Source organism: Nocardioides pyridinolyticus (assembly GCF_054653575.1).
Window position 1 is genome coordinate 1 of the sequence record NZ_BAAIFY010000011.1, and the last position, 55,756, is coordinate 55,756.

Genomic DNA, 55,756 nt, shown 5'->3' on the forward strand with positions numbered 1-55,756 from the left:
CCGTCTCTGCGGCCTCTCTACGCCGAGAGGCTCGGACCGGTGTCGACCAGCCGCTCGCGCAGCCGCGCGAGGATGCGGTTGAGCAGCCGGGAGACCTGCATCTGAGTGACGCCGATGTCCGCGCCGATCTCGGCCTGGGTGGCGCCGCCGAAGAAGCGCATCTCCAGGATGCGACGCTCGCGCGGCGTCAGCCCGCGGAGCACCGCGGTCAGCGTCACCCGCGCCTCCGCGGAGTCGAAGGCCGGGTCGAGGTCGCCGAGCCGGTCGCCCAGCGCGGCCTCGCCCTCGGGCACCGGGGCGTCGAGCGAGGCGGGGGCGAAGCAGCCGTTCGCGCCCAGCGCATCGAGGACGTGCTCGAGGTCCACGTCGAGGCACCGGGCCAGGTCGGTGGGGCGCGGCGAGCGGCCGAGCTCCTGGGTGAGCTCGCCCTCCGCGGCCAGGATCCGCGTCTGGAGCTCCTGGATCGAGCGGGGCGGGCGCAGCGACCAGCCGTGGTCGCGGAAGTGACGACGCAGCTCGCCCCGGATGGTGGGGACGGCGAAGGACAGGAAGTCGTGCCCGCGGTCGGGGTCGAAGCCCTGGACGGCCTTCACGAGCCCGAGGAAGGCGACCTGCTCGAGGTCGTCGGTCGCGATCCCGCGACCGCGGTAGCGGCGGGCGCAGTCGGAGGCGACGCCCATGTTGAGCTGGACGATCTCGTCCTGGAGGGCGTGCCGGGCCGCTGGGTCAGCAGCACCGGACTCGGCGAAGAGCCGAGCGGTGGCGGTGCGTCGGTCGTCCATCCCCCCCTCCTCACGCTGTGGTCGGGGTCGGGCGCTTGCCCTTCACCTCAGCCCATCGTGGCGGCGATGTCTAGACCATCGGCTCACCCCTGCGGGGGACAGCGGGCCGAGTCACCGGCCGACGGCACGCTCCAGCTCGGCCTTGGTCATCGTCGAGCGACCCTTGATGTTCTTGCGCTTCGCCTCCTGGTACAGCTGGTCGCGCGTGCGACCGCCCGCGCCGGAGTGCGACCGGAGGCCGCCGCGGCGCGACGAGGAGATGTCCTCGGTCGAGGTGCGGCTGGCCTGCTTCGCCTCCCCGCTGCGCGCCCGCTCCTTGTTGACGGTCCGGGCCGCGATCTCCTCGGCCTCGTCCTCGCTGCGGCCGCGCTCCTCCAGCCCCTCCTTGATGTGCTCGTACTGGCGCTCGCGCTTCTTGCTCCACTGTTGCTGCGGCATGGCCGTCCGGTACCCGGTGCCACGCGGCCGCATGTCAGAGCGTGCGCGCCAGGAGCCCCTGCAGCACGGTGAAGTGGCGCTCGGTGCCGTCCTCGTCGTACGCCGACGTGTCCGCCATCGTGTACCCGTGCGCGGCGCCCGCGTAGACCTCGTTGAGGTAGGGCCGGCCGGTGGCCCCCAGGACCTCCTCGAGGGCGGCGACCTGCTCCAGCGGCATCGAGGCGTCCTGGTCGGCATGACCGAAGGCGTACTCCGCCGTCGACGCCGCGATCGCGAGGTGCGGACTGTCCGGCGCGTCGGTCACGAGCCGACCGCCGTGGAAGCCGCCGCACGCGGCAACGGTCCCGGGGTGCTCGCCCGCGGTCCGGACGGCCAGGCGCGCGCCCATGCAGTAGCCGGCGACCCCGATCGGCCCCTCCCCGGCATGCGCGGTGAGCGCCGCCACCCAGGCGGCGGCGTCCGGGCCGGACAGGTCGGGCGTCAGCGCGCCCACCCGCTCCATCACCCCGGAGGCGAAGAACCGCTCGCGCTCACCCGGGTCCCGCAGGTCGGCGGCCGGCGCGAGGTCGGCCGCCGAGCCGTCGCGGTAGAAGACGTTCGGCGCCAGCACGACGTAGCCCCACGACGCGATCCGGTCGGCCATCTCCTCGATCCGCGGGCGCAGCCCGATCGCGTCGATATAGAACAGCACGCCGGGCCGGCCGGCCTCACCGGTCAGGTACGCCTCGGCGACGCCACCCGGCGCCCGGACCTCGATCGTCTCGCCCATGCTCCGTGGATATCAGGTGGAGGCCGCGCCCGCGGCAGCCACGAGATCAGTCGCGCGCACCGGCGGGCACTCCCGGGGCGTCGCCGGGCGGAAGCGGCGTCCGGCGGCGCACCTGGACCAGGAGCACGGACGACAGGACGAGCGCGCCGCCGGCCGCCTGCACCGGGCTGAGGCGCTCGCCGAGGACCACGGCTGCGAGGGCGACCGTCGCGACCGGCTCGAAGGTGGACAGGATCGAGGCGGTGGACGGGCCGGTCCGGCGCAGCCCGGCGAAGAACGCGGTCGACGCCACGACGGTCGACACCAGGGCGATGCAGCCGATCCACAGCCAGCCCGCCGGCCGGATGTCCACGTTCAGCCCGCCGGTGAGCAGTGCGTGGACGACGAGCGTGACCGCGGCGCCGGACATCACCAGGGCGGTCAGGGTCAGCGGCGGTACCTGCTGCACGGTGCTGTCACCGACGAGGATGTAGCCGGTGTAGGTGACCGCCGCGGCGAAGGCCAGGGCGACGCCGGCGGCACCGAAGGTGAGCGCGCCGGCGCCGACCAGCACCAGCGCCGTACCGCAGGTCGCGGCGGCGAGCGCCGCCACACGCGACGGCGTGAGCCGGTCGCGGCCGAGCAGCACCGCCGCGACCGTGACCATGACCGGGAAGGTGTAGAGCACCAGCGCCACGAGGGCCGCGTCGATCCGCTCGAGCGCCGCGAAGTAGAAGCTGGCCTGGGCGGCGTAGCCGACGATGCCCAGACCGAGGGCGGTCAGGGCGAGCCGGCGCCGCTCGCCCGCCGACCGGGCCGGCAGCGCCGGGCGACCGGTCCGGGCCGCGACCGCCACCGCGCCGCCGAGCACCAGCGCTGCGATCACGAAGCGAAGCAGGACCAGCGTCGTAGGCGGGACGCCCTCCTCGTAGGCGAGCTTCCCGAAGACGGCCATGGCGCCGAAGCAGGTCGCCGACAGGAGCACGAGGAGAGGACCCATGGCACCAGCGTGCCGCGAGGGGCTCCTCGCCCGCGGTGACCAACACGCGTCGGCGCCACCCCGCTGACGGCTACGGCGACGCGAGCGCTCCCAGCCCTTCGGGAGCCGGCGGTAGCACTCGCGCCTCCGAACGCACGGGGTCGTCGTCGGTCGCTGGGTCGAGCTGGTCCCCAGGACACCGACGTGGGCCGCTGTCGCGGGTCGTCCGCCTCTCGGCTGGCTCGTTGCCGTTGCCGTTGCCGTTTGCGTTGCCGATTCATCACGGTAGGCATGCGGATCCGCACTCCCCGTGGTGGGTATGTCGAGGGGAGTGACAGCTCACCTGCCTACCGTGATGAATCGGTGCCAGGCCACTGCCCGCCTCGACCTCGACGAGGGCAGCTCCCTCCGAGACGCTCGGCCGCGTGGGCTGGACGAGCACGAAGGGCAGTGCTCGAGCGTCGGCCGAGCATGACGACCCGCGGCCCGAGTCGACGAGCAGCAGACATGCATCGAGGACCGGGCGGCCCTCAGAGCTGGCTCTGCACGCCCGCGAGGAGCTGACGCGCGATCACGATCCGCTGGACCTGGTTGGTGCCCTCGTAGATCTGGGTGATCTTGGCGTCGCGCATCATCCGCTCGACCGGGTAGTCGCGGGTGTAGCCGTAGCCGCCCAGCACCTGCACGGCGTTGGTCGTGACCTCCATGGCGACGTCGGAGGCGAAGCACTTCGCCGCGGCACCGAAGAAGGTGAGGTCGCTGTCGCCGCGCTCGGACTTGCCCGCGGCGGCGTAGGTCATCTGGCGGGCGGCCTCGACCTTCATGCCCATGTCGGCGAGGAGGAACTGGAGGCCCTGGAAGTCGCTGATCGGCTTGCCGAACTGCTTGCGCTCCTGGGCGTAGCCGAGCGCGTAGTCCAGCGCGCCCTGGGCGATGCCGACCGCCTGGGCGGCGATGGTCACGCGGGTGTGGTCGAGGGTCTTCATCGCGGTCTCGAAGCCGGTGCCCTCGGCGCCGATCATCCGCTCGGCCGGGATGCGCACGTTGTCGAGGTAGACCTCGCGGGTCGGCGAGCCCTTGATGCCGAGCTTCTTCTCCGGCGCGCCGAAGGACACGCCCTCGTCGGCCTTCTCGACCACGAAGGCGGAGATGCCGCGGCTGCGCTTGTCGGGGTCGGTGACCGCCATGACCGTGTAGTAGTCGCTGACGCCGGCGTTGGTGATCCAGCGCTTCACGCCGTTGAGGACGAAGTGGTCGCCGTCGCGTACGGCGCGCGTCTTCATGCCCGCGGCATCGGAGCCGGCGTCCGGCTCGGAGAGGCAATAGGAGAAGCCGCCCTCGCCGGCGGCGAGCTTGCCGAGGTAGTGGCTCTTGAGCTCCTCGGAGCCGGAGATCTGCACCGGCAGCGACCCCAGCTTGTTCACGGCCGGGATCAGGCTGCTGGACGCGCAGGCCCGCGCGACCTCCTCGATCACGATCACGGTCGCGAGCGCGTCGGCCCCGGCACCGCCGTACTGCTCGGGCACGTGGGGCGCGTGGAAGTCCGCCGCGAGGAGGGCGTCGGCCGCCTCCTGGGGGTAGCGGGCGTTCTCGTCGACGTCGGCGGCGTACGGGGCGACCTTGGCGTCGCAGACGGCGCGCACGGCCTCGCGCACGGCCTGGTGCTCCTCGGAGAGGGCGAACATCGGGAACTCGGAGCTCATGTGCGGGGACCTTCTCGATCGGGATCGGTACTGCGTACCATATCTGCAGGACTCAATCCCGTCACCGTAAGGTCCCCCCATGGTCGCCTCCACTCGCCGCCGCCTCGTCGACAGCGCGATGGCGCTCTTCGCCGAGCAGGGCTTCGAGGCGACGAGCGTCGAGGACGTCGCGGCCCACGCCGGCGTCGGCCGCACGACGTTCTTCCGCCACTTCCCCACCAAGGAGGACGTGGTCTTCCCCGACCACGACGCCCTGCTCGACCGGGTCGACGCGCGGCTGGCGACCGGCACGGCGGCCACGGCGCGGACCGCGCTGGAGGAGGCCAGCCGGATCGTGCTCGCCCACTACCTCGACGAAGGCGAGACCGCCCGGCAGCGCTACCGGCTGACCCGGTCGGTGACGCAGCTGCGCCACCGCGAGCTGGCCAGCGTGCACCGCTACGTGCGGCTGTTCAGCGGCCACGTGCGGGCCTGGCTGGGCGACCGCGAGGACGCCGCCCTGCGCTCGGAGCTGACAGCGGCCGCGGTGATCACTGCCCACAACCACGTGCTGCGCGGCTGGCTGCGCGGGGAGCTCGACGACCCCCGGGCGAGCCTGACCTCCGCGCTCGACCAGGCGCTCGCGCCGTTCTCGGGGACGCCGGCCGACATCGACGAGGTCCTCGCCGAGGTACGCCGCGCGCTCGAGCGCCGCTAGGCCGTGGTCCCGGACGCCGAACGCCCGGCCGGGGCAGAACCCGGCCGGGCGTTCGAGGTGCGAGGTCAGGTCACTTCGTGACAGTGACCGTGGTCTTGGCGGAGCTGGTCCTGATGTTCTCGTTGCCGATGTAGGTGACGGTGATCTTGTGCTTGCCGACCGCGAGCTTCTTGCCGAGGTTCAGCTTGGCGAGACCGTTCTTCACCTTGGCGGTCCCGAGGGTCTTCTTGCCCGCCTTGGCGACGACCTCGCCCATGCCGACACCGCCGGTGCCGTTGCAGAAGACCGCGTTCAGCTTGACGGCCTTGCCCTGCTTCGCGGTGACCTTGGCCGGCACGGAGATGTTCGACTCCTGCTGGACCATGTCGATGCTGCCGAAGGACTTCGACTCCTGGCCCTCGGCCAGCGCGCAGTCGAGGGTGGCGAACTCGTTCGCACCCCGCATGGCCGTCAACTGGAAGGCCTCCGGCAGCAGCGCGGAGTAGGGGCCCGGCGACGGCGTGAGGAACGTCTTGTTCTTGGCCGAGGCGTCCCAGTAGGTGCCGTTCTCATCGGTCTTGAGCGAGCCCGCCAGCGGCACGGGCACGCCCGTCTCGCCCAGCGACGCCGCCCAGTTCTTCGCCTTGGCGCCGGTCACGCCGGTCCCGGACACAGAACGCGGAATGTCGATCGAATCCCTGGGTTGGGGCCCGCGAACTACCGTGGGGGCATGGCTGACTGGCAGGACCCGAACTGGGTCCGGACGATGCTCGACGACGCCGAGACCTGGGCCGTCGTGGGCCTCTCCGGCGATCCGTCGCGGACGGCGTACTCGATCGCCGCCCTGCTCCAGCGCCGCGGCAAGCGCATCGTTCCGGTCCACCCCGACGCCCCGACGGTGCTCGGCGAACAGGGCTACGCGACCCTCGCGGACATCCCGTTCCCGGTCGACGTCGTCGATGTGTTCCGTCGCTCCGAGTCGGCCGGCGAGTTCGCCGACCAGGCCGTCGCGATCGGCGCGAAGGGCGTGTGGTTCCAGCTCGGGGTCATTGACGAGGACGCCTTCCAGCGGACCGTCGACGCCGGCGTGCCGATGGTGATGGACACCTGTCCCGCCCTCGAGTGGCGCCGGCGGGGGTGAGCGTGCGGGTCCCGCCGGGGCCCGGACTCCCTGAGGGCCTGGCGATCCCCGACGGCGAGCTCGTGGAGCGGTTCACCCGCTCGCCCGGGCCCGGTGGGCAGTCGGTGAACACCACCGACAGCCGGGTCGAGCTCGAGTACGACGTCGCCGCCTCGGCCGCGCTCAGCGACACCCAGCGGGCCCGGATCCTCTCCCGGCTCCCAGGACCGGTGATTCGCGTGGTCGCGACCGAGCACCGGTCCCAGCACCGCAACCGCGTCGCGGCCCGTGAGCGGCTGACCGAGCAGCTCCGCGCCGCGCTCGCGCCGCCGCCTCCGCCGCGGCGGGCGACCAAGCCGACCAAGGGCTCCCAGCGACGGCGCCTGGAGGCCAAGCGGGCGCGCGGGGAGACCAAGGCGCTGCGCGGTCGGGTCAGGGACGCCTGACCTGCCGCAGCGAGCAGCGCCGCGCGACCGGGGTGCGCTGCGGGCGCGGCCGCAGACGTCGGGGACGCCGCGGGCGGCGTACCGCGCGCGTGCGCTCCGGGCAGGACCTCACCCGCCGAGCCTCGCCAGCTCCTCCTCGACCACGGAGGGGTCGAGCTTGCGGAAGATCGGGGTCGGCTTGGCGACCGGAGTGCCTGGGACGATCGGCCGGCGCTCCCAGGCTGGGAAGCCGGAGTACTCGCCGGTGATGATCGGGTACGGCGCACCGCCGTCGAGGTCCTCGGCCTCCTCGATCCGCGGCATCGGGGCCACGTCCCCGGCGCCGCCGAGCGCCCGGTCGACCTCGTTCGCCGCGAACGGCAGGAACGGGCTGAGGACCAGGTTGAGGTCGGCGACGCACTGCGCGACGACGTGCAGCACCGTGCCGAGCCGCTCCGGGTCGTCCTTGATCTTCCACGGCTCGGTGTCGGAGACGTACTTGTTCACCTCAGCCACGGCGCGCATCGCCTCGCCGATCGCCTGCTTCTGGCGGTGCCGGGCGATCAGGTCGCCGACGGTGCCGAACGCCGCCTCGACGCCGGCGAGCAGCGCCTCGTCCTCGACGGTCAGCTCGCCGGCCTTCGGGAGCTCGCCGAAGTTCTTGGCGATCAGGTTGGCCGTGCGGTTGACCAGGTTCCCCCAGCCCGCGACCAGCTCGTCGTTGGTGCGGCGCACGAACTCCGACCAGGTGAAGTCGGAGTCCTGGCTCTCCGGGCCGGCCGCCGCGACGAAGTAGCGGAACGCGTCCGGCTGGTAGCGGCTGAGCAGGTCGCGCACGTAGATCACGACCCGCTTGGAGGACGAGAACTTGCGGCCCTCCATCGTCAGGAACTCGCTGCTCACCACCTCGGTCGGGAGATTCAGCTCGCCGTACTGCCGCGGCGTGCCGCCCTTCGCTCCCTTGCCTCCGTAGGCCAGCAGCTCGGCCGGCCAGATCTGGCTGTGGAAGGTGATGTTGTCCTTGCCCATGAAGTAGTAGGACAGCGCCTCGGGGTCGTTCCACCAGTCGCGCCAGCGGTCCGGGTCGCCGAGCCGGCGGGCCCACTCGATCGACGCCGAGAGGTAGCCGATGACGGCGTCGAACCAGACGTAGAGCTTCTTGGTCGGGTTCTCGCGCCAGCCGTCGAGCGGGACCGCGATGCCCCAGTCGATGTCGCGCGTCATGGCCCGCGGCCGGATCTCCTTGAGGATGTTCTGGCTGAAGCGGATCACGTTGGGCCGCCACGTGCCCGACGCCTCGCGCTCGTCCAGCCACTCGCCCAGGGCGTCGGCCAACGCCGGCAGGTCGAGGAAGAAGTGCTGTGTCTCGATGAACTCCGGCGTCTCGCCGTTGATCTTCGAGCGCGGCTCGATCAGGTCGTGCGGGTCCAGCTGGTTGCCGCAGTTGTCGCACTGGTCGCCCCGCGCGCCGTCGTACCCGCAGATCGGGCAGGTGCCCTCGATGTAGCGGTCGGGCAGCGTGCGGCCGGTGGACGGCGAGATGGCGCCGTACGTCGTCTGCTCGACGAAGTAGCCGTTCTCGTACACGCCGAGGAACAGCTCCTGCACGACCGCGTGGTGGTTGCGGGTCGTCGTGCGCGTGTAGAGGTCGTAGGTCAGCCCCAGGCTGGCCAGGTCCTCCGCGATGATGCGGTGGTTCTGGTCGGCCAGCTCCTGCGGGGTCATCCCGGCCTCGTCGGCGGCGATGAGGATCGGGGTGCCGTGCTCGTCGGAGCCCGACACCATGAGCACGTCGTGACCGGCCATCCGCATGTACCGACTGAAGACGTCGGAGGGCACGCCGAACCCGGCCACGTGGCCGATGTGGCGCGGGCCGTTGGCGTACGGCCAGGCGACTGCGGACAGGACTCTGCTCATGGGCCAATCCTAGAGATCGGTGGCCACCCGGTTCTCGGCGGCCGGCCGCGGGGCCGGCAGCCCGAGGCGTACGACGAAGACGCTGCCCGAGCCCGGCTCGCTCGCGATGGTGATCGTCCCTCCCATCAGCTCGACGAGCTCGCGGCAGATGGCCAGGCCCAGGCCGCTCCCGCCGAACCGTCGCGTCGCGGAGCCGTCGACCTGCCGGAACGACTCGAAGACCACCTGCTGGTCCTCCGGCCGCAGTCCGATGCCCGTGTCCGACACGACGAACTGGACCATGTCCGTGCCGTCCGGCACCACGTCGAGACGCACCTCGTCCACCATGCTTCGGAGGTCGAAGGCCACGGGCCGCAGCTGGGCCTTCCCCGCCTCGATCCGCGAGAAGTCGAGGATGCTCTCGACCAGCGACTGCAGCTGCTCCCCCGACCGGTGCATCTTCGCCAGGAGCCGACGCTGGGTCCCGTCGAGGGCCGTGTCCTCGGAGGAGCTCGCCCGCGGCGAGCACCGTCGTGAGCGGGGTACGGATCTCGTGGCTGATGTTGGCGAGGAACATCGATTTGGCCTCGGACGCCGCCAGAGCGGCGTCCCGCGCCTCCTCGAGAGCGGAGAGCGCGCGCTGCTCCGAGCGGATCAGCCGCCCGGTCCGCACGAACGCCAGGGCGATGACGACCGTCATGCCGACGAGCAGCTGGACCGGCCGGTCGGGCTTGCCTCGCAGATCGCCCATCAGCTCGAGGAGCGGTGGCACCAACAGGGGGCACACCGCGATCAGCATCTGAGGCACCCAGCCGAGAGTGCGCCCCGGCGGCAGGGACCGCTGCACCGCGCCCGAACTCCACGCGGCCCGAGCCATCAGGACGGGCGCCACCATCCAGCCTGCGTCCATCAGCACGCCGGCCGTCTCGTGCTCCGGCCACAGGACATTCGCGATGTTGACAGCCAGCCAGAGACAGCCCCCCACGGCGAACCAGACGTCGACCGCAGCGCGGGTGGCGGGGCTGAGCAGCACCCGAGCGGCGAGGGCGAGCAGCACCGCGTCCAGGATCGGGTACGCCGCCCGGACGCCACGGACGAGGGGAGGCAGCCCGGTGTCGGAGACGATGGGGTCGACCGACACCCGCCAGGCGATGAGCACGCTGACCGCGACGATCGTGACCGCGTCCAGGACGAACCCGGAGTCGCCCCGCCCCCCCCGGGTCGACTCCGAACCAGCACGACCCCGAGTGCTCCGACGAGGAAGGCGTAGCTCGCGAACCACGCCGGGTCGGCGAGCGAGACGTCGGTGTCGGCGCCGGCGCGGTCGAGGACCGTCCAGAGCAGGCTACCGAGGCAACTGGACGTGATGCCGGCCGCGATGAGCGCAGGCACCAGTCGGTGCCCCGGCCGCGCGTGGCGGACCCCGAGCCAGGCCACGATGCTGGCTCCGGCGAGCACGCCGAGGAAGGTGATGTCGGCGACGGCCGCGCTCTCGGTGACGACGTGCACCAGGACCGAGAGCGTGACAACCAGGACGATCGTCCCAGCAGCCACTCGTGCCCCAGCGCCCACGGAGCCGGACAGTACGCGTCGCCAACCGGGCAGCGAGTCACGCCACACCGGACGACGCCATCAATGCCGGTCGCGAGCGCCTGAGGTCAGACCGTGCGACCCGAGAACGCCGCGAGCCGCTCGTACGGCCCCGCGTCCGCAGGTACAGGCCGCTCGGGTGCGAAGGCGACACTCCGGTTCTCGTCGGTCAGGTTCGCCCGCATGATCGCGAGGCCGACCTCCTCGGCGAGGCGGCGGCACCGCCTCCGCCTCCCAGTCCACGTCCTCGCCGCGCATCAGCTTGAGGAAGTGACCAGGCGCGGCCACCAGGTGGTCGATGAGCTCGCCGAGGTTCCAGTCACCGCAAGGCGTGCTCACGCCCAGCCGGTCGGCGCGCACGTGGTCGAGCACGTCTCCGGCCTGATCGACCGCACGGGAGAGGACGTTGACCTCGGTGGCCATACAGCCACCGTAGGTCGGGGCGTCAGCTGAAGTCGAGGTCCTCGGTGCGGCTGCGCTTGAGCTCGTAGAAGTGGTCGAACTTCGAGAGCGTCACGAACGCGTCCCACATCCGGCCGGCGTCCTCGCCGCGGGGCGCCTTGCTGATGACGGGGCCGAAGAACGCCCGGCCGTCGAAGGCGATCGTGGGCGTGCCGACCTCGTTGCCGACCTGGTCCATCCCGCGCTTGTGGGAGGCCGCGATCGCCTCGTCGTAGGAGGAGTCGTCCATCGCGTCCGCGAGCGACGCGTCCAGTCCGGCCTCCTCGAGGGCCGCCTCGATCATCGCGCGGTCCTTGTCCTGCTTCTCGAGGTGGATGCGGGTGCCCATCGCGGTGTAGAGCGGGAGCAGCACGTCCTTGCCGTACTTCTGCTCCGCGGCCATCAGCACGCGCACCGGCTGCCACGCGGTGGCGAGGAAGGAGCGGTACTCCTCCGAGATGTCCTTGTCCTGGTTGAGGTACGCGAGGCTCATGATGTGCCAGGTGACCTCGATGTCGCGCACCTTCTCGACCTCGAGGATCCACCGCGAGGTGATCCAGGCGAAGGGGCAGGCGGGGTCGAACCAGAAGTCGGCGTTGTCCTTGCTCATACCGGGCACAACGATCCGGACCGCGGTCCCCATTCCCTCGGCGCGGGGGCTCAGGTGAGCAGCGTGAGCAGCAGGCCGGCGGCGCCGCAGACGCCGAGGGTGCGCAGCGTCGACCAGCGCAGCCCGAAGACCAGCACCGTGCCGAGGGCGCCGAGCACGGCCGGCTCCCATTGGAACGAGGACCACGTCGGGACCAGCAGCCCCAGGTGCTCCCAGCCGACACGGTGGGCTTGCGCGAACAGCGTGTGCACGACGAAGTAGAGCGCGAGGTTGGCGATCACGCCGACGACGGCGGCCGTGACCCCGCTGAGCGCGGCCGTGAGCGGCTCGTTGCCGCGGAGCCGCTCGACGTAGGGCGCGCCGAGGAAGATGAAGAGGAAGCCCGGCACGAACGTCACCCAGACGACCAGCAGCGAGGCGAGCACCGCCGCCGCCCACGGGTCGAGCGCGCCGGGGTCGCGGAACGCGCCGAGGAACGCCACGAACTGCACGACCATGATCAGGGGGCCCGGCGTGGTCTCGGCGAGCGCGAGCCCGCGGACCATCTCCTGCGCCGTGAGCCAGTGGTACTGCTCGACGGCCGCCTGCGCGACGTAGGCCAGCACGGCGTAGGCGCCACCGAAGGTCACCAGGGCGAGACCGCCGAAGAACAGGCCCTGGTCGGCCAGCACGGTGCGCTCCCCGCCGGCGAGCGTGAAGGCCAGCGCGACCGGCGCGACCCACAGGACCAGCCCGACGACCAGCACCACGAGGTTCCGGCGCGCCGAGCGCGGCGCGCGGTGCAGTGCGTCGTCGGGGATGAGCGGTGGGGTCTCGTCCGGGGCGAGCGGCTTCTCCGGCACCCGCACCAGCTCGGGACGCCGGCGACCGAGGAGCCAGCCGGCCACGCCGGCCAGCATGACCACGAGCGGGAACGGCACGGCCAGCACGGCGAGCGCGAGGAACGCCCCGCCGGCCAGCCCGAGCAGCACCCGGTTACGGATCGCGCGGCTGCCGACGCGCAGCACCGCCTGCACCACGATCGGCAGCACCGCGGCAGCCAGCCCGAGGAGCAGTCCGGTGACGACGGCCGAGTCGCCATGGGCGACGTACACCCACGAGAGCGCGAGGATCGTGACGAACCCCGGGATGACGAACAGGACGCCGGCGATGACGCCCCCCAGCCAGCCGTTGAGCAGCCAGCCGCTGTAGATCGCGAGCTGCTGGGCCTCCGGGCCGGGCAGCAGCATGCAGTAGCTCATCGCGTGCAGGAACCGCCGCTCACCGATCCAGCGCCGCTCCTCGACCAGCTCGCGGTGCATGACGGCGATCTGGCCGGCCGGGCCGCCGAAGGTCTGCCACGAGATGAGGAACCACGCCCGGAATGCCTGGCGCAGTGGGATGACGTGGCGGGCGGCGGTCACGCGCTCATCATGGCGTGTCGCCCCTTTTTCCGGGGGCGGGCGCGGGTGGCAGGATGCGTCGCATGCCTGGAACCAACCTCACCCGGGACGAGGCCGCCACCCGCGCCGCTCTCCTGGACGTCACGTCGTACTCCATCGACCTGGACCTCACGACCGGCGACACGACCTTCGGATCGACCACGACGATCCGCTTCGCCTGCACCGAGCCCGGCGCCGAGACCTTCGCGGACCTCGTCGACGCGACGGTCCACGAGATCACGCTGAACGGGACGTCGATCGACCCGTCGACGGCGTACGCCGACAGCCGGATCGCCCTGACCGGCCTGGCCGCCGAGAACGAGCTGGTCGTGCGGGCGGACTGCACCTACTCGCGCACCGGCGAGGGCCTGCACCGCTTCGTCGACCCCGCGGACGACCGCGTCTACACCTACTCGCAGTTCGAGGTGCCGGACGCCCGCCGCGTCTACACGACGTTCGAGCAGCCCGACCTCAAGGCGCCGTTCACGTTCACCGTGACCGCGCCCGAGGGCTGGAAGGTCGTCTCGAACTCGCCGTCCCCGGAGCCCGAGGCCGCCGGCGAGGGCAAGGCCGTGTGGCGGTTCGCCCCGACCGAGCCGCTGTCGACCTACGTCACCGCGATCGTCGCGGGTGAGTACCACGAGGTGCAGCACGTCTTCCACGGCGAGCACGGCGACATCCCGCTCGGCCACTACTGCCGGCAGTCGCTCGTCGAGCACCTCGACGTCGAGGAGCTGGTGAAGCTCACCGAGCAGGGCTTCGCCTTCTTCGAGAAGGTCTTCGACTACCCCTACCCCTTCGGCAAGTACGACCAGCTCTACGTGCCGGAGTACAACATGGGCGCGATGGAGAACGCCGGCTGCGTGACGCTGCGCGACGAGTACCTCCCGCGCAGCCGCCAGGACCGCTCGTTCTACGAGTTCCGCGCCGAGGTGATCCTCCACGAGATGGCGCACATGTGGTTCGGCGATCTCGTGACGATGAAGTGGTGGGACGACCTCTGGCTGAACGAGTCGTTCGCCGAGTGGGCCTGCTACCACGCCGCGGTCGAGGCCACGGAGTTCACCGAGGCGTGGGTCGGCTTCACCAACGCGCGCAAGAACTGGGCCTACCGGCAGGACCAGCTGCCCAGCACCCACCCGATCGCGGCCGACAACGTCGACCTGCGCGCGGTCGAGGTGAACTTCGACGGCATCACCTACGCCAAGGGCGCCTCGGTGCTCAAGCAGCTCGTCGCCTGGGTGGGCCTGGAGAACTTCCTCGAGGGGGTGCGCGCCTACTTCAAGGAGCACGAGTTCGGGAACACCGAGTTCTCGGACCTGCTCCGGGCGCTGGAGACCTCCTCCGGCCGCGACCTCGAGTCGTGGGCGCAGGAGTGGCTGCAGACCTCGGGCGTGAACACCCTCGCCCCCGAGTTCGAGCTCGACGCCGAGGGCCGCTACGCCTCGTTCGCGGTGCGTCAGACCGCGCACCCGGACTACCCGACGCTGCGCCGGCACCGGCTCGGCATCGGCCTCTACGACGAGGTCGACGGCCGGCTCGTGCGGCGTACCTCCCTGGAGACCGACGTCGTCGGCGAGCGGACCGAGGTCGCCGACCTGGTCGGCCAGGAGCAGCCCGCGCTGCTGCTGCTCAACGACGGTGACCTCGCCTACGCCAAGATCCGCCTCGACGAGCGCTCGCTCGCGACGGTCGTCGGCGGCCTCGCGACGCTCGACGACGCCCTCGCCCGCGCCCTGTGCTGGGGCGCGGCGTGGGACATGACCCGCGACGCCGAGATGAGCGCGACCGACTTCGTCCACCTCGTCCTGAGCGGCATCGGCAGCGAGACCGACGCGTTCGGCGTGGCCCGGATCCCCGGGTACGCCGCCGCCGCCGCGACGCTCTACGCCGCGCCGGAGAACCGGGCCGCGCTGCGCGAGACCTGGGAGCAGGGGCTGCGCAAGCTGCTCGAGAACGCCGAGCCCGGCAGCGACCACCAGCTGTCCTTCGCCCGCGCCTATGCCGCCGCCGCACACAGCGAGAGCGCCATCGCGGACCTCGAGGGCCTGCTCGACGGCTCGGTGACCTTCCACGGGCTCGCGGTGGACACCGACCTGCGGTGGACGCTGCTCAACGGGCTGGCCCGCAACGGCCGCGCCGACGAGGCCCGGATCGCCGAGGAGCTCGGGCGGGACAACACGATCTCCGGCCAGGAGCACGCCGCCGCCGCGCGGGCGATGCGCCCGACCGCCGAGGCCAAGGCCGAGGCGTGGGAGATCGCGATGGTGCGCGACGACGTCCCGAACGAGACCCAGCGCAGCGTCGTGCTGGCCTTCCAGCAGTTCGGCCAGGACGAGGTGCTGGCGCCGTACGTCGAGAAGTACCTCGCCGCCGCCGACACCCTCTGGGAGGAGAAGGGCACCCAGCGCGCCTCGACCGCGCTGGAGTACATCTTCCCCAAGCCGCTGGCCAGCCAGGAGCTCCTCGACCGGGTCGACGCCTGGCTCGGGTCCTCCCCGGCCAACCCGGCCGCCAAGCGGTACGTCCGCGAGGGCCGGGCCGACGTCGCCCGGGCGCTGGCCGCCCAGGCACGCGACGCCGAGGGCTGACGCACCGACGCCGAGTCGGCGCTGTCTCAGCTGAGACAGCGCCGACTCGGCGTCTCAGGACTGTTCGGCGTGCAGGGTCAGCGGAGCGGTGGCGTGGTCGGCCAGCTCCTGGATGCCGCGGCGCAGGCCGCCGACGAGGTCGCCGGCGGCGAACATGCTCTGCATGTTCAGCGCGACCAGCTCGACCTCGCGGTCGGTGATGTTGCGGCGCACCTCCCCGCCGGTGACGATCTCGAGCACCCGTACAGCGGGGTCGAGCAGGATCAGGACGCTGCGCGGCGGGGCGACCAGCCGGTTGTGCAGCTGGGTCGCGAAGGCGCGCGGCTCGCCGTCGACGCGACCGACGAAGACGCTGAACTCGAAGCGGGAGACGAGCTCGGCCTGCCGGATCGCCTCATCGATCCGGACCCGCTCGCGGCTGTTGAACTCACCAACGGCCACTTGCGCCGCCCGCCTTCGACTCCTCCGAGTCCGGCGCCGGCAGCTCCCGGGTGCCGGAGCGCGGGCCGCCGAACCACTGGTCGGCGGTCGCCCGGCCGCCCGGGGTGAACCGCTCGCCCTTCGCGACGCCCGGGACCACGACGAGCAGTGTGATCACTACGAACAGCGCCAGGGGGATGACGACCAGCACCAGCACGGCGTGCCAGGGGTCGACCGGGTCCGGGTTGCTCCAGAACTCAGGGACGGCCGCACCGGCCGGTGCGCCGCCGGCCACGACGAGGCCTCCCGCGAGGAGGACGACGGAGATACGGCGAACGAGGTGCGCGAGCTTCGTGGTCACGGGTCGATCGTATCGAGGATCGTGTCCCGTCTCACCGTCGGGAGGGTCGAGAGTCCTGGTCCCGTGCGGTAGACATGGGGGCCATGCTCGGCTTCGACGACAAGACGTGTGACGACGGACATGACATCTGCGAGTGGACGTTCCAGATGACGTCGAACCAGACGGCGGCCAACGTCGCCGACGTGCTCATCGGCAAGCCGCTCGCGATCGTCGGCCTGCTGCTCCTCATGTGGGTCATCCGGTGGCTCCTCCACCGGCTCGTGGACCGGCTGGTCTCCCGCGCCGAGGACGGCGTCCTCCCGGACCGGATGAGCCGCTTCGGCGTCCGTGGGAAGGCCGCCCAGCAGGCGTCCGCGCGCGACCTGGCCACCCATACCCGTCGGGTGCAGCGCGCCAAGACCATGGGCGACCTGCTCAAGAGCGTGATCACCGGCCTGCTCATCGCGGTCTTCGGCACGATGATCCTGAGCGAGCTCGGGGTGAACATCGCGCCGATCATCGCGAGCGCCGGCATCATCGGCATCGCGCTCGGCTTCGGCGCCCAGTCCTTGGTGAAGGACTTCCTCTCCGGCATCTTCATGATCTTCGAGGACCAGTACGGCGTCGGCGACGTCGTCGACGTCGGCGAGGCCAGCGGCACCGTCGAGGCGGTCAGCCTGCGGGTCACCCGCCTGCGCGACCTCAACGGCACGGTCTGGTACGTCCCCAACGGCGAGATCCTCCGCGTCGGCAACATGAGCCAGAACTGGGCGCGGGCGGTCGTCGACGTGAACGTCGGCTACCACGAGGACCTGGTGCGGGTGCAGCGCGTGCTACGCGACGTCGCCCACGACCTGTGGGAGGACGACGACTTCAAGGACCTCATCATCGAGGAGCCGGAGGTCACCGGCGTCGAGGTGTTCGGCCCCGACGCGATCACGCTGCGCGTCCTGCTCAAGACCGCGCCGATGGAGCAGTGGGCCGTCGCCCGGGCGCTGCGCCAGCGGCTCAAGGCCCGCTTCGACCACGAGGGCATCGAGATCCCGCTCCCCCAGCGGGTGGTGTGGCATCGCGAGGAGCAGCAGACGGGCCCCACCCCCGAGGGGGAGGAGCCCGTCCGCGGCTGAGCGTGGCGTGCCGGCGACCTGGCCGGTCAGGCGAGCGACGCCTCCAGCGTGATCGTCGTGCCGGTGAGCGCCTGGCTGACCGGGCAGCCCTCCTTGGCGGCCTGGGCGGCCGCGACGAAGTCGTCGTTGCTGATGCCCTCGACCGTGCCCTTGACGGTGAGCTTGATGCCGGTGATGCCGGTGCCCGGCGTGAACTCGACCGCCGCACTGGTCTCGAGCGAGGTCGGCGGGGTGCCGGCCTTGGCCAGACCGTTGGACAGTGCCATCGAGAAGCAGGAGGAGTGCGCGGCCGCGATCAGCTCCTCGGGGCTGGTCTTGCCGTTCGCCTCCTCCGCGCGCGAGGGCCAGGACACGTCGAAGGTGCCGACGCCGGACGACTCCAGCGTCACCTTGCCGGCGCCCTCGAACAGGCTGCCCTCCCAGTGCGTCGTCGCGTTGCGGATCGTCGCCATGTGCTGATCACTCCTCGGGGTAGGAAGACTCGTCGTCGCGAGTCTTGCACGCCGGTGTCCGGACGCCACCGGGCGCTCGGCACAATGGGACGGTGACGACGTTCTACGAGGAGATCGGCGGCTTCGAGACCTTCCGGCGGATCGTCGCGAAGTTCTACGAGGGCGTCGCCGAGGACCCGGTGCTCCGGCCGATGTACCCCGAGGAGGACCTCGGGCCGGCCGAGGAGCGCTTCCTGCACTTCCTGGTGCAGTACTGGGGCGGGCCCACGACGTACTCCGAGAGCCGGGGTCACCCGCGGCTGCGGATGCGGCACGCTCCGTTCGCGGTGTCGCCGGAGGCCAAGGAGCACTGGCTGATGCACTTCCGGGCCGGTCTCGACGAGGTCGCGCTGACACCGGAGCAGGACGCCCAGTTCTGGGACTACGTCACCCACGCGGCGCAGTTCATGGTGAACACCTTCGAGTAGGACCCGCATGACTCCGGTCCTCACGGGGAAAAGATTTCCGGCTCTTGTGACTGATCCGTGGGTCATCGGCGGCCGGGGAGCGTTGGGCGCTGGCCGGCGAGGTTAAGCATGGCCAGGGCGATGAGTGCGTCGGGTGAGCGGAAACCGAAGGCCATGCGGGTGATGAGCCGGATCTTGGTGTTGACCGACTCGATGAGGCCGTTGGACAAGCCATGCTCGATGGCGGCGAGGATCGCTGGCTTGTGTTCGACGATGGTGCGCTGGAGCTTCACGAACCGTTCGATGCGGCACCGTCGCGCCCATCCGATCCAGGCGTCCAGGGCATCGGTAGCTTCGTCGACCGGGAGTTGGAACACCAGCCGCAGGCCTTCTTTGAGCAGGTAGGCGCGGTGCAGTCGGGGTTCGGCCTTCGCGATCCAGGCCAGCTTCGCCTGTTGTCGGGCGGTGAGGTTCTCAGGGTTCTTCCACAACGCGAACCTCGAGTCCTTCAACGCCTTCGCGTGACCGGAGGAGTTGTTCTCCTTGCCCGCTGCTCGCCGGGCTCGCAGGGTCCGGGCGTCGGCGCGTGCCTCGTTCCAGACCTGGCGGCGGACCTCGTCGAGGGCCTCGCCTGCCCACTTCACGACGTGGAAGGGATCGGCGCATCGGACCGCGTTGGGACAGCGCTCAGCGACCACGGCGGCGATCCAGCCGGCCCCGTCGGCTGAGACATGGGTGATCAGCTTGCTGCGCTCCTCGCCCAAGGCGTCGAAGAACGTGCTCAGCGTGGCCTTGTCCTTCCCCACACCGGCCCACACCAGTCGTCCGGAGTCATGGTCGACCACGATGGTCAGGTACTTGTGGCTGCGCTTGTAGGAGATCTCATCGATCCCGATCCGCCGCAGACCGGCGAAGAAGTCCAACCCGGCTGCGGTGTCGTCCCAGACGCGGGTGATGATCGCGCCGACGGTGCGCCAGGCGATCCGCATCAGCTCGGTGATCGCGGACTTCGAGCACTGTGTCGCCAGCCAAGCGACCTGCTGGTCGAACACCAGCGTGTGCCCAGCGCTATGGCGGGCCCAGGGCACCTGACGGACGGTAGGCCCGTGGGTCGGACAGTCCACCCGCGGCGCGTCGGCCTCGAGGAACACCTCCATGACCCCAAGATCGAGGCTCCGCCAACGCCTGCGTCCCTCACCGCGGTCGTACCACGGTGACCGGGTCCCACATTGTCCGCACCGCCCGCGACCGGCTCGCTGAGGGCGGACGTGGACGATGACGAACTCGACGTCCTCGTCGTACTCGACATCCTCGATCACGGTCTTCTCGACGCCCAACAGGGCACGCCATAGGCTGGCGTTTCGCACGCCGTTCTCCGCTCTGCAGTTCCTGAGTCTCGACAACCCAGAAACCTAGAGCGGGAGCGGCGTGTGGCCGTTCAGGCGCGAGCAACCACCCACGGAAGCGTCACAAGAGCCAGATTTCCGATGGACGTGTAACGGCATCCCCCGCTCGTGACAGGTAGGTGACGAACCCGGGGGATTCCTGTCGCTGCAGTCCCGGGTTCACGGTCGGCGGTCCCGACCACGACCGTCCCCGTATGCGGTCGTCGCGGCCACGGCGCTCGCGCTCGGCATCTCCGCGGCCTCCGTGCGGGTCGCCCACCACCGCGGGATGCGGCGGCTGGCGGCTCAGCTGGAGAGCAGCGTCCGCAGCCCGGCCACGTAGGGCTCGGGCGGCTCCATCGAGCGCTGACCGCGCCGGTCGAAGAACACGATCGCCACCCGCGCCCGCGCGAGGACCGTGTCGCCGTCGCAGATCTGCGACTCGACGGTCGCCGACCGGGTGCCGACGCGGGACACCCAGGACCAGGCGTCGTACGCCTCGGGCCGGAACAGGATCGGGCGCCGATAGTCGACGTCGGTCTGCGCGACGACGATCGAGATCGGCTCGAGGCCCTCCCAGATCCGAGCGGTCATCGCGATCCGGGACTCCTGGAGGTACTCGAAGTACTTGACGTTGTTGACGTGCCCGTAGACGTCGACGTCGGAGAAGCGGACCTGCACGGGGAAGTGCGTGACCTCCGCGGGGCGCGTGCGCGCCATCGGCATCCGGGGCGCGGACTCGTCCGGCTCGAGGAACGCGGCCAGGGTCTCCCGCTCGACGTCGGTCAGCCGTCGCGGGCTCTCGCTGGCGAAGACGTACGGCGTCAGCACGGTCTTGGCCCGGGCATAGACGTGCCGGGCGCCGTCGCGCTCGTGGAAGAGCTCGTAGGCGATCGTGAACGTCGCGGCGCGGATCTCGGTGACCCAGGACTCGATGGTCACCGGCTCGAAGCCGAAGTTCAGCGGCGCCAGGTAGCTGACCTCGTGCCGGGCCACGACGACGCCCTCGGCGAGGTCGCCGGTGCGCGCCGCCGGCCCGTGCGTGCGGAGCATGTCGACGCGGGCCTCTTGGAGGTAGTCCACGTAGACGACGTTGTTGACGTGCCCGAGGAGGTCGAGGTCGGCCCAGCGCATCGGGCAGCGGTAGGTGTGCCGCACGCCCCCGATGCTGCCAGACCGGCGATCAGCGGGAGACCGCGAGTCCACGGGAGCGGGTGCCGGAGGGGTGATGTACGCCTCGTCCCCGGTGGTGGAACACGGTCTAGTCTTGCCGGCGGAGCATCCCCCGAGCGAAAACGGAGTCCCCATGCCCGAGGCAGTCATCGTCAGTGCCGCCCGAACCCCGATCGGACGGGCCAACAAGGGCTCGATGACCGAGTTCCGTCCTGACGACCTGACGGCGTTCATCGCGAAGGCGGCGCTCGCCAAGATCCCGGAGCTCGACCCGACGACGATCGACGACCACTACCTCGGATGCGGACTCCCCGGCGGCGAGTCGGGCAACAACCTGGCCCGCGTCGTCAACGTCCTCAACGGCTGGGACGACGTCCCGGGCGCGACGATCACCCGCTACTGCTCGTCCTCGGTGCAGACCACGCGGATGGCCTTCCACGCGATCAAGGCGGGCGAGGGCGACGTGTTCCTCTCCTCGGGCGTCGAGACCGTGTCCCGGTTCGCCAAGGGCACCTCCGACCACTGGCCCGACACGCACAACCACGAGTTCGACGAGGCCAAGGCCCGTACGGACAAGACCGCCGAGGGCGGCCAGGACTGGCACGACCCGCGTGAGGACGGCCTGCTGCCGGACGTCTACATCGCCATGGGCCAGACCGCGGAGAACGTCGCCAAGCTGCGCGGCCTGTCGCGCCAGGAGCTCGACGAGTTCGGCGTCCGGTCGCAGAACCTCGCCGAGAAGGCCGTCAACGACGGCTTCTGGGCGCGCGAGATCACCCCGGTCACCACCGCGGACGGCACCGTGATCAGCACCGACGACGGCCCGCGGGCGGGCGTCACCTACGACGGCATCAAGGACCTCAAGCCGGTCTTCCGCCCCGACGGCGTCGTGACCGCCGGCAACTGCTGCGCGCTCAACGACGGCGCCGCGTCGGTCGTGATCATGTCCGACACCAAGGCCGCCGAGCTCGGCATCAAGCCGCTGGCGCGGATCGTCTCCACCGGCGTCTCCGGCCTCTCTCCCGAGATCATGGGCCTCGGCCCGGTCGAGGCGACCAAGCGGGCGCTGGCCCACGCCGGCATGAGCATCGGCGACATCGACCTCGTCGAGATCAACGAGGCGTTCGCCGCGCAGGTCGTCCCGTCGTACCAGGAGCTCGGCATCGACCTCGACCGGCTCAACGTCAACGGCGGCGCGATCGCGGTCGGCCACCCGTTCGGCATGACCGGCGCCCGGCTCCAGAACACCATGCTCAACTCGCTGGACTGGCACGACAAGACCACCGGCCTCATCACGATGTGCGTGGGCGGCGGTCAGGGCATGGCGCTCATCCTCGAGCGCCTCTGACCCGGTCCTCGGAACCCGTCCTGCCCGCCGAGGTCGAGCACCTCGGCGTCGTACCCTCCTTGTGGGGCCCCTGTCTGCTGTCACCGTGTCTAGGATGCGAAGGTGACAGCAGACAGGGGATCCGACACTCGCTGGCTCGATGAGGACGAGCAGCGCTCCTGGCGGGCGCTGCTGATGGGCATGACCCTCCTGCTCGGGCGGCTCGACGACGACCTCCAGCGGGCCTGCGACCTCTCGCTCGTGGAGTACGAGATCCTCGTGCGCCTCTCCGAGCGCGAGAACCGCCAGATGCGGATGGCGCAGCTCGCCGACGCGCTCGCTCACAGCCGCAGCCGGGTCACGCACACCGTGACCCGGATGGAGAAGGACGGCCTGGTCGTCCGCAGCTCCTCCCCCGAGGACGGCCGCGGCGTGGTCGCCGCGATGACGGAGAAGGGCTGGGACCTGCTGGTCCGGATGGCGCCCCTGCACGTCGGCGGCGTGCGTGAGCACATCGTCGACCTGGTCAGCCCCGAGGACTTCGCCGCCGTCGGCCGCGTGATGAACGCCGTCGCCGACCACCTGGTCGCCGGCCATCCCGAGATGGAGCTGCGCAGCCCGTAGGCGGTCACCGCGGGCAACGCGTGGTTGCGGTCCACGCGCCGCCCGCGGACTGCTCAGTCGCGGGTGAGGCGGCGGTGGGTCACCCGGTGCGGGCGGGCCGCCTCGATGCCGAGGCGCTCGACCTTGTTCTCCTCGTACGAGGCGAAGTTGCCCTCGAACCAGAACCACTTGCCGCCGTCCTCGTCGTCACCCTCCCAGGCGAGGATGTGCGTCGCGACGCGGTCGAGGAACCACCGGTCGTGGGACGTGACCACGGCGCAGCCCGGGAAGTCGAGGATCGCGTCCTCGAGGGAGGACAGGGTCTCGACGTCGAGGTCGTTGGTCGGCTCGTCGAGCAGCAGCAGGTTGCCGCCCATCTTCAGCGTGAGCGCGAGGTTGAGGCGGTTGCGCTCACCTCCGGACAGCACGCCGGCCTTCTTCTGCTGGTCCGGGCCCTTGAAGCCGAACGACGCGACGTAGGCGCGCGAGTTCATCTCGAAGTTCGCGACCTTGATGAAGTCCAGGCCGTCGGAGACGACCTCCCAGACGTTCTTGTTCGGGTCGATGCCGCCCCGGCTCTGGTCGACGTAGGAGATCTTCACGGTCTGACCCACCGTGAGCGTGCCCGCGTCGGGCTGCTCGCCGCCGGTGATCATCCGGAACAGCGTGGTCTTGCCGACGCCGTTCGGGCCGATGACGCCGACGATGCCGGCGCGCGGCAGCGAGAACGACAGGTCGTGCATGAGGGTGCGCCCCTCGAAGCCCTTGGTCAGGCCCTTGGCCTCCAGGACGACGTCACCGAGGCGCGGACCGGCCGGGATGTTGATCTCGGAGGTGTCGATCTTGCGCGCCCGGTCGGCCTCGGCCGCCATCTCCTCGTAGCGCGCGAGGCGGGAGCGGCTCTTGGTCTGCCGCGCCTTGGCGTTGGAGCGGACCCACTCGAGCTCCTTCTCCAGCATCTTGGCGCGCTTGGCGTCCTTCTGCCCCTCGATCTTGAGGCGCTCCTTCTTGGTCTCCAGGTAGGTGGAGTAGTTGCCCTCGTAGGGGTGGGTCTGGCCCCGGTCGAGCTCGAGGATCCACTCGGCGACGTTGTCGAGGAAGTACCGGTCGTGGGTGATCGCCAGGACGGCGCCCGGGTAGGACTTCAGGTGGCCCTCGAGCCACTGCACCGACTCGGCGTCGAGGTGGTTGGTGGGCTCGTCGAGCAGCAGCAGGTCGGGCTGCTGGAGCAGCAGCTTGCAGAGCGCGACCCGGCGGCGCTCGCCACCGGAGAGGTTGTCCACGATCGCGTCCGGCGGCGGGCAGCGCAGCGCGTCCATCGCCTGCTCGAGGCGGCTGTCGAGGTCCCAGACGTTGGCCGCGTCGAGCTCGCTCTGGAGGTTGCCCGCCTCCTCGTTCAGCTTGTCCAGGTCGGCGTCGGGGTCACCCATCGCCATGTAGAGCTCGTCGAGGCGCTTCATCTTCGCCTTGATCTCGCCGACGGCCTCCTCGACGTTCTCCTGGACGGTCTTGCCCTCGGTGAGCGGCGGCTCCTGCTGGAGCATGCCGACCGTGGCCTCCGGGTCGAGGATCGCGTCGCCGTTGTTGGCGTGGTCGAGGCCCGCCATGATCCGCAGCAGCGAGGACTTGCCGGTGCCGTTCGGTCCGACCACGCCGATCTTCGCGCCGTGCAGGAACGACAGCGTCACGTTGTCGAGGACGACCTTGTCACCGTGGGCCTTGCGCACGTTGCGCAGGGTGAACACATACTCCGCCATGCCCCCGAGCCTAGTGACGGGGCGGGCGTGAGACCTCATCGGGGGCCGTCGCGTCTGTAGGGTGACGGGCCTCCACCGGGGAGGCCGGACGAGACCCGGACACCGATGGAGGCCCCGTGAGCCGATCCACTCGCCGCGACGACGAGTTCTCGGAGTTCGTGGCCGCACGGTCGCCGCAGCTCTACCGCAGCGCCTACCTGCTGACGATGTCACCGCACGCCGCGGAGGACCTCGTGCAGACCGCGCTCGCCAAGGCGTACGCCGCCTGGTGGCGGGTGCGCTCCGCCCACGACCCGGTGGCGTATGTGCACGGGGTGCTGGTGAAGTCCTTCCTCTCCGACCGGCGCCGACGCAGCTCGGGCGAGCTGCCGGCCCGGGACCTGCCGGAGCGGTCCACGGCCGACGCCGACCCCGCCGACCGGGTCGCGCTGCTGGCCGCGCTGGCCGAGCTCGGCCCGGTCGACCGGGCGGTGGTCGTGCTCCGCTTCTGGGAGGACCGCAGCGTCGCCCAGACCGCCGCCGACCTCGGGCTGTCCCAGGCGGCCGTGAAGAACCGCAGCCTGCGCGCGCTGAAGTCGCTGCGCGAACTCCTCTCCGACCCGCAGACGAACGGGAGCGCACGATGAGCACCGACCTCCACGAGTTCCTGGACCGCACCCTGGCTGACCTCGACGTCCCGACCGACCGCCTGCGCGAGGGCGCGCTGACGCGTGGTCGCGTCGTCCGCCGGCGCCGCCGCGCGATCGCCGCGCTCGGCGGTGTCGTCGTGACCGCGCTGGCCGCCGGTCTGACGCTGCCGTCCCTCGCGGGTACCGACAACGCCGACGACCGGATCGCGCATGACACGGGCGACCCGTCCCCCGACACCTACGTGCGCCCGGCGGGCTGGTGGGACATGTCGGGCGGCGTCATGCGCGACACCCTGGCCCACCTCCTGCCCGCCCGGAGCACGGTCACCGACGAGAACCTCGGCGACGAGGAGCTCGCGCCCGGCGACAAGCCCACCGGCGGATGGGTCCAGGTCGACGTGCTCGACGAGGGAGAGCCGGCGGGTGGCATGAACGTCGTGCTCTACCCGCCGTTCGACACCTCGTCGTTCGCCGAGGACGTCATGACCTGCCCGGGCAACGCCTCAGAGGCGGACGCCTGCACCGAGCTGGGCGACGGCACCGGCCGGCTGGTCCGGTGGGAGACCGGCGGCGTGGTCACGATCGAGGCCACCTGGCTCCTCCCGGACGGCGGCATCGTCTACGCCGCGGCGTCCAACAGCTCCGACGACAAGTGGGGCGTCGGGTCCACGACCGACCGGGCGGTCCCGCCCGTGCGGCCGGCCCAGCTGGCGGAGATCGCCGCCAGCCCGCTCTGGCAGGAGTGGACCCCGCGGGGCTGAGCCTCACGCGGCGGCCTCCCCCGGGTCCGGCGCGGCCTGCTGCTCCGTCCCGTCCTGCCGCGGGGCCCTCGTGAACACGCTGGTGCCGCGGCTCAGGTCGTGACCGACGTGGACCGCGTCGATCTCGAAGGAGATCACCTCGACGTCGTTGCTGTTGACGTAGGGCCGCACCTGGAGCCGGCCGTGCACGACGACGGGGTCGCCGCGGCGCAGCGACTTCATGCAGTTCTCCGCGAGCCCGCGCCAGCAGGACACGGTGTACCACTGCGTCTCGCCGTCGGACCAGGACTCCGTGCGGCGGTTGAACTTCCGCGGGGTGCAGGCGAGCCGGAAGCTCGCCACCGGCACGCCGCCGGCGTCGCGCTGGACGACGTCCGCGCCCAGCCAGCCGCGGACGGTGATGGTGCAGTCGTTCATGGGTTCTCTCCTTGCCTCGATCCGGGTGATCGGTTCGAGGCTCGGCGGCGACGCCGACATCGGCGCCCGGTCCGGGCGGGGGCTGGGGAGAGCGATGCGGGAGAGGGCGCCTGTGGACGGCGTGCGGGCCGGTCGGCGAGCGCGCCTTGTAACGCCGGGTTATTGGCTCCTCACAGGAGGTTGCATCCCCGTGGGAGGAGCAGATAACCCGGCGTTACAAGCAAGCGGCGGCGACCGGCCCGACGAGCAGCAGGGTCAGCTGCGCGCGCGGTCGACGCCGCTGCGGACGGCGGTGTAGGCCTCGAGCTCGGTCTCGACGGGGACGACGACGAGCTCGTTGGAGACGTCGGCGACCGCCGTGCGCAGGCGGTGGTCGGCGTTCTCGGCCCGCCTGCGGGCGATGCCGGCGACGCCCAGATGGGCGACCGCCCCGATGAGGCTGCCCAGGCCCAGGCCGCCGACCAGGAGCACGATCGCGAGCGGGACGCCGGCGACCTGCGGGGTGTCGGGGTCGGCGAGCTTGTCGGAGCCGAGCAGTACGCCGGTCCACACGAGCCCGGCCACGGCCGCGACGAGCAGCAGCCACTGCACGACGCGGAGGGCGCCGGCCCACCACGGCGTCCGGGCGGCGCGCACCTCGGCAGCGGCGAGTGCCGCGTCGAGACGGTCGCCGAGGTCGTCGAGGTGAGCGACGGAGGCCCGGTGCACGGCGTCGACCCACGGCTGGGTCATGCCCTGCGACATCTCGTCGGCCAGCGCACGGACCTCGGTGTCGACGCGGGCGCGCTGCACCTGCGTGGCCCCGGAGACGCCACCCGGCCCGCGGCCACTGAGCTCGCGGCCGGCGGCACCCAGGTCCAGGTCGAGGCGCTTGGCCGGGTCGGGCTTGATGCCGCCCAGCCAGACCGTGACCGGCCAGCCCGTGGCCCGGCCGACCCGCTGCCGGGTCGAGCGCTCCACGGCCTCCACCAGCACGGGCACGCCGGCGGCCTCGGCGAACGCGTCGTCGAGGGCAGCGGCCCGCTGCTCGGAGAGGACCCGCGTCGGGGCGTCGCCGGTCGCCTCGGCGAGCCGCTCGGCGGCCGCGCGCACGTCGGCGTCGACCCGGGAGCGGGTCGCCTGCTTCTCTGCGGCGCGGCGGGCGATCTCGGCGCGCAGCTCGGGGACGCCGGTGCCCAGCCGGGCGCTGACCGGCATGACCGGCACCCGGTCGAGGCCGTCGGCGTCGAGCAGGCGGCGCACGTCGGCGAGCATCGACTCGCGGCGCTCGTCGGGCACGGTGTCGATGTGGTTCAGCACCACGATCATCACGTCCTGGTGGGCCGCGGACGGAGCCAGGTAGCGGTCGTGGATCGCGGCGTCGGCGTACTTCTGCGGGTCGAGCACCCAGACGAGCAGGTCGGCGAGGTCGACGAGCCGGTCCACCTCGAGGTGGTGGGCGACCTCGGTGGAGTCGTGGTCGGGCAGGTCGAGCAGGACGACGCCGTCGAGCTCGGGCTGCTGGTCGCGGCGGCCGGTGTCGAGCATCGAGTCGCGCGTCGTCTGGTGCCGCGGCGGGATGCCCAGCCACTCGAGCAGCTCCTCGGCTCCGTCGGTGCCCCACACGCAGGCCGAGGCCCACGACGTCGTGGGCCGGCGTACGCCGACGGCGGAGAGCTCCAGCCCGGTCAGCGCGTTGAACGTCGAGGACTTGCCCGAGCCGGTGGCGCCGGCGATGCCGACGACCGTGTGCTGCGCCGACAGCTTCAGCCGGCCGGTGGCCCGGTCGACGACCGCCTGGGCGTCGTCGACGAGGGCGTCGTCGAGCCGGCCGCGCGCTGCCCGCGTGGCGGCGTCGAGGCCCTCGATACGAGCACCGATGTCGGTGCCACGGGTGACCAGGAGCTTGGCACCCTCGAGCGTGGACGTCATGTTCTCCCTCGACGGACTGGGCTGACCTCCAAGCCTAGGGCGTGCCGTCCACGGGCGCGGTATCGGCTCCGACTCGGCTCTGCTCGAACCGGCGGTCGTCGACGCGGCGGCTGGCGTCACGCAGCTGGCGAGCCGCGCGGGGACTGAGGTCGAGGTCGTCCAGGACCTGGTGGAAGCGCTGCCGGTCCGTGGCCAGCAGGGCGGCCAGCCGGCGGTCCAAGGAGGCCCCGGTCCGCTCGACCATCGACGGCACCGTCTCCGCCCCGAGTACGGCGTCGAGCAGCGTGCGCCCCGGGACGGCAGCGCTCGCGGCGCCCCCCTCGGCGGTGCGGGTGAGCGCGAGGACCATCAGCGCGACGCCGAGCCCCTGCGCGCCGTACGCGAGGTAGCGGGCGCTGGCGCGCTTCTCGGCGCCCTCGCCCTTCACCAGCTCGACGACCTCGTGCTGCCAGGCGCGGACCTCCGCCTCGGCGCGGCGGCGGATGTCGGAGGACGCGCGGACCAGCTCGTGGCGGCCGGCGAGCAGCCCCCGGCCGGCCTCGCCGGTCTCCCACACCGTGGCGGCCGCCTCGGCCGCACCCTCGGCGTGGTCGAGCACGATCGACTCCACCCCCGCCTCGATCGCGAGCGCGACGCGCTCGGCGGACTGGGGCGTGCCGCGGACAGCGTTGACCACGCGGTCGCGCAGTCGGCCCCCCTGGTCGAGCGTGCGCAGCAGCTCGCCGGTGCCGATGAGGTCCTGCCAGCGCGCCAGCACCTCGCCCCGCAGCAGCGTCCCGTCGGCGGCCTCGGCGACGAGCGCCTCCGCGCCCGCGTCGTACGCCGTGTCGACCTGGTCGCGCAGCTCCTGGGCCGTGCTCACCTGGGCCTCGGCCGCGTCCGCGATCCGGTGCGAGCCGCGAGCCAGCGAGCGTACGGCTCCGTCGAGGGTCTGGCGCACGACGGAGCCGCGGGCCTCGCCGTCGGCCGCGAGCGCGACCAGCCAGCCGCGGATGTCGGCGACGACCGCGGCCGGGAGGAGCCCCTCCTCGGAGACCGTCGACTCGCCGACGGTGAACAGCGGCGAGTCCTTGAGCCCCCGGCTGGCCAGCATCCGGGCGAGGTGGGCGGCGACCGTCGGGACGGAGTCCGCGGGCGTCCGGTCGAGGACGACCGCGACCGCGGCGCCGCGATCGGCGGCGGTGCGCAGGTGCTCCCACGGGACCTGGTCGGAGTAGCGGGCGGCCGAGGTGACGAACAGCCAGAGGTCGGCGGCGTCGAGGAGCTGGGCGGCGAGCGTCCGGTTGCGCTCCTCGACCGAGTCGACGTCGGGCGCGTCGAGGATCGCGATGCCCTCGGGCACGGTGTCCGAGGCGACCAGCTGGATCGAGTCCTGGTCGTCGGTGCTGTGGGCGACGCGGACCAGGTCGGGCAGCAGTCGCTCGCGGCCGAACCAGTGCGCGTCGTCCGGGTGGTGCACGAGGACGGGCGAGCGGGTGGTCGGGCGCAGCAGGCCGGGAGCGGTCACGCGGTGGCCCACGAGCGAGTTGACCAGCGTGGACTTGCCGGCGCCGGTCGAGCCGCCGACGACCACCAGCAGCGGTGCGTCGACACTGGTCTGCCGCGGGATGGCGTAGTCCTCGAGCTGGTCGATCATCCGCTGGCGCGACGCCCGGGCATCGGCGATCCCGTCCACGTCGAGCGGGAGCTCGGCGGCCTGGAGGGCACCGTGGAGCTGCACCAGGGCGGTGAGCATCCGGGTGTTCTGGTCGCGCGACACGCTCATCGGGTGGGTACCACCTGTCCGGGGAAGGCGATCAACGGCCGGAGGGCGTTGATCCGCTGGAGGAACTGCTGGCCGCGTGCCGCGTAGTCGGGCGGCGGCGTGCCGCGGAGCAAACGGTAGTGCAGGAACCCGAGCTCGATCGCGGCCTGCTGGTAGTCGCGCATCGCCCGCTCGGCCGCGCGGCCGCCGTGCGCCCGGGCATAGGACCGGCTGCGGCGCCGGGCGCGGAGGTCGACGACCCAGCCGATGTCGGTCGCCGGGACCAGCCCACGTCGGGCGGCGTCGGCCAGCGCCGCCGCGAGCATCCGCCGCTCGCTGCTGCGCACCCACACCGCGATGCCGGCCACCACCAGGAACGCCGGCGCCATCAGCACGACGTAGAGGAGGACGAAGTTGTCGAAGCCGTAGACGGTCGAGGTGTTCCAGACGGCATGGGCGACCACGGCCACGAAGTACCCGCCGAGCGGCCACAGCACCCGGGCGGCTCCGCTGCGGGCGTTCACCGCCAGGCCGACCCCGATGCCGGCGAACGTCGTGAACAGCGGGTGCGCGAACGGGCTGATCAGGCAGCGCACCACGAAGGTCGCGGTCAGCGCCTCGGTGCCGCCGGGGCCGGTCCCGTCGGTGCCGTTGTAGGCGGCCGCGAGGTAGAGGATGTTCTCGGTGAAGGCGAAGCCGATGCCGACCATGCCGGCGTAGACGATGCCGTCGAGTACGCCGTCCAGCTCCGCCCGCCGCCACCACAGGAGCAGCAGGAGGAACAGGCCCTTGCTGGCCTCCTCCGTCACCGGCGCGACGATCCCGAGGCTCTGCCGGTCGGTGAACGCGATCACGAACCCGCCGACGCCCTGGAGCACCAGCGCCGCGGCGGTCGCCACGAAGCAGCCCCACAGCAGGCCCGAGGCGAGCAGCGAGCGCGGCTCGGGCTCGTAGCGGTCCAGCCACAGGTAGCAGGCCACCAGCGGCCCCACGGGTACGGCGGCCAGCACGGTCGCCAGCAGCAGCGACCGGGGCGCGCCCGAGAGGGCCAGGACCGCGAGGATCGCGAGCGCCCCGAGGCTCACCAGCACGGTCACGACGACCGTGAAGATGACGCTCTCGCGGCGCGGTCTGGGCATGAGACGCAGCCTATCCGGGGCGGCGCCGGGCCAGGGGCCGCGGCGTACAGTGGGCGGGTGAACGAGGAGCAGCCCACGACCCAGCCGGCGACCCAGCCGGCGACCCAGCCGGCGACGGAGAGCCACGACCCCGCCGTCCCGGCGGCGTACGCCGCCTTCATGCGGAAGGGCTGGGGCGACCGGGAGTTGGAGCTGCCCGTGATGGAGGTCGCGGAGCCCGCGGCCCGCCGCCGGGCGAAGCTCGCCGAGGCGTTCCCGGGCGAGCGGCTGGTGCTGCCGGCCGGCACCTACAAGGTGCGCTCCAACGACACCGACTACCGCTTCCGCCCGGACACCGCGCACACCTACTTCTCCGGCAACCAGACCAGCGACGCCGTCCTGGTCGTCGAGGACGGCGAGTCCGTGCTCTACGCGCGCCCGCGCTCCTCGCGCGAGACCGACGAGTTCTTCCGCGACCGGCAGTACGGCGAGCTGTGGGCCGGCCGCCGCCCGTCGCTGAAGGAAATGAGCGACTCCCTGGGCCTCGAGGTCAAGCACATCGAGGACCTCCCGTCCTTCGACGACGACCGCAAGACCCGCGACATCACCACCGACGACGACCTCGCGCGCGTCGCCTCCGAGCTGCGGCTGGTCAAGGACCAGTGGGAGGTCGACCAGCTCCAGGAGGCCTGCGACATCACCACGCTCGGCTTCGAGGACTCGGTCCGCGAGTGGGACCGCGTGCTGGAGTTCGGCGAGCGCTGGATCGAGGGCACGTTCTTCCGCCGCGCCCGCGCGATGGGCAACGACATCGGCTACGACTCGATCGTCGGCGGCGGCTCGCACGCCACGACGCTCCACTGGATCGACAACACCGGCCCGATCACCCCGGGCACGCTCGTGCTGCTCGACATGGGTGTCGAGAACCGCTCGCTCTACACCGCCGACGTGACGCGCACGCTGCCCGTCGACGGCCGCTTCACGCCGCTCCAGCGCGAGCTCTACGACGTCGTGTACGCCGCCCAGCAGGCCGGCATCGAGGCCGTCCGCCCCGGCGTACCCTTCAAGGCCGCGCACCACGCCGCCATGGAGGTGCTCGCGCACGCCCTCGCGGACCTGAAGCTGCTGCCGGTGTCGGTCGAGGAGGCGCTCGACCCCGAGAGCCGGGTCTACGCGCGGTGGACGCTGCACGGCACCAGCCACATGCTCGGCATGGACGTGCACGACTGCGGCCGGGCCTCGACCGAGGCCTACACCGAGGGCACCCTCGCCGAGGGCATGGTGCTGACCGTCGAGCCGGGCCTGTACTTCCAGGAGGACGACCTGCTCGTCCCCGAGGAGCTGCGCGGCATCGGCATCCGGATCGAGGACGACATCCTCGTCACCGCCGACGGCTGGGAGAACCTCTCCGCCGCCCTCCCCCGCACCTCCGCCGACGTCGAGGAGTGGATGGCCGCGCACCGGCGCTGATCACCTCGCGGAGGCGCGCATCACCCGGGCTGGGCGCGGGACGTGGCGAGCGTGAGGGCGAGGAACCCATCGGGAGCGGATTGGCCATGGCCGCCCGGCATCGACGGCGTCGGATCGGCAACCGCGAGCCGGGCTGGCAGGGACGCGGCTCCGGCCGTGAGCCATACTGACCCGGGCGGTGAGACCGCCTCGGCCTCCGTAGCTCAGCTGGATAGAGCATCGGCCTTCTAATCCGACGGTCGCAGGTTCGAATCCTGCCGGGGGCGCCGAGCGTTTGCGCAGGTCAGGCCCGTGGATCTCTCACAGCAGCTGTCGGGCCTCGGGGCGAGAGGCCGCGACGTCGACCACCTTGATGTTCATCGCGTTCGCCGTCGCATCGGGATCGCGAAGGCCGCGCCGGCGGACCGGCGCCCGGCCTCTTGCCGCCGACCAAGGGGCCCCGGCCCGGTCGAAGCCTGCGTGAGTTGACCGGTGCCGGGGCCCCTTTTCCGTCGTCGTGCCGGGGCGGCCCCACTCGCACCCGCGGCGCCCCCTTTGATTGCGGTCGAAGGGTGCTGGTGCTCTTGGCGAGCGACACCTCCCCGATGCGAGTGGCCAGCCGGCCTGGAAGCAACCTCCCCATCGTGCGCCCGAATCGACCGCCCCATCGTGCGTCAAAGTCGATCTCCGCCGCGTCCCCAAATCAGAGGAGGCGAGCAACCGTCCGATCCGTACGGTCGAGAAGAGCGGCCGCCATGGGACGTGGCGGCGGGGCGTTCAAGCAAGGAGGACAGTGAGCCGGTTCGTCGATCTACTGATCCGGGTGCACCGGGAGCCGGAACGCGAACGTGCTTCCTTCGCCGGGGGTGCTGGTGACCCAGATGTCGCCGCCCATGTCCTCGACGAGACGCTTGCAGATCGCCAGCCCTAGACCGCTGCCGCCATGGTGGCGCGTCACACTCGGGTCGACCTGCCGGAAGGACTCGAAGACGGACTCCTGCTCGGATGTGCTCAGGCCGACGCCGGTGTCGGTGACGGTGATCAGCGCGGAGGATCCGTCGTCGGCTGCGGTCGCTGTCACGACGATCGAACCGGTGGCGGTGAACTTCACGGCGTTCTCGAGAAGGCTGGACACGACCTGAAGGACGCGCTCGGGGTCGCCGGTCATCTGGGCCGGAAGGTGCGGGTCCACCTCCAGACGCAGCTGGAGACCCCTCCTACGGGCGGGCTCACGGGCCTCGTCGGCGGCGTCCTCGAGGACCTCCCGCGGGTCGAAGTCGACGCTCCGCAGCTCCGCCACCCCAGCCTCGATCGCCGAGAAGTCCAAGATGGAGTCGATGACCCGCCGTAGCCGCCGACCGGAGCGGCTCATCCTGGCGAGGAGGTCCTGCTGTATCCGGCTCGGCTCGGTGTCCTCGAACAGCTCGGCGACGGCCAGCATCGAGGTCAACGGGGTCCGGATCTCGTGGCTCATGTTGGCCAGGAACAACGACTTCGCCTCACTGGCGGCGGCCGCGTCGCGAGTCGCCTGCTCCAGCTCGGCGAGCAGGCGGTTGGCGGAGGTGACGTCCTCGATGAGGTCGTAGGCGCCGATGACTCGACCGGCCACGACGATGGGCACACCGGTGATGCGCAGGTCGGCCATCTCGCCGTTGCGGCGTTCGACGGTCAGGTCGAAGCGCTGCGCCTCGCCGCTCACCATGCCGGCGAACCGACGTTCGGCCTCTTCACGGTCAGCGGGGTCCACCAGGACGCCGAAGTGAGCACCACGCAGCTCCCCGGGCCGTAGGCCGAGCAACTCCACCGCCGCGGCGTTGGACTCCACGAACCGGCCCTCGGTGTCGATGGAGACCACAGCGAAGGGGTTGAACTCGAACAAGGACCGGTACCGCTGCGTCGTCTCCTCCAGCGAGGCCTCGGCCAACCTCAATCGCTCCGTCTCACGCTGGGTCTCGCGGTATCGGCGCCATGAGTACACCGCCAAGGCCACCGTCGAGACCACCGCGGCAACGAGGACCTCGTCAAGCTGCCACGACTCGTGAGAACGACTCCAGCCGACGAACCACTCGAACGCCTCGAACTGCGACGCCACGCCATAGGCCACCACGGCCGCGCTCGCCACGACGAGCAGTTCTACGAAGTTCGTCCCTCTTCGGTGCCGACTCGTCCCCGGAACCGGCTGCGCAGCGGTCGCTGGTCGCGGCGACATCGGACCTCCTCGCGACGGACGCGCGCCGCTGGCGCCGCTCGGGCGCCCGGGCAGGCCGGTGGTAGGACCCGCCCGGACTTCGCTCCTGAGACGGCGCCGGCGGCTCAGGATGCCCGGTCGACGATGCCTCCCGGCGTTCGGGATCACCAGCGCTCACCCGCCAGACGTCGCTCTGCGGACCTTGGTCTGCGCAATTCGGCTGTCACGGCGGCGCGCCGCGGGTCCGGGAAGGATCACTCCGGCGAGCCCTTGGCGTCCGGGGAGATCGAGCCCGGGAGAGTGCCGGGCTCGGGGTCGTCGAACGGCTCCCGCTCGGCCGGGTCGAAGTCGGGCTAGGGCGTGTCTCCCTAGTTCAGCGGTGATTAGCTGATTTGGTGAGTGCATGTCTCGTGAACGGGTCCTTAGCGATGCTCAGTGGGAGCGGATCGCGTCGTTGATGCCGTCTTCGGATGGGGTGAAGTCGCGGCCGTTTCGTGACCACCGCCAGGTGGTCGAGGGCGTGATCTACCGCTTCCGCACGGGGATCGCGTGGCGTGATCTGCCGGCCTCGTTCGGTCCGTGGCAGACGATCTGGAAGCGACACCACCGGTTCTCGACCGACGGCACGTGGGACAAGATCCACGCTCGCCTGTTGGCCGAGGCCGATGCGGCGGGCGAGATCGACTGGATGGTCAGCGTGGATTCCACGATCAACCGCGCTCACCAGCACGCCACCAACGCGCGGCGTGTCGAGCAGCCGGTCGGTGACTCTCGGGCGGCACGTGCCGCGCGAGCCGCGGCCCGCACAGGGGGCTGAGTCGAACTACAAGAATCTGGTTCCGGGGGTCGAGCCGCTCGACCATGCGATCGGACGCTCCCGCGGAGGGTTGTCGACCAAGATCCACCAGCTCGTTGATGGCCACGGCCGCCCGCTCGCCATCGCTCTCACCGCCGGTCAGGCCGGCGACTCCACGATGCTGCAGCCGCTGCTGGCCCAGCTCGCCGTGGACCGGATCGGTCGCGGTCGACCGCGCACTCGCCCGGCCGCGGTCATCGGGGACAAGGCCTACTCCTCGCGGGGAAACCGCGCCGCGCTACGCAGCCGTGGGATCAAGGCCGTGATCCCGCAGCCCTCAGACCAGATCGCGCATCGCAAGCGACGCGGCTCGGCCGGCGGCAGGCCGCCGGCACTCGACGCGGAGGCGTACAAGGGCCGCAACGTGATCGAGCGATCCTTCAACGACCACAAGCAATGGCGAGGCATCGCCACCCGCTACGACAAGCTCGCCACGACCTACCGAGGTGCCGTCGTACTACGCGCCATCACCATCTGGCTCGCAACTTAGGAGACACGCCCTAGTCGGGCCGGTTGAGATGCTCCTCGGGCACGTCGTCGACGTCCGCGGTGTCCTCCGTGGCCTCGGGGAGCACCTCGACCTTCTGGATCTCGGGTTCGCTCATGTCTAATCGGGTACCCGGGCGGCGCGAACCCAGTCGCCCCGCGGCGCAACGGATCCGCACCGCGTCAGCTCACCAGGGAGCGGTAGAGGACCTCGTGCGCCTCGGCGACGGCGTTCCGCTGCGCCCGGCGCTCGTCGATCGACGCGCCCAGCCGCGGGCGGTGGGCGTGGGCGAGCCGGAGCGACCGGTCGAGCGACTCCGCGTCGAAGGTCGTCTCGTCGTGCGTGTAGCCCAGCACCGGGCCCTGCTCGGCGAAGTAGCCGCACGTCGGAGCCACCACCGTCGTGCCGAGGTCGCGGCAGGCCTCGAGCCATCCCGAGTGGGTGCCGAAGCGGTGCGGCAGCACGGACACGTCGAGCGAGCCGAGGTCGTTCCAGAGCTCCTGGTCGGACAGGTGGTCGTGCACGTGCAGCTCGACGTCGCCGCGCTCCTCGGCGGCGCGGAGGTACGCCGCCAGCTCGGTGTCGCAGCGCGACCCGTCGTCGTCGAGCACGTCGCGGTGCACGTTGACGTGGAGCACCGCTCCCGGGAGGTCGCGCACCGTGTCGACGAGCGTCGGCAGGATCCGCAGAGGATCCATGCTCGGCCGCAGGCTCGTCACGTGCAGGCCGACGCGGAACGGGGCGTCGTGCCGCCGGGCGCGGCAGTCCTGGGCGACGCCCATGGTGCGGAGGTCGACGACGTGCGGGTGCGGGAGGACCGTCGCCGTACGACCCCAGCGGCGGCCGATCTCGGCGGCCGCGCCGGGGGTCAGCGTGATCAGCTCGTCGGCGGCCGGCACCAGCACGTCGAGCTGCGCGTCGTGCGGGCCCCGCTGCTCGTGGTGAGGGTGGCGCAGGTCGTGCACGGTGAAGACGAGGGGCTTGTCCCGGTCGCGCAGCACCCCGACCAGCTCGGCCAGGTCCTCCGGCGGACCGGGTCGGGATCCTCGAGCCGGCGCACGGCGGGGCCGTGCTCGGGGTCGAGGTGGCGGACGTAGACGTGTCCCGAGGGGACGGAGGCCACGGTCAGCGTGGCATGGCGGGGCCGCGGGACCCGCAGGTCGGTGGTGGTCACGACCCGGAGTACCCCGGGCGGCCGCGCCGAAGCGACCCCAGGGGGTGAAGTGTCAGCGCAGCGACGTGTCGATGCTGCGCATCCGGTCCGGCGCGAAGCCGTGGCGCATGCCCCACGCCACCGCCTGCGACCGGCGCGAGACGCCGATCTTGCGGTAGCCCGTGCGGATGTAGGTCTTGACCGAGTTGATCGAGAGGTAGGTGCGCTCGGCGATCTCCTGGTTGCTCAGGCCCTGCGTGATCAGCGCGAGCACCTCGGACTCGCGCGCGCTCAGGCCCTGATCGCGGCCCGGCCAGTCCCCGTCCGGGCTCTCGACCTCCCCGGCGGAGTCCCGCGGCGCGACGGTCTCGCCACCGTGGACGGCCTCGATCGCCGACACGATCTCCTCGGCGGACAGGCCCTTGGACAGGTAGCCGGACGCGCCGCGGTCGATGGCCTTGCGGATCACCGACTCCTGGAGGGTCCAGCTGAAGATCACGACCCGGGCGTCGCTGTCACGCACCAGGTCCTCGAGGTCGACACCGTCGCCCTGGATCTGGCTGAAGGTGTCGTACAGGATCACGTCCACGTCGCTCAGCACGGGCATCCCGGAGTCGAGCTCCACCACGTTCACCCGGTCGTGGTGCGGCGCGAGCATGGCGGCGACACCGGCAACGACGATCTCGTAGTCGTTGACGATCGCCACCCTGATCGGCGCGCTCGACATGCCCGCAGTCTAGGTGTGACGCGCTCGACACGCGCGTCAATGCGAGGATTCCGGACCGATCGGGGATACAAAGGTGGTGGCCCCGCTTGGTATGAGCTCGCGGGGCCGATTACTTTCCCGGGTCCGCGAGGTACGCGTCGATCTCCCCCACGATCCGCGCCTTCACGTCGTCCTCGGCGAACGACGCGCGCACCGCCGTGCGCGCCAGCTCGGCCACGCCGGCCTGGTCGAGCTCGAGCAGGTCCGCGGCGATCTCGTACTCCCGGTTCAGCGACGTGCCGAACATCGGCGGGTCGTCGCTGTTCACCGTGACCGTCACACCCGCGTCGCGGAAGGCCCGGATCGGGTGCTCCTCCAGCGTGGGTACGGCGCGGGTCGCGATGTTCGACGACGGGCACACCTCCAGCGCGATGCCGGTGGCGGCCAGGTGGGCGAGCAGCTCGGGGTCCTGCGCGGAGGAGGTGCCGTGGCCGATCCGCTCGGCGCCCAGCAGCCGCAGCGAGTCCCAGACCGTCTCGGGGCCGGTGGTCTCCCCGGCGTGCGGCACGCTGTGCAACCCCGCGGCGAGCGCGGCCCGGAAGTGCGGCTCGAACTGCGCGCGGCCCACGCCGATCTCGGGCCCGCCGAGGCCGAAGCCGACCAGCGCGTCGGTGCGGTGGTGGAGCGCGTAATCGAGCGTGGCGTCGGCCGCCGGGACGCCCGACTCGCCGGGGATGTCGTAGATCCACCGCAGCACGAGGCCGAAGTCGCGCTCGACCGCGACCCGCGCGTCCTCGATCGCCTCGGTGTAGGCCTCGATCGGCATGCCCTTGTCGTCGGCGTCCGGCCGCACCGAGGTGTACGGCGTGCAGGTGAGCTCGGCGTACCGCAGGCCCTGACCGGTCGCCATCTCGCGGCCGATCTCGTGGGTCAGATAGCGGATGTCGTCCGGCGTGCGGATCAGGTCGACGACCGCGAGGTAGACCTCGATGAAGTGCGCGAAGTCGCGGAACGCGAAGAACCGGCGCAGCTCGTCGGGGTCGCTCGGCACCGTGCCCGGGTGGCGCGCGGCCAGCTCGGACACGATCCGGGGCGAGGCGGACCCGACGTGGTGGACGTGCAGCTCGGCCTTCGGGAGGCCGGCGATGAAGTCGGAGAGCGTCACGCCCCGGAGTGTGGCACCGACCTCACTGGAGCCGCGAAATGAGGTTGTCGGCCATGTCGTCGATGGTCCGGCCGTCCTGGAAGACCTCGCCGTCGAGAAGGACCGTCGGGGTGCCCTGCACACCCGCGTCGTCCGCGGCCCGGGTCGCGTCGGCGACCCACTGCTCGCCCTCCTCGCTCTCGATCGCGTCGCGCACATCGGCCTCGTCGGCGCCGGCCTCGACCGCGAGGTCGACCAGGTCGGCGTCGGACGGGAACGGGCCGGACTCGTCGGGCTGGTGGTCGAAGAGCAGGTCGTGGAACTCCTTCGCCACCTCGGGGCCGGACTGCTCGAGCACGATCGAGAAGGCACCGGCCGAGCGCTCGGAGTAGTCGCCCAACGAGCTCAGCAGGTTGAACGGGCGGTACTCGACCTGCACCTGGCCGTCCGCCGCGAGCTGCGCGAGGTCGTCGCGCGTCGCGCGCTCGAGCTCGCCGCAGTAGGGGCAGAGGAAGTCCTCGTAGATCACGACGGTGTGCGGGGCGTCGTCCGGCCCGATGGTCAGCCCGAACTCGCTGTTGGCGGCCGGAACCCGCTCCTCGTCGACCCCGCCACCGAAGACACTCTGGAGGACGAGCACGAGGGCGACGACGGCGGCCAGAGCGACGACGACGCCGCCGATCATCAGGCTCCGGCGGCGGCGCTCCTGGCGCTGCTGCTCCTCGAGGGCGGCGGTGGCCCGGGAGGCGCGGTCGGTGGCGCGGTTCTTCTTCGACATCACGGTCCTTCTGGTGCGGGACGCGCGAAGAGCCGTGCGTCCAGGGAGAGTCGGGTGGAGGGGAGCCAGGCGAGGAACAGGGAGACCAGCAGCAGGGCGGCGTCGCGGGCGATCTCCCACGGGTACTTCTCGGCGGCGTCGGGGTCGTAGCCCCCGCCGCCGAAGCAGCCGCAGTCGATGGTCATGCCGCGGGCCCAGACCGACGCGATGCCGACGATGAAGAGCGCGAAGAGCACGGCCGAGACCACCGCCGCACCGCGGGTCAGCAGCCCGAGGACCAGCATCGCGCCGAGGACCACCTCGACCACCGGCAACAGGTGGCCGACCGGCTGCGCGAGCGACCCGGGCAGCAGCTCGTAGGCCCGGACGGCGGCCACCGACTGGTCGGGCTCGAAGACCTTCGCGCCGCCGGCGTACAGCCAGACACCGCCGAGCACGAGACGTGCGACGAGTCCGGCCCACTCCTTCACGCCCCCGACCCTAGGGGCCCACCCTGAACCGTGACTGAGACGAGGGCCCCGACACCACCCGACTATGGTGACCTGCGTGAACGAGCGACTCGTCTGGATCGACTGCGAGATGACCGGGCTCGACCTCGGTGCCGACGCGCTGATCGAGGTCGCGGCCCTGGTCACCGACTTCGACCTGAACGTGCTCGGCGACGGCGTGGACCTGATCATCAGGCCGCCGGCCGAGGCGCTCGCGCAGATGAACGACTTCGTCCGCGAGATGCACCAGACCTCCGGCCTGCTCCACGAGCTCGACCTCGGCCTCTCCCTCGACGAGGCCGAGGAGCGGGTGCTCGCCTACATCAAGGAGCACTGCCCCGACGGCAGCCGGCCGCCGCTGGCCGGCAACACGGTCGCGACCGACCGGTCCTTCCTGGCCCGGGACATGCCGAACCTCGAGACGTTCCTGCACTACCGGATCGTCGACGTCTCCTCGATCAAGGAGCTCTCGCGACGGTGGTTCCCCCGGGCCTACTTCCAGGCGCCGGCCAAGCGCGGCAACCACCGCGCGCTCGCCGACATCCAGGAGAGCATCGAGGAGCTCCGCTACTACCGCGAGGCCGTCTTCGTGCCCTCCCCCGGACCGGAGAGCGAGGTCGCCCGGGCGATCGCGCTCAAGCACGGCGGATCGCTCACCGGCCTGACCGGTGAACCCGATTCCGCAGAACAGGACTGACTCCCCTACACTCGTCCCCGGTCCTCGGCCTCGGCCGGGTTCCGCATGGTGGGTATAGCTCAGCTGGTAGAGCGCTGCGTTGTGGTCGCAGATGTCGCGGGTTCGAGTCCCGTTACTCACCCCATGTCCCCGGGGCGTCCCCGGGCACCGTCGAGCCCCTGACCTCAGCGATGTGGTCAGGGGCTCGGTGCGTCGTAGGCCCCGCGCCCCGGCCACGCGCGCCACGAGGGATGGTCCAGCGCGGATTCTCTGACTATGGTCAGAGGATGGACGACACCGCCGTGCTGCGCCGCTTCAACCGGACCTACACCCAGCGCATCGGCGCACTCGACGAGTCGTTCCTGGGCACCGGCCGACCGCTCAACGTCTCCCGGCTGCTCTTCGAGATCGGCCCGGGAGGCGCGACCGTCCGCGACCTGCGCGACCGCCTCGACCTCGACTCCGGCTACCTCGCCCGGATGCTGCGACACCTCGGCGGCGACGGGCTGGTCGACGTGCACCCCGACCTCGCCGACCGGCGCCGCCGGGTCGCCACCCTGACCCCGGCGGGAGAGCGCGCGTGGCGCGAGCTGGACGAGCGGTCCGAGGAGCTCGCCGCCCGCCTGGTGGCACCGCTGACCGACCGCCAGCGCGCCCGGCTGACCGAGGCGCTCGGCACCGCCGACCTGCTCGTCCGCGCGGCCACCATCTCGCTGCACGAGGTCGACCCGTCCGAGCCGGTGGCCCGCGAGGCCGCCGGCCGGTACTTCGCCGAGCTCGACCAGCGGTTCCCGCACGGGTTCGACCCGGGCGAGCCCGACCACGAGGGCCGGTTCCTGCTGGCGACCAGCGCGGGCGCGCCGATCGCGTACGGCGGCGTACGGCCCCTGTCGGCGGGGACCGGGGAGATCAAGCGGATGTGGGTCGACGACGCGTGGCGCGGGGCCGGGCTGGGCTCCCGGATGCTGCGCGAGCTCGAGGCGCTGGCCGGGCGGCTCGGCCACCGCCGGGTCGTGCTCGACACGAACGGCGCGCTGGTGGAGGCGATCGCGATGTACGAGCGCGCCGGCTACACGCCGATCGAGCGGTACAACGACAACCCCTACGCGGAGGCCTGGTTCGAGAAGCGCCTCCGGTAGGCCGGGCGGCTCAGGATGATCAGGCATCCTCCGTCAGCAGGTCCCAGTCGGTGACGACCGGCGCGAGCTCGCCGGCCACCCAGAGCGGCAGCTGGTCGAGGTGATGCGGGTCGCGGGCGTCGCCCGCGGCCCCCAGCGGGACCACCCAGCCGCTCGCCCGGCGGTCGGCGAGGTCCCAGACGTAGCGGGCGACCGAGCCCCGCGAGCAGGCGTCGGTCAGGCCCGGCACCGAGCCCGTGCATCGCACGCAGTCGTTGTCGCCCGCCACCGGCAGCGGCGGCACCGGTGGTGGCTCGAGGCCGGTCGCCGCGACGCCGAAGGCGTGCACGGGCGCGATGACGTGGGTGGTGCCCCACGTCCCGGGGTGGCCCGCGGCGTCGTCGAGCGCGGCGCGCGCGAGCGCTCGCAGGTCGAGCCCGAACGGCGCACCGGCATCGAGCAGCGACTCCAGCGCACCGCCGATGCGCCCGGCCACGTCCAGCCAGGGCCGCAGCACCTGGTCCTCGACGATCGGCCGGGCCAGCGGCGCGAACACCGGCTCGGCGGCGATCCGCCGCGTGAAGGCCGCGCGCCAGGCGGCGAACGCGGCGGCGCCGTACGACGTCGCCTCCATCCGGCCGTCCCACGTGAGGACCGCGTCGCGCACGACCGCTCCGTCGGGTCCGGGCTCGACGCCGCGGAGGAACTCCTGGAACGCCGGCGCCGGCAGCAGCAGCGCGTCGTCGTGGATCGCGCGGAAGTCCTCGGTGGTGAGGCCGTCGCGGCCGTCGAGCAGCTGGTGGATGCGGGCCGCACGGTGCGGCGGCGCGAAGCCGGTGCCGATCGGGGCGCTCTCCGGCCCGCGGCGCTCGTTGGCGGTCACGACCTGGCCGCCGGGCGGTACGGCGTGCGCCGGCAGATCCGTCAGCCACCCGGTCCAGGCAGCCCCCGGGTCGGCGGCGTCGACGACGCCGTGGCGGTTGGCCTCGGCGCGGACCGGGACCCGACCGGCGACCCGGTAGCGGACGTCGCCCGCGCGGTCGGCCACCACCACGTTGTTGACCGGCTCGACCCACCCATCGAGGGCCCGCAGGACGTCGGCGGCGCTGCGGGCGCGCAGCAGCGGCAGGAACGCGTCGAAGCCGAGGTCCTCGAGCACCGCCGACGCCGCCCGCAGGCTGAGCCCGCGGCCCTCCTCGACCGACCCGTCGAAGACCGGGCCCCGGGCGGTCACGATCACCTCCACAACCTCGTCGCGCTGTCCGGCGACGGCGACGGTCTCGGTGTGCGCCGCCGCCGGCTCCCAGCCGTCGGGCCCCAGCGCCTCGACGCCGGTCGCGGTCCGGCGCAGCCGCTCGGCGTACACGTCCTGGCAGTCGGCCATCGCGTTCGTGATCGCCCACGCGACGTCGCCGGCGTGGGCGAAGTGCTGCACGCCCGGCACGCCGGGGAACGCGAACCCGGTCACGTCGAAGTCGTCGCAGCTGAGCCGCACCTGCTGGTAGACGCCGGGCGACTCGATCACCCGGTGCGGGTCGCCGCCGATCAGCGGGAAGCCGGACGCCGTCCGGTCGCCGCCGACCGCCCACGCGTTGCTGCCGCCCGCCGTCGGGCCCTCGTGCGAGAGCAGGCGGGCGTCCTCCCCGAGCACCTCACGCGCGCGGGCGGTCCAGAGCTTGCCCGGCAGGCTGGCGAAGAGCAGGTGCTGGGCGAGGAACACGGCCAGCGGCGTCCACGGCTCCCAGGCCTCGGCGTGAGCGCCGGTGCGCTCGAACTCCGGGCCGTCGGCGTGCCGCCCCGCGTTCACGCCCGCGACGTAGGCCGCGACGAACGCCCGGGTCTCCGGCCGGAGCCGGGCGTGGGCGCGGCGCGCCGTCTCCGCCAACCCGGTACGCCGGGCGAGCCGGTCCCACGGCAGCGCGGCCGCCCCGAGCAGCTCGGCGGTGGTGCCGGTCGCGCGGCGGCGCAGGAACTCCAGCTGCCACGCCCGGTCGCGCGCGGTGACTTCGCCCTGGCCGTGCGCGAGGTCGGACAGCGAGGTCGCCCGGACGTGCGGGACGCCGTACACGTCGCGGTGGATCCGGGCCATGCGAGGTGACCCTACTGACCGACGCCCCTGACCTACGCCGCCGTGAGCAGGGGCAGCCGGACGTGGAACGTGGTGCCCTGGCCCGGTGCGGACTCGACGGACATCGAGCCGCCGTGCTGCTCGATGATCGAGTGGGCGATCGAGAGGCCCAGGCCGCTGCCGGGGATGGCCTGCTGCTGGGCGAGCGAGGACCGGAAGAACCGGCTGAACAGCCGCTCCTGCTCCTCGCGCGGGATGCCGATGCCGTTGTCGGAGACGCTGATCACCGCCTCGGTGCCCTCGGTGCCGACCACGACCCCGACCTGGCCCCCCTCGGGCGTGAACTTCACGGCGTTCCCGACCAGGTTGATGACCACGCGCTCGAGCATGTCGCGGTCGCCGAGGAACGGGATCGGGTCGTCGGGCAGGTCGACGGTGAGTTCGAGCGCGCGCCGCTCCAGCGTCGGCGCGACCACGGTGGTGCCGGCCACGACGATCTTGCGCAGGTCGACCAGCCGGTCCGCGAAGCCGAGGCCCTCCTCCTGCACCCGCGAGAGCGTCAGCAGGTCGTCGATGAGCGAGAGCAGGCGGGTGCTGTTCGCACCGATCCGGCGCACGGCGTCGAGCGCCTCGGGCCCGAGCGGGCCGTAGGCGCCCTCGTCGAGCATCTCGGTGTACCCGAGGATGCTGGTGATCGGCGTCCGCAGCTCGTGGCTGACGCTCGACACGAACGCGTCCTTGACCTGGTCGACCTCCCGGAGCCGCTCCACGGCCTGCCGCTCGGTCGCGAGCGCCTCGACGAGCCGGCGCTCGGCCTCGATCCGCTCGGTGATGTCCTCCGAGGTGCTCACGTAGCCGATGGTGTTGCCGCGGTCGTCCTCGATCCGGTCGAGCGACATCGAGTGGCTGCGCTCCTCGCCGTCCTTGCGGACGAACTTCATGTCCACGGCGCCGTGGCCGATCAGCGCCGCGGCCACCGCCCCGAACTCGTCGGGTACGCCGAGCTCGCGGGCCTTGTCCGTGACCGACTGGTCGCTGTGCAGCCGCCGGGTCGTGGTGCCGATCATCTCCTCGGCGGTGTAGCCCAGCAGCCGCTGGGCCCCGGGGTTGAAGAGCGTCACCCCGCCCGCGTGGTCGGTGCCGATGATCGCGACGCCCGCGGCGCCGTTGACGATGTTCTGCACCAGGTCGCGCTCGGCGGCGGCCTGCCGGGCGGTCTCGATCTGCTCGCCGACGGTGAGCATCAGCGGCAGGGTGACCAGCGCGCACACGGTGCCGAAGGTGGCCAGCAGGATCCCCTGCACGTCGGTGGTGATGTGGAAGGACGGGCCGGCGTTCGCGAAGGGCCCGTAGCCCCAGGTGGTCATCGGGATCGCGCACGCGAGCACCGCCAGCAGTTGGGCCATGGACTCGTAGGGGCTGTCGCGCAGCGCGCCCCACACCAGGACCGGGATCAGCACGAACACCACGGACGGGAAGGACTCGGGCAGGAAGACGACCGGCGTGAGCACGACGATCAGCGCCCACTGGGCGAGCCGCTCGACCGGACCGGCCATCGGGGCGTGGTTCCGCACGGCGCAGAACAGGGGGACGATCGTCAGCTGGGCGACGAGGCTCGACGCGCCGATCGAGAGGGCGAGCAGGCCGGGGTCGCCCCACCCGGTCGCGAGGCTGGTCACCGCCGCGAACGCGCCGACCACGAGGGCGCCGGCAGCCACGGCGGCGAGGAAGCGGGCCAGGTCGACGCTGGTGCGCAGCGGCGCCCGCTCGTGCCTGCCCTGCGCGAGGATCCGCCAGGCCACCCAGGCCTCGGCGGCCAGGCCGAGGCCGAGGCCGAGCGCGACCCCGGGCGAGAACTCGCCGCTACCCCACAGCGAGCCGACCGCGATGAGCGCGATGACCGCCACCAGCGCGGCCGGCAGCACCGCCGCCAGCACCGCGGTCCGGGGGCTCGGGGCGAGCATAAGCACGGCCGTCGCGACGCCCACCGGCCAGATGCCGATGCCGTGCGAGCCCTCCGGGGTGGAGCTGGCCGCGAATACGCCGAAGCACGCCATGGCTGCGAGCAGGCCGACGACCTGCGCGACCCGTGACGCTCCCAACGTCCCCTCCTCCGGCTGCGTTGAGCCCATCTTGGCGGGCCCGGGCGCTGTTGCGCGTGCGACCTGCCGATGGGCTACTAGGTTGGGTCGGTGACTTCGGCGAGGAGCGAGTACGACGTGGTGGTGGTCGGCGGCGGCCACAACGGTCTGGTCGCGGCGGCCTACCTCGCCCGCGCCGGCCGCTCCGTGCTCGTCCTCGAGCGGCTCGACCTCCCCGGCGGCGCCGCCCGGCGGTCCCCGGAGGCAGCACTCCCGGAGTCGCTCGTCGCCGACCTGGGGCTCGACCTGACGCTGCAGCACCGGCCGGCGACCGACGAGCTCACCGCGGCCCTGCTCCCGACCCTGGTCCGGCCGCTGCCGCTCGAGCGGGACGTCAGGGCGCAGGTCGCGGACTGGGAGGAGCTGGCGACGAGCCCCACCGACCTCCACCGCCGCCTGCGAGCGAGCACGCCGGCAGTGCTGGGCGGCGGAGCGGCGGCGGTCGAGGCCCTCCACCGCGTCACCGGCGACGCCGGCGTCGAGGTGCTGACCGGCGCCGGTGTCAGCGCCGTCCGCGCCCGCGGCGACGGGGCCGAGGTGACCTGGCATGACGGCCTGGCGTTCCACACCGTGGCCGCCCGCCGCGTCCTCGCGAACGTCGCGCCGTGGGTGCTGTCGATCCTCCTCGGCGAGCCCGAGGACCCCGCGACCAAGCCCCGCTGGGACGGGGACGAGGAGCTGGCGCTGGAGGTCGAACGCGAGTTCGCGATGCCGGGCGGCCACTGGTTCCACGGCGACCTGGACTGGCCGTGGGCGCCGAACCGGGCCCGCCTGGACACCCCCGCCCAGCAGTGGGGCGTGCAGACCGACATCGACCCGGTGCTGCTCTGCGGATCCGGATCGCGCCGGGGCGGCGGCGTCACCGGTCTGGGCGGACACAGCGCCGCGCACGCCGTCCTGGACGGGCTGTGACGGACGGCCCCTCGATTTCGGGCTGGGGCCCCGCGCTGGTATCGTTCACGTCGCTTCAGAGCGTGCGCCATTAGCTCAATTGGCAGAGCAGCTGACTCTTAATCAGCGGGTTCGGGGTTCGAGTCCCTGATGGCGTACCACCCAGCGAGAGCCGGTCCGAGAGGACCGGCTCTCGCTGCGTTTCCGGCACGTTCCGAGCGCGCTTTCGATGAATTTCACCCCTTTGGGCGTAACGCCACGCTGGGCCCCCGCCACCGCCCCCAACAAGGATTGTCTCCATGTCCGGACGACCCACGCGCGTGGCCGTCGTCAGTCCTCAAGAGGTGCTCACCCAGGGGCTGACGGCGATGCTGGCGCAGTACTCGGGGCGGTCGATGGTGACCGAGGTGGAGCAGGCCGAGGTGGTCCTCTACGACGCCCTCGGCGTGTACGACGGCGACGGAGCGGACCTGACGCGGCTGGTGCGCCCGGGCGGCCCGATCGTCGTGGCGATCAGCCGGGACCTGCGTCCGGACCTCCGGGCTCGGGCGCTGGCGCTGGGTGCCCACTCGTGGGTCTCGATGAGCGTCCGCGCCGGTGAGCTCGTCGAGGCCGTCGAGGCCGCCGCCACGGGCCGCGACCTGCCGGGCCGCGTCGACCGGCTCGGTTCCGAGGTGTCGTTGACCCCGCGCGAGGTCGAGGTGCTGTCGCTGATCGCCCAGGGGCACAGCAACCTCGAGGTCGCCGACCGGCTCTACCTCTCGATCAACTCGGTCAAGACCTACATCCGCTCGGCGTACGCCAAGATCGGGGCCACCTCGCGCAGCCGCGCCGTGGCGTGGTGCCTCCAGAACGGCTTCGCCCCGCCGGAGGACTGACTCCCCGACTGATCTGGCCGGGTCCGGGTACCAGCGGGCATGGCCGTCGACACGGACACGGACGTCGAGTCCCCCACCGACCTTGATCACCGCTCCTGGCGCTACGTGCTGCGCAAGACCGTGCGCGAGTTCTCCAGCGACCAGTGCACCGACCTCGCCGCGGCGCTGACCTACTACGCCGTCCTCGCGGTCTTCCCCGCGATGATCGCGCTCACCTCGCTGCTCGGCCTGGTCGGGCAGGGAACCAACAGCGTCAAGACGCTCCTCGGCATCGTCGGCGACCTCGGCGGCGCTTCCCTGGTCGAGAGCGTGCGGGACCCGCTGCTCGAGATCGCCGGCTCCCAGCAGGCCGGGGTCGCGCTGGCGCTGGGCCTCCTCGGCGCGCTCTGGTCGGCGAGCGGGTACGTCGGGGCGTTCGGCCGAGCGATGAACCGAATCTACGAGATCCCGGAGGGGCGCCCGATCTGGAAGCTCCGCCCGATGATGCTGCTCCTCACGCTCGTGCTCGTGGTCCTCACCGCCGTCGTCCTGCTGGCCCTCGTCGTCACCGGCCCGGTCGCGGACTCGATCGGTGACGCCCTCGGCGTCGGCGGCGGCCTGAAGCTCGCGTGGGCGATCGCCAAGTGGCCGGTGCTGTTCCTCGTCGTCGTGCTGATCGTGGCGCTGCTCTACTACACCACCCCGAACGTCCAACAGCCCCGCTTCCGCTGGGTCGGCGTCGGCGCCCTGGTGGCCATCGTGACCTGGGCGGTCGCGTCGGCGGCGTTCGGGCTGTACGTCGCGAACTTCTCGTCCTACGACAAGACCTACGGCGCCCTCGGTGGCGTGATCGCCTTCCTGCTCTGGCTCTGGCTGACCAACCTGGCGCTGCTCTTCGGCGCCGAGCTGGACGCCGAGCTCGAGCGGGGACGCGAGCTCCAGTCGGGCATCCCGGCCGAGCGCAAGATCCAGCTCCCGCCCCGCGACACCCACAACATCGAGAAGGCCCGGCAGAAGGAGGAGGACGACGAGCGCACGGGTCGCCGGATCCGTCTCGACGCCCGCCGCCGCCTGTCCGGCGACCGGAAGGACTGACTCGTGACGCTGACGTCGCTCTGGCAGGACCGCAACCCGCACCCCGAGGCCCCGACGCCCGCCATCGACGGCGACTGGGACCTCGTGGTCGTCGGCGCCGGCATCACCGGCCTGACGACGGCCGGGCTGCTCGCCCGCGCCGGGAAGTCCGTGATCGTGCTCGAGGCCCACCGCGTCGGGTTCGGCGCCACCGGCCGGAGCACGGCCAAGGTGAGCCTGCTCCAGGGCACGCACTACTCGAAGATCTCCCGCCGGCACCCGGCCTCGGTGCTGCGGCAGTACGCCGAGGCGAACGCCGAGGGCCTCGCCTGGATCGCCCGCTTCTGCGCGGAGCACGGCGTGGACCACCAGCGCCGCCCGGCGTACACCTATGCCAACGGCGAGCAGGGCGCCGCGTCCGTGCGCGCCGAGCTCGAGGCCCTCCACAAGGCCGGCATCGAGGAGGCGACCTGGGTCGACGAGGTGCCGCTGCCGTTCGAGACGGCCGGAGCGGTCCGCCTCGACGACCAGCTCCAAGTGGACTCCCAGGCCCTGGCGCTCGCCCTCGCCGCCGACGCGCGCACGCACGGCGCGACCATCGCCGAGGGGATCCGGGTCAAGCAGGTGCACGGGCACGCCCCGTGCCGGGTCGAGACCGAGCACCTCGACGTCACGGCGCAGGCGGTCGTGATCGCCACGAACATGCCGATCCTGGACCGCGGCGCCTTCTTCGCCCGCGCCGAGCCCGCCCGCTCCTACGCCCTGGCCTTCCGGACCGGCGAGCAGGCGGTCGACGGGATGTACCTCTCCGCCGACCAGCCGAGCCGGTCGCTGCGCGGCGTCCCGGACCCCGCGGGCTCGCTGCTGCTCGTCGGCGGCGAAGGGCACAAGGTCGGCGCCGCGACGTCCGAGCGCGAGCACCTCGACCGGCTGCGGGAGTGGACGGCCGAGCACTACCCCGGCGCGGTCGAGACCCACGCCTGGTCCGCCCAGGACTACCTGCCCCACCACGCGCTCCCCTACGTCGGCCCGATCCTGCCCGGCGCGGACCACCTCCTCGTCGCGGGCGGCTACTCGAAGTGGGGCATGACGAACGGCGCCGCGGCCGGCCTCGCGCTCTCCGGCCGTCTGCTCGGCGGCCACCAGGAGTGGGCCTCGGCGTACGAGCCGTGGAGCTCCCGGGAGGTCAGCGGCCTCCCCGACAGCGTGCGGATCAACCTCCAGGTCGCCGTCGAGATGACCACCGGCTGGGCGCGCAAGCTGACCGGGAGCGACGACGCCCCGGTGTGCACCCACCTGGGCGGCGTACTCCGCCGCAACGACGCCGAGGACACCTGGGACTGCCCGCTCCACGGCTCCCGCTTCGGGCTCGACGGCGAGGTGCTCGAGGGCCCCGCGACGTGCGGCCTGCGGCGCGCCGCTGGCTGAACCGCTGGGATAGTCCCTGACGAAATGGGGGTCCGCACGGCGTGTCGCCCCCCACTCCGTCAGGGACTATCCCGCCGTAACCCCTTCTCGGCGAGTCTCGTTCGACCTGTATGGGAGCACGTCGAGCAGCACTCGTGATCACGGCCGTCGCGGTCGCCGTCCTGGGCCTGGGAGGGCCGGCGAACGCCCAGAAGTGGGCACGCGCCGACTCGGCCACGATCCACCCGGGCACGATGATGTACACGAAGGGTGCGCAGTGCACCGCGAACTTCGTGTTCACCGACGCCGCCGGCCGCGTCTACGTCGGGTACGCCGCCCACTGCGCCGGCAAGGGCGCGGCGACCGACACCGACGGGTGCTCGACCGACTCACTGCGGCTCGGCACGCCGGTGACGTTCCGCGAGGGCGGGAGCCTCGCCGACGGCGGCACGCGCGTCGGCCGGGGCAGGCTCGCCTACTCCTCGTGGCTGACCATGAAGGAGGTCGGCACGAGAAACGCGAACGCCTGCGCCTACAACGACCTCGCGCTCGTCCGCGTCCGCGCCGCCGACGTCGGGAAGGTCAATCCCTCGGTGCCGTTCTGGGGTGGTCCGACCGGGATCGACACCGACGGCACCGCCGCCGGCGACCGGGTCTGGACCTACGGCAACTCGAGCCTCCGCGCCGGCCTCGAGCCGCTGTCCCCCCACACCGGCTTCAGCCTCGGCGACATCGACGCCGACGGCGGCTGGTCGCACCCGGTCTACACCGTCTCCCCCGGCGTCCCCGGCGACTCCGGCTCGGGCTTCCTGTCCGACGACGGGTTGGCGATCGGCACCCTCTCGACCCTCGGTCTCGCACCGCTGCCGGCCTCGAACTACATCGGCGACCTCGCCCGCGAGCTCGCCTTCGCGCGGCAGCACTCCGGCATCAAGGGCTTGAGGCTGGTCAAGGGCACCGTGCCGTTCGACCCGGTCCTCTGACCGGCAGGGTCGCGGGCTGGGGTGCCGGAGCGTCAATTTCGGACGCCACTCTCAAGGAAACCTCAAGGTTCCCCCACGCTCGGTACACGGTTCGGTTGCATCCCGCCTCGAGGTGTCGACGACGTGGAACGGTTGTCCTACCGACCCCGTTCGACACCCGTTGGGAGCCCTCATGCGAGCCCGCCTCGTCACCGCCGTCACCGCCGCCGCCCTGGCGCTGGTCCCGGCGACCCTCGTCCTCGGCGCGGCCCCGGCGGTCGCCGGCGGCAGCTCCAGCGGCAGCCACGGCGGCAACAACGGCACGATCAAGATCGCGGGGTCCGACCCCGACGTGACCACCGCGAACGAGCCCCAGGTGGGCTGCACGTTCACGATCCGCTGGTTCAACTTCGACCGGGGATCGAACATCGTCTCCTCCGTCCGCTTCGCCTCGCAGTGGCCGACCGCGGCCGCCGCCATCTCGGTCACCGGCAAGCAGTTCGTGAACGTCGGCGGCGACGACGCACGCGGCGGCACCGACCTCGACGGCGAGGAGGAGTACACCCTCGCGTTCTCGGGCGCCGCTCCGCAGGCCAACCGGGGCTACCACGTGAAGGTCACCGTGGCGACGCCCGGTTCGAAGGGCAACGACACCAAGTCCAAGGTCCTCTGGGTCCAGCCGTGCGCCACCACGCCGGAGACGCCCCAGACCCCCGAGACCCCGCAGACGCCCGAGGTGCCGGAGACGCCCGAGACGCCCGAGACCCCCGAGGCACCGCAGACCCCCGAGACCCCGCAGACCCCCGGCGTCCCGGAGACCCCCGAGCTGGCGCCGTTCAACTGGGACTGGGAGTACCAGGACCCGACCTGCGCCGGCGTGACCGTGACCTACCCGTCGGACATCCCGGACGGCCAGGCCAACGACGTCAACGTCCGCGTCGAGACCGACCACGGCCAGCAGACGCTGAACTTCCACAACAACGAGGGCTTCTGGAGCGGCACGACGGCGTTCGACCTCGCCGCCCACCCGCAGTGGGCAGGGGCGTCCGAGTACCACATCACCTGGGTCCAGGTCGGCGGCACGAACTACCACTGGCAGGGCGACGTCGGCTGCCGGACGGTCGGCGACAGCATCGTCGCGATGACGGCTCTCGACTTCGACGGGGGCACCAAGGTCGTCGCGCAGGGCAAGCTGCTCACCCGGACCGTCACGGTCGAGCTGGCCGGGGGCGCCGACCTGCTGCTCAAGCAGCTCGTCCGCGGCTCCTGGTCGACGGTGAAGTCCTTCGCGATCCGGAACGACCGCGCCAAGGTGACCTTCCCGAAGCTCACCAAGCGCGGCACCTACAAGTTCCGCCTCGCGGTCGCCGGCTCGGAGGCCACCACGGGCGCCACCTCCGGCGTCCTCACCCTCAAGGTCCGCTGACCACGAACCGGCGCACCAGGTCCTGGCGGATCTGGGCGTCGGTCCAGGCGAACCGCACCCACTTCTCCCTCGAGAACAGCCGCGTCTGGTCCGAGGAGTACGGCGAGCGCGGGTTCTCGTACTGGCCGTAGGTCAGGATCGTGCGGGCGTCCACGCGCCCGCCGTCGAGGAACGAGATCGCCTGGATGTGCGAGGAGCCGTAGGTGATCGGCCGGTCGTGATCGGTGTTGGCCCGGGCCCACCGGGACGCCAGCGCGTTCGCGTTGCCGGCGGCGTCGCCCGTGCCGCCGCCGAGCGGGAGCGGCAGGGCGCCGCGGTCGCCCGCGACCTGGAGCTCGCCCCACGGCGCGTCGAACGGGACGCCACGCTCGCGCAGCGCCGCGATCGCGTCGGACATCGCCTGCACCACCTGCGGGTTGTCGGTGTTGAGGTCACGCGGGGTGTCCAGCGGGTCGGCCGGGTCGAACTGGGTCCGCCACACCGGGTCGGCCGCGTCGACCGGAAGTGAGCTCAGGCGGACCACGAACTCCTCGAAGATGTGCACGCCCACGGAGTCGGCGTCGGAGCGTCCGTCCCAGTCGTGCAGCACCTGGCAGGCCTCGGTCTCGCCCGTCGCCTGGCAGACGCTGTCGAGGGCGCCGCCCTCGCGCATCACCTCGGCGGCCATGACCCGGTTCGCGTGCTGGTGGCCGCGCAGGCTGGCCGGCGACTCCTTCTTCCCCGCCGCGAGCCGGTCCAGCACGTAGTGCGACACCACCCGGGTGCGCATGGTGCGGACGCACTGCTCGCAGCCGATGATCCCGGCGTACCCCTCGAGCGGCTGCTTCGGGTTGGGCAGCCAGTAGGAGTCGTTGGCGTTCATCACCCAGTCGCGGCGCACCTCGCTGGGCAGGTGGGACGGTCCGAAGATCCCGGGACGCTCGGCGTCCTCGTCGGTGCGCCATTCGCAGCTCGAGTCGGCGAAGGTGCCGTCGAGGCCGGGCAGGCCCGCGACCTGGTCCAGCACGCGCCCCACAGGGGTCATGCAGGTCTCCGCGAGGTCGTCGGGCACGTTCGGGACGACCGAGTGGTCGGCGTACAGGACGGCGCCGGCCCGGTCGGCCGCGGTCGTGTTCACCCACGGCATGCCGGCGGCGGCGTCCTGGCGGCGCAGCAGGTCGCGCACGCTGGTCGCCTTGCCCATCTCCAGGAAGGTGTCGATCGTGCGCAGGTGCTCGCCGTTGGCGTCGCGGATCGCCCAGACGCTGGTCGGGCTCCACGGCATGAGCGCCGCGGGGGCGTCGATCACGTAGCCCTGCGGGGTCCGGTAGAGGTCCTCGGTCACGGTGCCGAGCGAGCCGTCCTTCTTCCGCACCCGCACCTTCACGGTGTCGTGGATGAGCTCCCGCGGGCCGGCGTCGGTGGCGTAGGTCGTGCCGGGACCGGCGGTCCTGTACTCGTAGGGCGTGAAGCGGTACGCCGTCGAGACCGTGTGGCTCCACGCGACGTCCTTGTTCCACCCGATGTTGACGACCGGCGAGCCGACCAGCGAGGCGCCGGCGACGTCGTACTCGCCCGGGATCGTCAGGTGCTGCTGGGTGAAGTGGTAGCGCCCGCGCCACGGGAAGTGCGGGTTGCCGAGCACCATGCCGCGGCCGGTCGTGGTCGCGTCGCCGCCCACGGCGGTGGCGTTGGAGCCGAACGGCGCCTCGGGGTCGCGCCCGAGCGCCGTCAGCAGCGCGTCGCGGTCGACGTCGGCAGCCCGGACCGGGGCCTCGAGCCCCGGGTCGTCGGCCGACGGCGGCGCGGCGTCGACGATCTCCTTGACGAAGACGCCGGCGGAGGCGAGCAGGTTGGCCAGGTAGACCCCGTACCAGAGGTCGAGCGCGGTCACGTTCGGCTTCAGGTACGCCGCGCCGGCGCAGGCCGGGTCGGTGACCTTGTTGGTCCGCAGCCACTCGTTGGCGCCGGCGACGTAGCCCTTCACCATCTGGCGGGCCTCCCGGCCGGGGCCGCGGACCGGGTCCCTGAGCAGCTTCTCGACGACCCGGCGCTGGCGCAGGGACGCGACGAACGCGTCGACCTGGAGGTTGGACGCCTGGAGCGTGACCTGGTCGTTGTAGCGCTTCTTCGGCCCGAACCACCGCGAGCGCTCGCCGCGGGCGGTCACCACCGTGTCGGCCAGCGTGCAGATCGACGCGTCGGTGGCGGCGTACCCGGACCCGAAGCCCAGCGACCCGAAGTCGGACGCGGTGATGTGCGGGATCCCGTGCTTGGTGACCTCGATCGCCGCGCGGTACCGGTCGGGCCGGTCGGGCCGGGGGGCGGCGTCGGCCGTCGGCAGCGCGACGGCGGCGAACGGCAGGAGCGTGGCGGCGGCCGCCGCGGCGGTCAGGCGTCGGAGCATGCCCCCTCAACGGACGGGCCGGCGCCCGGGTTACTCGAGGCGTTACTCAGAAGTGTCGGCTCAGAGGTAGAGACCGGTGGCGCTGTCGCCCACCCGGTCGGCGGCGACCGCGTGCACGTCACGCTCGCGCATCACGATGTAGAGCTCGCCGGCGACCTCGACCTCGGCCCGGTCCTCGGAGTCGAAGAGCACCTTGTCGCCGACCTCGATCGTGCGGACGTGCGGGCCGGCCGCGACGACCTTCGACCAGGCCAGCCGGCGGGCGCCCATCGCGGCGGTCGCCGGGATCACGATGCCGCCGGAGGACCGGCGCTCGCCCGACTCGCGGTCCAGCTCGACCAGGATCCGGTCGTGGAGCATCTTGATGGGGGTCTTGTCGCCCATCGGTCAGCTGACGACCTTGCGGACCACGACGAAGAACCCGACGACGCCGACCACGACGCCCAGCGTCTTGAGGATGTTGTCGGTGCG

51 protein-coding genes, 3 tRNA genes and 3 pseudogenes (1 of these 57 cut by a window edge) are annotated in these 55,756 nt (G+C 72.0%); 23 read left to right on the top strand and 34 right to left on the bottom strand.

Annotated features, from left to right (window positions below; genetic code table 11):
* Nucleotides 1-17: 17 nt before the first annotated feature.
* The 5 genes from ACYQ0U_RS11345 to ACYQ0U_RS11365 all read right to left on the bottom strand — a co-directional run bounded on the left by ACYQ0U_RS11345 (nucleotide 18) and on the right by ACYQ0U_RS11365 (nucleotide 4,650).
* Nucleotides 18-782 (bottom strand): SigB/SigF/SigG family RNA polymerase sigma factor, encoded by a 765-nt coding sequence (locus tag ACYQ0U_RS11345; RefSeq protein WP_459972823.1) that lies wholly within the window; start codon nucleotides 780-782, stop codon nucleotides 18-20.
* A gap of 111 nt (nucleotides 783-893) precedes the next feature.
* Nucleotides 894-1,220: a plasmid stabilization protein gene (locus ACYQ0U_RS11350; RefSeq protein ID WP_459972825.1), complete on the bottom strand. Its 327-nt coding sequence runs from the start codon at nucleotides 1,218-1,220 to the stop codon at nucleotides 894-896.
* A 34-nt stretch (nucleotides 1,221-1,254) separates the two neighbouring features.
* Nucleotides 1,255-1,989: a dienelactone hydrolase family protein gene (locus tag ACYQ0U_RS11355; RefSeq protein ID WP_459972827.1), complete on the bottom strand. Its 735-nt coding sequence runs from the start codon at nucleotides 1,987-1,989 to the stop codon at nucleotides 1,255-1,257.
* A gap of 46 nt (nucleotides 1,990-2,035) precedes the next feature.
* Nucleotides 2,036-2,968, bottom strand: a complete 933-nt coding sequence (locus ACYQ0U_RS11360) for a DMT family transporter (RefSeq protein WP_459972829.1) — start codon at nucleotides 2,966-2,968, stop codon at nucleotides 2,036-2,038.
* A 509-nt stretch (nucleotides 2,969-3,477) separates the two neighbouring features.
* Entirely contained in the window at nucleotides 3,478-4,650 is a 1,173-nt protein-coding gene (locus ACYQ0U_RS11365; RefSeq protein ID WP_459972833.1) for an acyl-CoA dehydrogenase family protein, read from the bottom strand.
* 79 nt (nucleotides 4,651-4,729) lie between these two features.
* Between ACYQ0U_RS11365 and ACYQ0U_RS11370 the strand changes: the two genes are divergently transcribed.
* On the top strand, nucleotides 4,730-5,347 hold the full coding sequence (locus ACYQ0U_RS11370) for a TetR/AcrR family transcriptional regulator (RefSeq protein WP_459972836.1): 618 nt from the start codon (nucleotides 4,730-4,732) through the stop codon (nucleotides 5,345-5,347).
* A 70-nt stretch (nucleotides 5,348-5,417) separates the two neighbouring features.
* On the opposite strand, the gene ACYQ0U_RS11375 is transcribed toward ACYQ0U_RS11370, so the two are convergent.
* Nucleotides 5,418-5,999: an Ig-like domain-containing protein gene (locus ACYQ0U_RS11375; RefSeq protein WP_459972838.1), complete on the bottom strand. Its 582-nt coding sequence runs from the start codon at nucleotides 5,997-5,999 to the stop codon at nucleotides 5,418-5,420.
* A gap of 57 nt (nucleotides 6,000-6,056) precedes the next feature.
* On the opposite strand from ACYQ0U_RS11375, the gene ACYQ0U_RS11380 reads away from it, so the two are divergent.
* Both ACYQ0U_RS11380 and arfB read left to right on the top strand, forming a co-directional pair.
* Nucleotides 6,057-6,467 (top strand): CoA-binding protein, encoded by a 411-nt coding sequence (locus tag ACYQ0U_RS11380; RefSeq protein WP_459972840.1) that lies wholly within the window; start codon nucleotides 6,057-6,059, stop codon nucleotides 6,465-6,467.
* A 2-nt stretch (nucleotides 6,468-6,469) separates the two neighbouring features.
* On the top strand, nucleotides 6,470-6,892 hold the full coding sequence (gene arfB / locus ACYQ0U_RS11385; protein ID WP_459972842.1) for an alternative ribosome rescue aminoacyl-tRNA hydrolase ArfB: 423 nt from the start codon (nucleotides 6,470-6,472) through the stop codon (nucleotides 6,890-6,892).
* 108 nt (nucleotides 6,893-7,000) lie between these two features.
* Here the strand turns inward: arfB and metG are convergent, their stop codons facing one another.
* From metG to chrA, 7 genes and pseudogenes are all read right to left on the bottom strand, one after another.
* Nucleotides 7,001-8,788 (bottom strand): methionine--tRNA ligase, encoded by a 1,788-nt coding sequence (gene metG / locus ACYQ0U_RS11390; RefSeq protein WP_459972847.1) that lies wholly within the window; start codon nucleotides 8,786-8,788, stop codon nucleotides 7,001-7,003.
* A gap of 9 nt (nucleotides 8,789-8,797) precedes the next feature.
* A complete protein-coding gene (locus tag ACYQ0U_RS11395) occupies nucleotides 8,798-9,136 on the bottom strand; it encodes an ATP-binding protein (protein WP_459973085.1) in 339 nt (112 codons plus the stop codon).
* A gap of 30 nt (nucleotides 9,137-9,166) precedes the next feature.
* Nucleotides 9,167-9,250: pseudogene (locus tag ACYQ0U_RS11400) on the bottom strand (hypothetical protein); the annotation flags it as partial.
* Between the two features lie 25 nt (nucleotides 9,251-9,275).
* Nucleotides 9,276-9,677: pseudogene (locus ACYQ0U_RS11405) on the bottom strand (histidine kinase dimerization/phospho-acceptor domain-containing protein); the annotation flags it as partial.
* A 722-nt stretch (nucleotides 9,678-10,399) separates the two neighbouring features.
* On the bottom strand, nucleotides 10,400-10,780 hold the full coding sequence (locus ACYQ0U_RS11410; RefSeq protein ID WP_459972849.1) for a maleylpyruvate isomerase N-terminal domain-containing protein: 381 nt from the start codon (nucleotides 10,778-10,780) through the stop codon (nucleotides 10,400-10,402).
* A 22-nt stretch (nucleotides 10,781-10,802) separates the two neighbouring features.
* Entirely contained in the window at nucleotides 10,803-11,408 is a 606-nt protein-coding gene (locus ACYQ0U_RS11415; protein ID WP_459972851.1) for a mycothiol-dependent nitroreductase Rv2466c family protein, read from the bottom strand.
* A gap of 50 nt (nucleotides 11,409-11,458) precedes the next feature.
* Nucleotides 11,459-12,811, bottom strand: a complete 1,353-nt coding sequence (gene chrA, locus ACYQ0U_RS11420) for a chromate efflux transporter (RefSeq protein WP_459972853.1) — start codon at nucleotides 12,809-12,811, stop codon at nucleotides 11,459-11,461.
* A gap of 62 nt (nucleotides 12,812-12,873) precedes the next feature.
* Between chrA and pepN the strand changes: the two genes are divergently transcribed.
* Nucleotides 12,874-15,420, top strand: coding sequence for an aminopeptidase N (gene pepN, locus ACYQ0U_RS11425; protein WP_459972855.1), 2,547 nt, complete (start codon nucleotides 12,874-12,876; stop codon nucleotides 15,418-15,420).
* A 54-nt stretch (nucleotides 15,421-15,474) separates the two neighbouring features.
* Here pepN and ACYQ0U_RS11430 read toward each other — a convergent pair whose 3' ends face one another.
* Nucleotides 15,475-15,861 carry a DUF5130 family protein gene (locus ACYQ0U_RS11430; protein WP_459972857.1) on the bottom strand — a complete coding sequence of 129 codons (387 nt, stop codon included), beginning with the start codon at nucleotides 15,859-15,861 and terminating at the stop codon, nucleotides 15,475-15,477.
* On the bottom strand, nucleotides 15,848-16,201 hold the full coding sequence (locus tag ACYQ0U_RS11435) for a hypothetical protein (protein WP_459972859.1): 354 nt from the start codon (nucleotides 16,199-16,201) through the stop codon (nucleotides 15,848-15,850). The genes ACYQ0U_RS11430 and ACYQ0U_RS11435 overlap by 14 nt, the downstream gene beginning before the upstream one ends.
* Before the next feature lie 83 nt (nucleotides 16,202-16,284).
* On the opposite strand from ACYQ0U_RS11435, the gene ACYQ0U_RS11440 reads away from it, so the two are divergent.
* Entirely contained in the window at nucleotides 16,285-17,307 is a 1,023-nt protein-coding gene (locus ACYQ0U_RS11440) for a mechanosensitive ion channel family protein (protein ID WP_459972862.1), read from the top strand.
* Between the two features lie 26 nt (nucleotides 17,308-17,333).
* Here the strand turns inward: ACYQ0U_RS11440 and ACYQ0U_RS11445 are convergent, their stop codons facing one another.
* Complete coding sequence (locus ACYQ0U_RS11445; RefSeq protein ID WP_459972864.1) at nucleotides 17,334-17,759, bottom strand: OsmC family peroxiredoxin; 426 nt, start codon at nucleotides 17,757-17,759, stop codon at nucleotides 17,334-17,336.
* A gap of 92 nt (nucleotides 17,760-17,851) precedes the next feature.
* Here ACYQ0U_RS11445 and ACYQ0U_RS11450 point away from each other — a divergent pair, with 92 nt between their 5' ends.
* Entirely contained in the window at nucleotides 17,852-18,226 is a 375-nt protein-coding gene (locus ACYQ0U_RS11450; RefSeq protein WP_459972866.1) for a globin, read from the top strand.
* A 62-nt stretch (nucleotides 18,227-18,288) separates the two neighbouring features.
* On the opposite strand, the gene ACYQ0U_RS11455 is transcribed toward ACYQ0U_RS11450, so the two are convergent.
* Nucleotides 18,289-19,572, bottom strand: coding sequence for an ISL3 family transposase (locus ACYQ0U_RS11455; RefSeq protein ID WP_459972869.1), 1,284 nt, complete (start codon nucleotides 19,570-19,572; stop codon nucleotides 18,289-18,291).
* Between the two features lie 324 nt (nucleotides 19,573-19,896).
* Nucleotides 19,897-20,748, bottom strand: coding sequence for an acyl-CoA thioesterase (locus ACYQ0U_RS11460; RefSeq protein WP_459972871.1), 852 nt, complete (start codon nucleotides 20,746-20,748; stop codon nucleotides 19,897-19,899).
* A gap of 148 nt (nucleotides 20,749-20,896) precedes the next feature.
* On the opposite strand from ACYQ0U_RS11460, the gene ACYQ0U_RS11465 reads away from it, so the two are divergent.
* Both ACYQ0U_RS11465 and ACYQ0U_RS11470 read left to right on the top strand, forming a co-directional pair.
* Entirely contained in the window at nucleotides 20,897-22,111 is a 1,215-nt protein-coding gene (locus ACYQ0U_RS11465; RefSeq protein ID WP_459972873.1) for an acetyl-CoA C-acetyltransferase, read from the top strand.
* Nucleotides 22,112-22,213: 102 nt separating this feature from the next.
* Nucleotides 22,214-22,714, top strand: a complete 501-nt coding sequence (locus ACYQ0U_RS11470) for a MarR family winged helix-turn-helix transcriptional regulator (RefSeq protein ID WP_459972875.1) — start codon at nucleotides 22,214-22,216, stop codon at nucleotides 22,712-22,714.
* A 53-nt stretch (nucleotides 22,715-22,767) separates the two neighbouring features.
* Here the strand turns inward: ACYQ0U_RS11470 and ettA are convergent, their stop codons facing one another.
* A complete protein-coding gene (ettA, locus tag ACYQ0U_RS11475) occupies nucleotides 22,768-24,450 on the bottom strand; it encodes an energy-dependent translational throttle protein EttA (protein WP_459972877.1) in 1,683 nt (560 codons plus the stop codon).
* A 116-nt stretch (nucleotides 24,451-24,566) separates the two neighbouring features.
* Between ettA and ACYQ0U_RS11480 the strand changes: the two genes are divergently transcribed.
* Both ACYQ0U_RS11480 and ACYQ0U_RS11485 read left to right on the top strand, forming a co-directional pair.
* Nucleotides 24,567-25,076: a SigE family RNA polymerase sigma factor gene (locus ACYQ0U_RS11480; protein ID WP_459972879.1), complete on the top strand. Its 510-nt coding sequence runs from the start codon at nucleotides 24,567-24,569 to the stop codon at nucleotides 25,074-25,076.
* A complete protein-coding gene (locus tag ACYQ0U_RS11485) occupies nucleotides 25,073-25,840 on the top strand; it encodes a hypothetical protein (RefSeq protein WP_459972882.1) in 768 nt (255 codons plus the stop codon). The genes ACYQ0U_RS11480 and ACYQ0U_RS11485 overlap by 4 nt, the downstream gene beginning before the upstream one ends.
* Before the next feature lie 3 nt (nucleotides 25,841-25,843).
* Here the strand turns inward: ACYQ0U_RS11485 and ACYQ0U_RS11490 are convergent, their stop codons facing one another.
* The 4 genes from ACYQ0U_RS11490 to ACYQ0U_RS11505 form a co-directional block, all read right to left on the bottom strand.
* Nucleotides 25,844-26,257 carry a single-stranded DNA-binding protein gene (locus ACYQ0U_RS11490; protein ID WP_459972884.1) on the bottom strand — a complete coding sequence of 138 codons (414 nt, stop codon included), beginning with the start codon at nucleotides 26,255-26,257 and terminating at the stop codon, nucleotides 25,844-25,846.
* A gap of 255 nt (nucleotides 26,258-26,512) precedes the next feature.
* A complete protein-coding gene (locus ACYQ0U_RS11495; protein ID WP_459972885.1) occupies nucleotides 26,513-28,168 on the bottom strand; it encodes a GTPase in 1,656 nt (551 codons plus the stop codon).
* A gap of 34 nt (nucleotides 28,169-28,202) precedes the next feature.
* A complete protein-coding gene (locus tag ACYQ0U_RS11500; RefSeq protein ID WP_459972887.1) occupies nucleotides 28,203-29,933 on the bottom strand; it encodes a dynamin family protein in 1,731 nt (576 codons plus the stop codon).
* A complete protein-coding gene (locus ACYQ0U_RS11505) occupies nucleotides 29,930-31,051 on the bottom strand; it encodes a PrsW family intramembrane metalloprotease (RefSeq protein ID WP_459972889.1) in 1,122 nt (373 codons plus the stop codon). The genes ACYQ0U_RS11500 and ACYQ0U_RS11505 overlap by 4 nt, the downstream gene beginning before the upstream one ends.
* Nucleotides 31,052-31,108: 57 nt before the next feature.
* Here ACYQ0U_RS11505 and ACYQ0U_RS11510 point away from each other — a divergent pair, with 57 nt between their 5' ends.
* Both ACYQ0U_RS11510 and ACYQ0U_RS11515 read left to right on the top strand, forming a co-directional pair.
* Nucleotides 31,109-32,500, top strand: coding sequence for an aminopeptidase P family protein (locus ACYQ0U_RS11510; protein ID WP_459972891.1), 1,392 nt, complete (start codon nucleotides 31,109-31,111; stop codon nucleotides 32,498-32,500).
* Between the two features lie 192 nt (nucleotides 32,501-32,692).
* Nucleotides 32,693-32,766 (top strand) — tRNA-Arg (locus ACYQ0U_RS11515).
* Between the two features lie 524 nt (nucleotides 32,767-33,290).
* Here ACYQ0U_RS11515 and ACYQ0U_RS11520 read toward each other — a convergent pair.
* Nucleotides 33,291-34,601 carry a sensor histidine kinase gene (locus tag ACYQ0U_RS11520; protein WP_459972893.1) on the bottom strand — a complete coding sequence of 437 codons (1,311 nt, stop codon included), beginning with the start codon at nucleotides 34,599-34,601 and terminating at the stop codon, nucleotides 33,291-33,293.
* A gap of 469 nt (nucleotides 34,602-35,070) precedes the next feature.
* On the opposite strand from ACYQ0U_RS11520, the pseudogene ACYQ0U_RS11525 reads away from it, so the two are divergent.
* A pseudogene (locus ACYQ0U_RS11525) lies at nucleotides 35,071-36,013 on the top strand (IS5 family transposase).
* Between the two features lie 179 nt (nucleotides 36,014-36,192).
* Here the strand turns inward: ACYQ0U_RS11525 and ACYQ0U_RS11530 are convergent.
* From ACYQ0U_RS11530 to ACYQ0U_RS11550, 5 genes are all read right to left on the bottom strand, one after another.
* Nucleotides 36,193-37,011, bottom strand: coding sequence for a glycosyltransferase family protein (locus ACYQ0U_RS11530; RefSeq protein WP_459972896.1), 819 nt, complete (start codon nucleotides 37,009-37,011; stop codon nucleotides 36,193-36,195).
* Between the two features lie 225 nt (nucleotides 37,012-37,236).
* Nucleotides 37,237-37,890, bottom strand: a complete 654-nt coding sequence (locus ACYQ0U_RS11535) for a response regulator transcription factor (protein ID WP_459972898.1) — start codon at nucleotides 37,888-37,890, stop codon at nucleotides 37,237-37,239.
* 109 nt (nucleotides 37,891-37,999) lie between these two features.
* Nucleotides 38,000-39,034, bottom strand: coding sequence for an adenosine deaminase (locus tag ACYQ0U_RS11540; RefSeq protein WP_459972900.1), 1,035 nt, complete (start codon nucleotides 39,032-39,034; stop codon nucleotides 38,000-38,002).
* Between the two features lie 22 nt (nucleotides 39,035-39,056).
* On the bottom strand, nucleotides 39,057-39,791 hold the full coding sequence (locus ACYQ0U_RS11545; protein ID WP_459972902.1) for a DsbA family protein: 735 nt from the start codon (nucleotides 39,789-39,791) through the stop codon (nucleotides 39,057-39,059).
* A complete protein-coding gene (locus ACYQ0U_RS11550) occupies nucleotides 39,791-40,261 on the bottom strand; it encodes a MauE/DoxX family redox-associated membrane protein (RefSeq protein WP_459972904.1) in 471 nt (156 codons plus the stop codon). Before ACYQ0U_RS11550 ends, ACYQ0U_RS11545 begins: the two co-directional genes overlap by 1 nt.
* 64 nt (nucleotides 40,262-40,325) lie before the next feature.
* On the opposite strand from ACYQ0U_RS11550, the gene orn reads away from it, so the two are divergent.
* From orn to ACYQ0U_RS11565, 3 genes are all read left to right on the top strand, one after another.
* Nucleotides 40,326-40,976 carry an oligoribonuclease gene (gene orn / locus ACYQ0U_RS11555; protein ID WP_459972906.1) on the top strand — a complete coding sequence of 217 codons (651 nt, stop codon included), beginning with the start codon at nucleotides 40,326-40,328 and terminating at the stop codon, nucleotides 40,974-40,976.
* 48 nt (nucleotides 40,977-41,024) lie between these two features.
* Nucleotides 41,025-41,100: transfer RNA gene (locus tag ACYQ0U_RS11560), tRNA-His, on the top strand.
* A gap of 142 nt (nucleotides 41,101-41,242) precedes the next feature.
* The gene (locus ACYQ0U_RS11565) at nucleotides 41,243-42,094 is read left to right on the top strand and encodes a bifunctional helix-turn-helix transcriptional regulator/GNAT family N-acetyltransferase (protein WP_459972908.1); all 852 of its coding nucleotides are present in this window, start codon (nucleotides 41,243-41,245) and stop codon (nucleotides 42,092-42,094) included.
* 19 nt (nucleotides 42,095-42,113) lie between these two features.
* Here ACYQ0U_RS11565 and ACYQ0U_RS11570 read toward each other — a convergent pair whose 3' ends face one another.
* Both ACYQ0U_RS11570 and ACYQ0U_RS11575 read right to left on the bottom strand, forming a co-directional pair.
* Entirely contained in the window at nucleotides 42,114-44,162 is a 2,049-nt protein-coding gene (locus ACYQ0U_RS11570) for a penicillin acylase family protein (RefSeq protein WP_459972911.1), read from the bottom strand.
* Between the two features lie 32 nt (nucleotides 44,163-44,194).
* Nucleotides 44,195-46,243 (bottom strand): ATP-binding protein, encoded by a 2,049-nt coding sequence (locus ACYQ0U_RS11575; RefSeq protein ID WP_459972913.1) that lies wholly within the window; start codon nucleotides 46,241-46,243, stop codon nucleotides 44,195-44,197.
* Between the two features lie 90 nt (nucleotides 46,244-46,333).
* Here ACYQ0U_RS11575 and ACYQ0U_RS11580 point away from each other — a divergent pair, with 90 nt between their 5' ends.
* From ACYQ0U_RS11580 to ACYQ0U_RS11610, 7 genes are all read left to right on the top strand, one after another.
* Nucleotides 46,334-47,194, top strand: a complete 861-nt coding sequence (locus ACYQ0U_RS11580; protein ID WP_459972915.1) for an FAD-dependent oxidoreductase — start codon at nucleotides 46,334-46,336, stop codon at nucleotides 47,192-47,194.
* A 64-nt stretch (nucleotides 47,195-47,258) separates the two neighbouring features.
* A tRNA-Lys gene (locus ACYQ0U_RS11585) sits at nucleotides 47,259-47,334 on the top strand.
* Between the two features lie 138 nt (nucleotides 47,335-47,472).
* Nucleotides 47,473-48,051, top strand: coding sequence for a LuxR C-terminal-related transcriptional regulator (locus ACYQ0U_RS11590; RefSeq protein WP_459972917.1), 579 nt, complete (start codon nucleotides 47,473-47,475; stop codon nucleotides 48,049-48,051).
* A gap of 39 nt (nucleotides 48,052-48,090) precedes the next feature.
* Entirely contained in the window at nucleotides 48,091-49,125 is a 1,035-nt protein-coding gene (locus ACYQ0U_RS11595) for a YihY/virulence factor BrkB family protein (protein ID WP_459972920.1), read from the top strand.
* A 3-nt stretch (nucleotides 49,126-49,128) separates the two neighbouring features.
* Nucleotides 49,129-50,532 (top strand): FAD-dependent oxidoreductase, encoded by a 1,404-nt coding sequence (locus ACYQ0U_RS11600; RefSeq protein ID WP_459972923.1) that lies wholly within the window; start codon nucleotides 49,129-49,131, stop codon nucleotides 50,530-50,532.
* 134 nt (nucleotides 50,533-50,666) lie between these two features.
* A complete protein-coding gene (locus tag ACYQ0U_RS11605; RefSeq protein WP_459972925.1) occupies nucleotides 50,667-51,494 on the top strand; it encodes a hypothetical protein in 828 nt (275 codons plus the stop codon).
* 172 nt (nucleotides 51,495-51,666) lie between these two features.
* A complete protein-coding gene (locus ACYQ0U_RS11610) occupies nucleotides 51,667-52,899 on the top strand; it encodes a hypothetical protein (protein WP_459972927.1) in 1,233 nt (410 codons plus the stop codon).
* Here the strand turns inward: ACYQ0U_RS11610 and ACYQ0U_RS11615 are convergent.
* The 3 genes in view from ACYQ0U_RS11615 to ACYQ0U_RS11625 are tightly spaced (at most 60 nt apart) and all read right to left on the bottom strand, a layout consistent with a single transcriptional unit that may run on beyond the window.
* Nucleotides 52,886-55,285: a penicillin acylase family protein gene (locus tag ACYQ0U_RS11615; RefSeq protein WP_459972929.1), complete on the bottom strand. Its 2,400-nt coding sequence runs from the start codon at nucleotides 55,283-55,285 to the stop codon at nucleotides 52,886-52,888. The two genes, ACYQ0U_RS11610 and ACYQ0U_RS11615, sit on opposite strands and share 14 nt — an antisense overlap.
* 60 nt (nucleotides 55,286-55,345) lie before the next feature.
* Nucleotides 55,346-55,669: a GroES family chaperonin gene (locus ACYQ0U_RS11620; protein WP_459972931.1), complete on the bottom strand. Its 324-nt coding sequence runs from the start codon at nucleotides 55,667-55,669 to the stop codon at nucleotides 55,346-55,348.
* A 3-nt stretch (nucleotides 55,670-55,672) separates the two neighbouring features.
* Nucleotides 55,673-55,756, bottom strand: the end of a protein-coding gene (locus ACYQ0U_RS11625; RefSeq protein WP_459972933.1) for a DUF3618 domain-containing protein. The gene runs 171 nt beyond the window's last position; the window shows 84 of its 255 coding nt (coding positions 172-255); its start codon lies beyond the right edge, outside the window; its stop codon occupies nucleotides 55,673-55,675.

Bases quoted from the DNA above. Each gene is read 5' to 3' on its own strand.
- ACYQ0U_RS11345 (WP_459972823.1), bottom strand. From the start codon at position 782: ATGGACGACCGACGCACCGCCACCGCTCGGCTCTTCGCCGAGTCCGGT.
- ACYQ0U_RS11350 (WP_459972825.1), bottom strand. From the start codon at position 1,220: ATGCCGCAGCAACAGTGGAGCAAGAAGCGCGAGCGCCAGTACGAGCAC.
- ACYQ0U_RS11355 (WP_459972827.1), bottom strand. From the start codon at position 1,989: ATGGGCGAGACGATCGAGGTCCGGGCGCCGGGTGGCGTCGCCGAGGCG.
- ACYQ0U_RS11360 (WP_459972829.1), bottom strand. From the start codon at position 2,968: ATGGGTCCTCTCCTCGTGCTCCTGTCGGCGACCTGCTTCGGCGCCATG.
- ACYQ0U_RS11365 (WP_459972833.1), bottom strand. From the start codon at position 4,650: ATGAGCTCCGAGTTCCCGATGTTCGCCCTCTCCGAGGAGCACCAGGCC.
- ACYQ0U_RS11370 (WP_459972836.1), top strand. From the start codon at position 4,730: ATGGTCGCCTCCACTCGCCGCCGCCTCGTCGACAGCGCGATGGCGCTC.
- ACYQ0U_RS11380 (WP_459972840.1), top strand. From the start codon at position 6,057: ATGGCTGACTGGCAGGACCCGAACTGGGTCCGGACGATGCTCGACGAC.
- metG (WP_459972847.1), bottom strand. From the start codon at position 8,788: ATGAGCAGAGTCCTGTCCGCAGTCGCCTGGCCGTACGCCAACGGCCCG.
- ACYQ0U_RS11410 (WP_459972849.1), bottom strand. From the start codon at position 10,780: ATGGCCACCGAGGTCAACGTCCTCTCCCGTGCGGTCGATCAGGCCGGA.
- ACYQ0U_RS11415 (WP_459972851.1), bottom strand. From the start codon at position 11,408: ATGAGCAAGGACAACGCCGACTTCTGGTTCGACCCCGCCTGCCCCTTC.
- pepN (WP_459972855.1), top strand. From the start codon at position 12,874: ATGCCTGGAACCAACCTCACCCGGGACGAGGCCGCCACCCGCGCCGCT.
- ACYQ0U_RS11440 (WP_459972862.1), top strand. From the start codon at position 16,285: ATGCTCGGCTTCGACGACAAGACGTGTGACGACGGACATGACATCTGC.
- ACYQ0U_RS11445 (WP_459972864.1), bottom strand. From the start codon at position 17,759: ATGGCGACGATCCGCAACGCGACGACGCACTGGGAGGGCAGCCTGTTC.
- ACYQ0U_RS11465 (WP_459972873.1), top strand. From the start codon at position 20,897: ATGCCCGAGGCAGTCATCGTCAGTGCCGCCCGAACCCCGATCGGACGG.
- ettA (WP_459972877.1), bottom strand. From the start codon at position 24,450: ATGGCGGAGTATGTGTTCACCCTGCGCAACGTGCGCAAGGCCCACGGT.
- ACYQ0U_RS11485 (WP_459972882.1), top strand. From the start codon at position 25,073: ATGAGCACCGACCTCCACGAGTTCCTGGACCGCACCCTGGCTGACCTC.
- ACYQ0U_RS11490 (WP_459972884.1), bottom strand. From the start codon at position 26,257: ATGAACGACTGCACCATCACCGTCCGCGGCTGGCTGGGCGCGGACGTC.
- ACYQ0U_RS11495 (WP_459972885.1), bottom strand. From the start codon at position 28,168: ATGACGTCCACGCTCGAGGGTGCCAAGCTCCTGGTCACCCGTGGCACC.
- ACYQ0U_RS11500 (WP_459972887.1), bottom strand. From the start codon at position 29,933: ATGAGCGTGTCGCGCGACCAGAACACCCGGATGCTCACCGCCCTGGTG.
- ACYQ0U_RS11505 (WP_459972889.1), bottom strand. From the start codon at position 31,051: ATGCCCAGACCGCGCCGCGAGAGCGTCATCTTCACGGTCGTCGTGACC.
- ACYQ0U_RS11535 (WP_459972898.1), bottom strand. From the start codon at position 37,890: ATGTCGAGCGCGCCGATCAGGGTGGCGATCGTCAACGACTACGAGATC.
- ACYQ0U_RS11545 (WP_459972902.1), bottom strand. From the start codon at position 39,791: ATGTCGAAGAAGAACCGCGCCACCGACCGCGCCTCCCGGGCCACCGCC.
- orn (WP_459972906.1), top strand. From the start codon at position 40,326: ATGGTGACCTGCGTGAACGAGCGACTCGTCTGGATCGACTGCGAGATG.
- ACYQ0U_RS11565 (WP_459972908.1), top strand. From the start codon at position 41,243: ATGGACGACACCGCCGTGCTGCGCCGCTTCAACCGGACCTACACCCAG.
- ACYQ0U_RS11570 (WP_459972911.1), bottom strand. From the start codon at position 44,162: ATGGCCCGGATCCACCGCGACGTGTACGGCGTCCCGCACGTCCGGGCG.
- ACYQ0U_RS11590 (WP_459972917.1), top strand. From the start codon at position 47,473: ATGTCCGGACGACCCACGCGCGTGGCCGTCGTCAGTCCTCAAGAGGTG.
- ACYQ0U_RS11595 (WP_459972920.1), top strand. From the start codon at position 48,091: ATGGCCGTCGACACGGACACGGACGTCGAGTCCCCCACCGACCTTGAT.
- ACYQ0U_RS11610 (WP_459972927.1), top strand. From the start codon at position 51,667: ATGCGAGCCCGCCTCGTCACCGCCGTCACCGCCGCCGCCCTGGCGCTG.
- ACYQ0U_RS11615 (WP_459972929.1), bottom strand. From the start codon at position 55,285: ATGCTCCGACGCCTGACCGCCGCGGCGGCCGCCGCCACGCTCCTGCCG.
- ACYQ0U_RS11620 (WP_459972931.1), bottom strand. From the start codon at position 55,669: ATGGGCGACAAGACCCCCATCAAGATGCTCCACGACCGGATCCTGGTC.